The 57,671-nt window shown below is 61.1% G+C and carries 41 protein-coding genes, 1 pseudogene and 1 riboswitch; of the genes and pseudogenes, 12 read left to right on the forward strand and 30 right to left on the reverse strand.

Annotation, left to right across the window (positions count from 1 at the left end; genetic code table 11):
• Positions 1-632 precede the first annotated feature (632 nt).
• Positions 633-1,754 carry an HD-GYP domain-containing protein gene (locus PV407_RS13035; RefSeq protein WP_332090366.1) on the reverse strand — a complete coding sequence of 374 codons (1,122 nt, stop codon included), beginning with the start codon at positions 1,752-1,754 and terminating at the stop codon, positions 633-635.
• Between the two features lie 137 nt (positions 1,755-1,891).
• Positions 1,892-1,978: riboswitch (cyclic di-GMP riboswitch) on the reverse strand.
• A gap of 452 nt (positions 1,979-2,430) precedes the next feature.
• Between PV407_RS13035 and PV407_RS13040 the strand changes: the two genes are divergently transcribed.
• A complete protein-coding gene (locus tag PV407_RS13040; protein ID WP_332090367.1) occupies positions 2,431-2,976 on the forward strand; it encodes a DoxX family protein in 546 nt (181 codons plus the stop codon).
• Positions 2,977-3,054: 78 nt separating this feature from the next.
• Here the strand turns inward: PV407_RS13040 and PV407_RS13045 are convergent, their stop codons facing one another.
• From PV407_RS13045 to PV407_RS13065, 5 genes are all read right to left on the reverse strand, one after another.
• A complete protein-coding gene (locus tag PV407_RS13045) occupies positions 3,055-3,390 on the reverse strand; it encodes a DUF4870 domain-containing protein (RefSeq protein ID WP_332090368.1) in 336 nt (111 codons plus the stop codon).
• A gap of 252 nt (positions 3,391-3,642) precedes the next feature.
• Positions 3,643-4,548 (reverse strand): SbcC/MukB-like Walker B domain-containing protein, encoded by a 906-nt coding sequence (locus PV407_RS13050; RefSeq protein WP_332090369.1) that lies wholly within the window; start codon positions 4,546-4,548, stop codon positions 3,643-3,645.
• Positions 4,549-4,623: 75 nt separating this feature from the next.
• A complete protein-coding gene (locus PV407_RS13055; RefSeq protein ID WP_332090370.1) occupies positions 4,624-6,252 on the reverse strand; it encodes an FAD-dependent oxidoreductase in 1,629 nt (542 codons plus the stop codon).
• A 179-nt stretch (positions 6,253-6,431) separates the two neighbouring features.
• The gene (locus PV407_RS13060) at positions 6,432-7,967 is read right to left on the reverse strand and encodes a response regulator (protein WP_332090371.1); all 1,536 of its coding nucleotides are present in this window, start codon (positions 7,965-7,967) and stop codon (positions 6,432-6,434) included.
• The gene (locus PV407_RS13065) at positions 7,945-9,732 is read right to left on the reverse strand and encodes a cache domain-containing sensor histidine kinase (RefSeq protein WP_332090372.1); all 1,788 of its coding nucleotides are present in this window, start codon (positions 9,730-9,732) and stop codon (positions 7,945-7,947) included. The genes PV407_RS13060 and PV407_RS13065 overlap by 23 nt, the downstream gene beginning before the upstream one ends.
• A 254-nt stretch (positions 9,733-9,986) precedes the next feature.
• Between PV407_RS13065 and PV407_RS13070 the strand changes: the two genes are divergently transcribed.
• Positions 9,987-11,318, forward strand: a complete 1,332-nt coding sequence (locus PV407_RS13070) for an ABC transporter substrate-binding protein (RefSeq protein WP_332090373.1) — start codon at positions 9,987-9,989, stop codon at positions 11,316-11,318.
• Between the two features lie 88 nt (positions 11,319-11,406).
• On the opposite strand, the gene PV407_RS13075 is transcribed toward PV407_RS13070, so the two are convergent.
• Positions 11,407-12,450 carry a LacI family DNA-binding transcriptional regulator gene (locus PV407_RS13075; protein WP_332090374.1) on the reverse strand — a complete coding sequence of 348 codons (1,044 nt, stop codon included), beginning with the start codon at positions 12,448-12,450 and terminating at the stop codon, positions 11,407-11,409.
• Between the two features lie 293 nt (positions 12,451-12,743).
• Between PV407_RS13075 and PV407_RS13080 the strand changes: the two genes are divergently transcribed.
• Complete coding sequence (locus PV407_RS13080) at positions 12,744-14,057, forward strand: ABC transporter substrate-binding protein (protein ID WP_332090375.1); 1,314 nt, start codon at positions 12,744-12,746, stop codon at positions 14,055-14,057.
• A 212-nt stretch (positions 14,058-14,269) separates the two neighbouring features.
• Here the strand turns inward: PV407_RS13080 and PV407_RS13085 are convergent, their stop codons facing one another.
• Complete coding sequence (locus PV407_RS13085; protein WP_332090376.1) at positions 14,270-14,953, reverse strand: aquaporin; 684 nt, start codon at positions 14,951-14,953, stop codon at positions 14,270-14,272.
• 210 nt (positions 14,954-15,163) lie between these two features.
• On the opposite strand from PV407_RS13085, the gene PV407_RS13090 reads away from it, so the two are divergent.
• Positions 15,164-15,307: a hypothetical protein gene (locus tag PV407_RS13090; RefSeq protein ID WP_332090377.1), complete on the forward strand. Its 144-nt coding sequence runs from the start codon at positions 15,164-15,166 to the stop codon at positions 15,305-15,307.
• On the opposite strand, the gene PV407_RS13095 is transcribed toward PV407_RS13090, so the two are convergent.
• From PV407_RS13095 to PV407_RS13125, 7 genes and pseudogenes are all read right to left on the reverse strand, one after another.
• Positions 15,265-18,234: a hypothetical protein gene (locus PV407_RS13095; RefSeq protein ID WP_332090378.1), complete on the reverse strand. Its 2,970-nt coding sequence runs from the start codon at positions 18,232-18,234 to the stop codon at positions 15,265-15,267. The two genes, PV407_RS13090 and PV407_RS13095, sit on opposite strands and share 43 nt — an antisense overlap.
• A 387-nt stretch (positions 18,235-18,621) precedes the next feature.
• On the reverse strand, positions 18,622-22,692 hold the full coding sequence (locus PV407_RS13100; RefSeq protein ID WP_332090379.1) for a DUF2341 domain-containing protein: 4,071 nt from the start codon (positions 22,690-22,692) through the stop codon (positions 18,622-18,624).
• A gap of 744 nt (positions 22,693-23,436) precedes the next feature.
• Positions 23,437-24,426, reverse strand: a complete 990-nt coding sequence (locus PV407_RS13105; RefSeq protein WP_332090380.1) for a lipoate--protein ligase — start codon at positions 24,424-24,426, stop codon at positions 23,437-23,439.
• A 228-nt stretch (positions 24,427-24,654) separates the two neighbouring features.
• Positions 24,655-26,034: an alpha-L-fucosidase gene (locus PV407_RS13110; protein ID WP_332090381.1), complete on the reverse strand. Its 1,380-nt coding sequence runs from the start codon at positions 26,032-26,034 to the stop codon at positions 24,655-24,657.
• 59 nt (positions 26,035-26,093) lie between these two features.
• Complete coding sequence (locus PV407_RS13115) at positions 26,094-27,446, reverse strand: ABC transporter substrate-binding protein (RefSeq protein ID WP_332090382.1); 1,353 nt, start codon at positions 27,444-27,446, stop codon at positions 26,094-26,096.
• Between the two features lie 103 nt (positions 27,447-27,549).
• Complete coding sequence (locus PV407_RS13120; protein WP_332090383.1) at positions 27,550-28,419, reverse strand: AraC family transcriptional regulator; 870 nt, start codon at positions 28,417-28,419, stop codon at positions 27,550-27,552.
• A gap of 69 nt (positions 28,420-28,488) precedes the next feature.
• Positions 28,489-28,945 (reverse strand): annotated as a pseudogene (locus PV407_RS13125) (ABC transporter ATP-binding protein).
• A gap of 112 nt (positions 28,946-29,057) precedes the next feature.
• Between PV407_RS13125 and PV407_RS13130 the strand changes: the two are divergent.
• The 3 genes from PV407_RS13130 to metG all read left to right on the forward strand — a co-directional run bounded on the left by PV407_RS13130 (position 29,058) and on the right by metG (position 32,006).
• Positions 29,058-29,615, forward strand: coding sequence for a GNAT family N-acetyltransferase (locus PV407_RS13130; protein WP_332090384.1), 558 nt, complete (start codon positions 29,058-29,060; stop codon positions 29,613-29,615).
• 120 nt (positions 29,616-29,735) lie between these two features.
• Positions 29,736-29,912: a hypothetical protein gene (locus PV407_RS13135; protein WP_332090385.1), complete on the forward strand. Its 177-nt coding sequence runs from the start codon at positions 29,736-29,738 to the stop codon at positions 29,910-29,912.
• 435 nt (positions 29,913-30,347) lie between these two features.
• On the forward strand, positions 30,348-32,006 hold the full coding sequence (gene metG, locus PV407_RS13140; RefSeq protein WP_332090386.1) for a methionine--tRNA ligase: 1,659 nt from the start codon (positions 30,348-30,350) through the stop codon (positions 32,004-32,006).
• A gap of 195 nt (positions 32,007-32,201) precedes the next feature.
• On the opposite strand, the gene PV407_RS13145 is transcribed toward metG, so the two are convergent.
• Both PV407_RS13145 and PV407_RS13150 read right to left on the reverse strand, forming a co-directional pair.
• Positions 32,202-32,555 (reverse strand): Rieske (2Fe-2S) protein, encoded by a 354-nt coding sequence (locus PV407_RS13145; protein WP_332090387.1) that lies wholly within the window; start codon positions 32,553-32,555, stop codon positions 32,202-32,204.
• Positions 32,552-33,673 (reverse strand): amidohydrolase family protein, encoded by a 1,122-nt coding sequence (locus PV407_RS13150; RefSeq protein ID WP_332090388.1) that lies wholly within the window; start codon positions 33,671-33,673, stop codon positions 32,552-32,554. Before PV407_RS13150 ends, PV407_RS13145 begins: the two co-directional genes overlap by 4 nt.
• Before the next feature lie 390 nt (positions 33,674-34,063).
• On the opposite strand from PV407_RS13150, the gene PV407_RS13155 reads away from it, so the two are divergent.
• Positions 34,064-35,401, forward strand: a complete 1,338-nt coding sequence (locus PV407_RS13155; protein WP_332090389.1) for an ABC transporter substrate-binding protein — start codon at positions 34,064-34,066, stop codon at positions 35,399-35,401.
• Between the two features lie 91 nt (positions 35,402-35,492).
• The gene (locus PV407_RS13160) at positions 35,493-36,857 is read left to right on the forward strand and encodes a GH39 family glycosyl hydrolase (protein WP_332090390.1); all 1,365 of its coding nucleotides are present in this window, start codon (positions 35,493-35,495) and stop codon (positions 36,855-36,857) included.
• Between the two features lie 231 nt (positions 36,858-37,088).
• Here the strand turns inward: PV407_RS13160 and PV407_RS13165 are convergent, their stop codons facing one another.
• From PV407_RS13165 to PV407_RS13195, 7 genes are all read right to left on the reverse strand, one after another.
• On the reverse strand, positions 37,089-40,328 hold the full coding sequence (locus tag PV407_RS13165; protein WP_332090391.1) for a polysaccharide lyase family 8 super-sandwich domain-containing protein: 3,240 nt from the start codon (positions 40,326-40,328) through the stop codon (positions 37,089-37,091).
• A gap of 384 nt (positions 40,329-40,712) precedes the next feature.
• A complete protein-coding gene (locus tag PV407_RS13170; RefSeq protein ID WP_332090392.1) occupies positions 40,713-42,320 on the reverse strand; it encodes a glycosyl hydrolase family 18 protein in 1,608 nt (535 codons plus the stop codon).
• Positions 42,321-42,799: 479 nt separating this feature from the next.
• Positions 42,800-43,210, reverse strand: a complete 411-nt coding sequence (locus PV407_RS13175; RefSeq protein ID WP_332090393.1) for a DUF6960 family protein — start codon at positions 43,208-43,210, stop codon at positions 42,800-42,802.
• 62 nt (positions 43,211-43,272) lie between these two features.
• On the reverse strand, positions 43,273-44,166 hold the full coding sequence (locus tag PV407_RS13180) for a pre-toxin TG domain-containing protein (RefSeq protein ID WP_332090394.1): 894 nt from the start codon (positions 44,164-44,166) through the stop codon (positions 43,273-43,275).
• Positions 44,163-45,359, reverse strand: a complete 1,197-nt coding sequence (locus PV407_RS13185; RefSeq protein WP_332090395.1) for a hypothetical protein — start codon at positions 45,357-45,359, stop codon at positions 44,163-44,165. Before PV407_RS13185 ends, PV407_RS13180 begins: the two co-directional genes overlap by 4 nt.
• Positions 45,360-45,595: 236 nt before the next feature.
• Complete coding sequence (locus PV407_RS13190; protein ID WP_332090396.1) at positions 45,596-46,009, reverse strand: VOC family protein; 414 nt, start codon at positions 46,007-46,009, stop codon at positions 45,596-45,598.
• An 82-nt stretch (positions 46,010-46,091) separates the two neighbouring features.
• Positions 46,092-46,913, reverse strand: a complete 822-nt coding sequence (locus PV407_RS13195) for an AraC family transcriptional regulator (RefSeq protein WP_332090397.1) — start codon at positions 46,911-46,913, stop codon at positions 46,092-46,094.
• Between the two features lie 326 nt (positions 46,914-47,239).
• On the opposite strand from PV407_RS13195, the gene PV407_RS13200 reads away from it, so the two are divergent.
• Positions 47,240-48,067, forward strand: coding sequence for a protein-glutamine gamma-glutamyltransferase (locus tag PV407_RS13200; protein ID WP_332090398.1), 828 nt, complete (start codon positions 47,240-47,242; stop codon positions 48,065-48,067).
• Positions 48,068-48,100: 33 nt separating this feature from the next.
• On the opposite strand, the gene PV407_RS13205 is transcribed toward PV407_RS13200, so the two are convergent.
• The 3 genes from PV407_RS13205 to PV407_RS13215 form a co-directional block, all read right to left on the reverse strand.
• Complete coding sequence (locus PV407_RS13205; protein WP_332090399.1) at positions 48,101-48,616, reverse strand: DUF6886 family protein; 516 nt, start codon at positions 48,614-48,616, stop codon at positions 48,101-48,103.
• Positions 48,617-48,788: 172 nt separating this feature from the next.
• Positions 48,789-49,682 (reverse strand): endonuclease/exonuclease/phosphatase family protein, encoded by an 894-nt coding sequence (locus PV407_RS13210; protein ID WP_332090400.1) that lies wholly within the window; start codon positions 49,680-49,682, stop codon positions 48,789-48,791.
• A gap of 26 nt (positions 49,683-49,708) precedes the next feature.
• The gene (locus tag PV407_RS13215) at positions 49,709-51,097 is read right to left on the reverse strand and encodes an extracellular solute-binding protein (RefSeq protein ID WP_332090401.1); all 1,389 of its coding nucleotides are present in this window, start codon (positions 51,095-51,097) and stop codon (positions 49,709-49,711) included.
• Positions 51,098-51,237: 140 nt separating this feature from the next.
• On the opposite strand from PV407_RS13215, the gene PV407_RS13220 reads away from it, so the two are divergent.
• Positions 51,238-52,092, forward strand: coding sequence for an AraC family transcriptional regulator (locus PV407_RS13220; RefSeq protein WP_332090402.1), 855 nt, complete (start codon positions 51,238-51,240; stop codon positions 52,090-52,092).
• Between the two features lie 87 nt (positions 52,093-52,179).
• Here PV407_RS13220 and PV407_RS13225 read toward each other — a convergent pair whose 3' ends face one another.
• Positions 52,180-53,076, reverse strand: coding sequence for a sugar phosphate isomerase/epimerase family protein (locus PV407_RS13225; RefSeq protein ID WP_332090403.1), 897 nt, complete (start codon positions 53,074-53,076; stop codon positions 52,180-52,182).
• 162 nt (positions 53,077-53,238) lie between these two features.
• Here PV407_RS13225 and PV407_RS13230 point away from each other — a divergent pair, with 162 nt between their 5' ends.
• Positions 53,239-53,826, forward strand: a complete 588-nt coding sequence (locus tag PV407_RS13230) for a hypothetical protein (protein ID WP_332090404.1) — start codon at positions 53,239-53,241, stop codon at positions 53,824-53,826.
• Between the two features lie 928 nt (positions 53,827-54,754).
• Here PV407_RS13230 and PV407_RS13235 read toward each other — a convergent pair.
• Entirely contained in the window at positions 54,755-55,879 is a 1,125-nt protein-coding gene (locus PV407_RS13235) for an SGNH/GDSL hydrolase family protein (RefSeq protein ID WP_332090405.1), read from the reverse strand.
• 431 nt (positions 55,880-56,310) lie between these two features.
• On the reverse strand, positions 56,311-57,444 hold the full coding sequence (locus PV407_RS13240) for a serine hydrolase domain-containing protein (protein ID WP_332090406.1): 1,134 nt from the start codon (positions 57,442-57,444) through the stop codon (positions 56,311-56,313).
• Positions 57,445-57,671 lie beyond the last annotated feature (227 nt).

The raw sequence follows: 57,671 nt of genomic DNA on the forward strand, positions 1-57,671 counted from the left end.
TCCGGCTTCCTTCAGATTCTGCCTCACGACAGACACCCTTGCCCTTAGCTAACGGTAGGCGCTCGCCAGCCCCCGTTCAGGACTTACACCCTAAAGATGACGCCCATGCTGGGCGTACAACCAAAAGTCTGCCTCCACGACCGTGGGGGCAGACTTTCTGTAATCCATTTCCGGTTAACGAAACGCTTTTTATAAACCTTCCGGGCGGAGGTGGTAATCTCGGGCTTCCCGCGGGATCGGTTACCTGTACCGGGCTATCGCTGCCCGGCCAGACCTTTCCTTCGGCACCCCATAAGTAGATCTTAAGCTCGCCAAGGGGCTGATGACTTTCGTAAACCCATTAATCGGGAACGCACAGTGCGAAATCGCTTGAATAGCTGTTTATGGCGGCATTATCGAGAGAGTAAGCGATAAAACTGTCTGGATCAATGAAGATGGTTACTTTATATCTACTTGTCAGTTTAGTATACGTTAAACGTTCATGAGCATAAAGTAAATTTTACCGTCTTTATGATTTCACTTCGAATCAGCTCGGTACTCCCGGTATAGAAGACTGCCAAATAAGTATCGATCGCTCGATCGTACAGGCGTTTTTCTTCGGCGGCCGATCGAATCAAGCGCTTTCAACGGCCTCAGCCGAAAACTTCGGTGATGTGAAGCGATTCCGTTTTGCTCAAATCGACGAACGTTTGTCCGTCGATCGCGATCAGCGGACGAGTCGGATAGTTCGGATGGATGAGCACGATTTTCCCCCGGCGGCCGTCCGACAAGCCGACGTCGCCCCCGACCTGAGCGGCCATGAGCCGGTTCAGGAACGTCATGCCGATCGCCGAATCGAACCGGCCCGCGACAATATCGTCGTGCAGCTGCCGGATAACCCGGTAAAACGGAAGCGCCGGCCGCTGCGGCCTGTCGGACGACATCGCCAAATACGAGTCGCACAATGCGACGATTTTGCCGAACGTGTCGATGTCTTTTCCTTTCAGCCCGTAAGGATACCCGCTCCCGTCCTCCCGCTCGTGGTGCTGCAGGGCGACGAGCGCCGCCCGGCCTTCGAGGCCGGATTCCTTCAGCATGTCGTACCCGAGCACCGTATGCTGCTTCATAATGTCCAGCTCGTGGGGCAGCAGCTCGGACGTCTTGTGCAAAATCGCGCTCGGCAGCTTGATCGTGCCGATGTCGCAAAGGCTGGCGGCCGTCGCCAGCAGCGCGGTTTCGCGCTCGTCCATTCCGAGCCATCGCCCGAGAACGGCGGACATGCAGGCGACGCCGATGCTGTGTTTGAACCGGAAGTCCCCTTCCGCCTTCAAATCGGCGAACAGCTTGTAGACGTTCCGGTTTTGCGCGGCCTCCAAAACGGCCGGCAGCACGTTTTCCTCGATATCGGCGAGCGGGACAATCCCGTTCTCCAAAATGCTTTTTTCGATTTCCCGCAGCTTCGCGTCCGCCCGTTTCGCCAGCAATCCTGTATCGGCGCGAACCGGCTCCGGAGAAGCGAACCGGCCGGGGGGCTTTTCCTGCGCCTGCCGCCGCTCCGGCTCCTCTTGAACGCCCGACTCCGACTCCGAATCCTGTATCGGCTCCTGTACCGTTTCGACATGAATGTCGTACAAATCGACATTGAATTTTTCCAGCTTCTCGATATGCGCTTGCGTCAAAATCGTTTCCTCGGGTATAAGCAACATCCCGCTCGCATTCGTAATGTTGTGGAGCAATCGTTTTCCGACCAGATCGTTGTACTCGGCGCACTGCATGCGGCATACTCCTTCTCGGGGAGCGATCCCGTTAATGGTCTTGTCGAAAAAAACAAAAAGACCCCCCGCTTCCAGAAAAGAAAGAAGCGGGACGTCTTCACATCGCGATTCGGAGATTCGGAGCTTCGATCCCACGCTTCGGCAACCCGGCCGCCATCGGTCGTCCGACCATTAGGCCCGCGGCTTTGCGTCCTTGCCTTTCGACAAGTTTGCCTTTTTCGACTGTATGTTTTATCTTACTCGATTTGGGCGTTTAATACCACTGCCATTCGTCGAAACCCGTAAAAAAGGACTACGAATTGAAGCGTCTCGCGCGTTCGCCGAAAATTATCCGCCCTCGTTCACAACATTGTGATTTTTATCACATACATTCCTCGCGCGATGTGGTATAGTGAAGACGTGGAAGAGAACGCGATGCGAAAACGCCGCACGGGTCAAGGCTCGAAGGACCGTCCCGCCTCGGATGAACGTTCGGATTGGCCGGACGCACGGGGAAGGAGAATCGTCGGTCGCTTCGCCGGTCTTCGATCCGATCGGCTCCGAAAGGAAGGTGCCGCATGCCGGGCCGCACAGGCGAAACGTTATCCGGGCGCTCCCCGGTTATGGAGCAGCTGGCCGTCTTTTTTCAAGCTATATTGTGAAAAAAATAACTTACCATTTTTAGGAGATGATTGCTATGTTGAAGCTTTGGAGAGAACACAATTACGCCGCCGCCGTTTTGCTGCTCGTTCGCCTCTACCTCGGCTGGCAATGGCTGACGGCAGGCTGGCACAAGCTTACCGGCGGATTCGACGCCGGCGGATTTCTGCGCAACGCCATCACGAAGCCGATCGCCGACAAAGCGACGGGCGAGCTCGTATATCCGACGTTTACGGCATTCCTCGAAGCATTCGCGCTTCCGAACGTGAAGCTCATTAACGTGATCATTCCGCTCGGCGAATTTTTGGTCGGTCTCGGTCTCATCGTCGGAGCGCTGACGACGGCCGCCGCCTTCTTCGGCCTGCTGATGAACTTCATGTTCCTGTTCGCCGGCACCGTAAGCACGAACCCGTGGTTGGTGCTCGTCGGCACGATCGTCTTCATCGGCGGCGCGAACGCGGGCAAATTCGGCGTCGACTACTACTTGCTGCCGCTGCTGCGCAAATGGTTCGGACGCAACCGCAACGACAAGACGACGAAAACCGGCACGATCGGCGGCACGCATAACCCGCTTCACGCTTAACCTTCCAAGCCTTCACTCACCCGCGCGCACGGCAAACGCCCCCGCTCCCATCAGGGCGGGGGTGTTCTCCGTTTTGTTTCACTTCAAAATTTCGTACTTCCCGATGATCGGCAGCGGCTTGCGTTGGCCGCCCGCCGCATTGACGATGCCGAGCACGACGAATACGAAGACGAGCAGGTTGCCGAGCGGGGCGATGATCAGCCAGCCGAGAATCGGGATGATCGCGCCGACGATGTTGATGCCGACCGCGACCAAAAACAGCAGCAGCCCCTGATTCGCGTGATACATCGCATATTTCGAATCTCGAGCCGCGAGCAGCGGGATGAAGAAAATCAAGTAAGCCAGTATCGCCATCACCTTGTTTTTCTCGATATCCGCGCGCTCGTCCTCCGGGGAGTAAAAATTCGAGCTCATCGTTCGCACATTCCTCTCTTCGCTTATGATTTTGGCGAATTATGTAAAATTTGTCGATCCGCCTTGTAATTATTTGCGATCGATCCCCGTTTTCCTGCCGACTGTTAAAAAAACATATGCGGGCCCGCCTTTTTTTAGACGCGCCTCCCGGCGCGGATAGGCGCCCCGCCCGAAACGGGAAAAGCGCCCCCGGGCCCGCCGTTCGTCCGCGGCCCGAGAGACGCTTTCCGTTTTTTCCTCCGATCGTGCGCATCATTTCAAAACGATGCTCGTCCGGCTGTAGCCTTCCTTCGTCTTGCGCACCTCGAGCACGGCCGGGAACGCGTCCTTCAGCTCCTGCACGTGGGAGATGACGCCGATCATCCGTCCCGCGCGCTGCAAATCGACCAGCGTGGCGATCGCCTTGCCGAGCGACTCTTCGTCGAGCGAGCCGAACCCTTCGTCGATGAACATCATTTCGATCGATACGCCGCCTTGGTGCGACTGGATGACGTCGGTCATGCCCAGCGCGAGGCAAAGCGAGGCGCCGAACTTTTCGCCGCCGGACAGCGTCTTGACGTCGCGGTTTTGCCCCGTATACGCGTCGTAAACGTCGAGCCCGAGCCCGCTCTGCCTGCCGCGCGTCTCCAGCCGGTCGCTGCGCTGCAGCATGAATTGCCCGTTCGACAAGCCGGACAGCCTGACGTTGGCGGCCTGCAAAATTTGCTCCAAATATTCGATCAAAATATACCGCTCGAACGATAATTTGAGCGCATTGTCGCCCTTCAGCATCTGGTGCAAATCCATCACCTGAGCAAGCTGCTCCTCGAGCTGCCTCGCCTGCTCCTCGGCCGACCCGATCGCCGCGGCCAGCCGCTCCGCTTCCTGCTTGTACCGCGCGGCCGTCTGCACGTCGCCGATCGCCCGCTCCAGCTCCCGCTTCAGTCCGTCGATCCGCTCCTGCATCGCCGCCGTATCGGCGGGCTGCTTGTCCGCGAGCTCGCCGGCCAGCTCCGCCACCTGCCGCTCCAGCGCGGCGAACGTCCGGCCGAACTCGTCGATTTGCTCCTTCATCGCAAGGCGCTGTCCTTCGTCCAGCCTTGCCGCTATGTAATCGCCCGGTCCCGGGAAGCCGCTCTTCTCCAGCTCGATCCGGAACCGCTCCCCGGCTTCGCGCAAATTCGTTTCCGCTTCCTCCAGCGGACAGCGCCGCCAGCGCCGCGGCCGCCCTCCACCGCCCGCGAAGCGGCGATCTCAGCGCGCGGCGTAGGCGACCGCAAGCGCCGCCGTCCAGACGGCCGCCAGCCGCTCCGCGAAGAAGCCGTCCCCGCCGAAAGACGGCGCGCCAGCCGCGGCAGGCGAGCGCAGCTCCTCCGCGCCGAGCGGGAATAGGAGCTGCCCTTCGGCGAGCAGCGCGTCCTGCAGCCGGTCGACGGACACGCTACGGGGCGGCGTCCCGACGGCCAGGCTCAAATCGGCGGCAACGCCGGCGGCGAAGCCGAGCTGCATCCAGCAAGGCTCCATGCGAATCGTGCCGAAGCCCATATGCGTAGCCGACACGGCGACCGGAACGAGTAAACCGTCCACAAGCTGCGGCACCATGACGCCGTACGGAATTTGATACATTTCCGTAATCCAGCCCAAGCCGAGAAAGCCTTCGAGCGCCTTGTTTTGCCCGGCCGGCTCGCGTTTGCGGGTCGCGTGCGAATCGATCGGATAATGGCCGACGGCCACGCCGTCGAACTGGGTCGGCGCGCCGTCCAGCCCGGGAGCCAGTCTCGCGTCGTTTTCGGTAAACGTATATTCGCCCCGGATGCGGCGAGCTTCGCGCACATAAATTTGCGGCGGAAAATGCCCGTACTCCTCGAATTCGTCGGCGGCGTACCCCCATTGCGACGCTTCCTGCCGGAACGGCTCCGGCAGCGCCTCGTCGGTTTGCAAAAACCAGAGCAGCCCTTGGACGTACTCGCGGTGGCGGGCGACGATCGCTTCTCGCGTCTCGCGGTCGCCTTCGGGGTAGCCCCCGTTTTCTTCCGGGTAGTCCGTCGAGCACATGCAGTAATGATGGTTGTTGCAGTCCGTTTTGCCGTTCGGCACGGGCAGCATGTTCATCACGTCGCGAATCGAGGCGATCCGGCCTTCCTTCACGTCGTCGGCGAGGCTCGCGTACGGCTCGCGGCTGTACGATTCCGGCTTTCGGAACGGAACGCGATTGTCCGGATTTTGCGTCAGGCACAGCCGGAAATTGTATGCCTGGATGCGGTCGTCGCCTTCGCCGGTGCTGCCGGGGAACACTTCCTTCGTCGGATCGAAGTTCATATACAGCTTGCCGGCGTATTCCTCGTTCCATGCGTCGCGGGATTCGCGGCCGAGGTCGTACGGGACGCCGGCGGCGGCGGCCAAATCGCCTTCGTAGGTCGCATCGACAAAGAGGCCCGCCCGAATATTGTAAACGCTTTCTTTATGACGGTCGCGTATGCCGATCGCGCGGACCGCACCGTCTTCGACGACGGCCGCCGTCAGCTCGCAATGCCGCCTGACCTCCAGCCCGGTCTCGGCGTCCAGCATCCTTTGGAGCACGGCGGACGCTGCGGACGGTTCGAACCAAAGCCCGTAATTGCACGCTTTCACCTGCTCGGAGTCCGCCCCGTATGTCGAGGCGTAATGTTCCACGACTCGGGCCGCGAATTCGCGGAAAATCGATCCGGCGGATTCGAGCGACACGATGTCGGTTCGTCCGAGACCGCTCGTCATCAAGCCGCCGATATGCCCGGACGGCTCCAGCAGCACGGTGCGGCGTCCTCTTCTGGACGCGGCGATCGCCGCTCCGATCCCTCCCGGCGTCGCTCCGTACACCGCTACGTCGTATTCGTTCATCGCCATCGTTGTTCGCCCCTTTCGCCGGCGGTAAACATCGCGCGCCGTTTCGCGCTTCTGATGTAAACGATACCATTCGGGCGAGACGGGGGTAAGGAACATTTTTCGTTATATGATAGAACAAATTTTGTTTGATGCGTTCCGCGCAAGATCGCCATGGGCCGAGTTCGTACCGGCCGCAGCGTTCAGCTTGGATAGCCGGACGCGGACCGATAGTCGTTCGGCGTTCGTCCCGCCCAACGCTTGAAAATTTTGATGAAATAGTTCGTGTTCGGAAAGCCGACCCGCTCCCCGACTTCCGCGACGGGCAAGCTCGTCTCCTCGAGCAGCTTCTTCGCGTGGCCGATCCGCACCTGCTGGACGTAATGGATGAGCGTCACGCCCGTCTTTCTTTTGAACAGCCCGCTGAAATACGTTTCGTCCATCGAGACGAGCGCCGCCACCCCTTTCAGCGTCACGTCCTCGTGCGAATGCCGGTGAATGTAGGCGAGCGCCTTGTCGATTTCGGGATGGCCCGTGATCGGCTGGGCGCCGGTGCTCCACCGCTGCGCGTACTGCTCCGCGCGCGACAGCAGCCGCTCGCCCAGCTCGCCGTGCGACGCGCAGGCGGTCAGCTCCTCCTCCGCCAGTCCGGCGCAGCCGGCGATGCGCGCCAAAATCCGGTCGATCCGGATCGCCGTCTCTTTGACGATCGCCATCGGCATGCGGCGCCGTTCCATGTCGCGCCAGCCGCTGCGCAGCCGCTCCCGGAAATCGTCGAGATGGCGCTGCTCGAAGCTTTGGATCCATGCGCGCTCCGTTTTCCAGCCCAACGGCGCATATCGCTCCGCTCCCGACCGCGCCCCCGTTCCGTCCCCGGCGTCGGGTCCCGCTTCCGTCTCCCGTTCCGCGACGATCGCGCGCCCGTTCCAGCCTTCGTACCAGACGGTATCCAGCGCGCGCAGCACGCCGCTCCAAACGTCCCGCGCTTCCCCGCCCGCCGCCGCCGAGCCGGACAGCGCCGCCGGATACGGCGGCCTCGCAGCCGCCGATCGCTCCCGCGACGCGACCGACGCCGGATTCCAAACGAATACCGTCGTTACGCCGAAATGCGTATACGTATGGATCGCCGTCCGGCTGTCCGGCGTCGCGAGCCCGAGCTTCCGGAAATCGTCGGTCGTGAACCGGTCCGCTCCGTGCAAAAACGAGCCGATCCAGACGGACGCATAGCGCCGGTCCCCGTCTTCGGCCCATTCGCGCGGCTCCGCCGGCCCGCCGCGGTCTTCGCCGTAAATCGACTGCCACATGTCGCGGTACAGCTTCTGAAACGATTGCGACTCGGTCTGCGATCGCATCTGCATCGTTCGCAGCAGCTCGCGGTCGACCTTCGACAGCGTTTCCGCGAGCGACTTCTCGTTCATCGACAGCTTGAGCAAATAGCCCGAAGCGCCGAATTCCAGCGCCTGGCGCGCGTACTCGAACTCGTTCATGCACGTCAGCATGACGAAGGCGGATTCCATCCCCTCCTCGCGCGCATGCTTGAGCAGCTCGATGCCGTCCATGCCCGGCATAATGATGTCGGCGATGACGAGATCCGGGGCGTCCGCCTTCATCATCGCCAGCGCTTCCCGGCCGTCGCCGGCTTCGCCCGCGATCGTGAAGCCCATGTCCTCCCAGCGGATCAGCTGCTTCAGCGACCGTCTGACGAACGCTTCGTCCTCAACGAGCAGCACTTTCCACATCGGGATTCCCCCCTTCCGAATACGGCGCCGCGACGAGCAGCGGAAATCCGAGCCGAACCCGCGTTCCTTCGGGCTGCGGCAAAATGTCCAGCGCCGCCTCGTGCTTGAACAGCAGCTCCAGCCGCTCCTTCACGTTTCGCAGCCCGATGCTTTTCCGTTTGCGCGCGGCGTTTTGCGAAGCGGCGGGATTCCAGCCGGCTCCGTTGTCCTCGACCTCGAGATAGCAGCGGCCCGACTCGGCGTAAGCGCGAATCCAGATGATCCCTTCCCGGTCTTTGTTCGAGAGTCCGTGAAAAATCGCGTTTTCGACAAGCGGCTGCAGGCTGAGCTTCGGCACGAGCGCATAGTCGAGACCGGGCTCGCATTCCCAGCGGATTTCGAACGTCTGATCGTAGCGAAACGACTGAATCGACACGTACGCTTCCGTAAGCTCGCGCTCCTCGTGCAGATGAATCAGATCCGTCTCCTCGTTCAAACTCGTCTCCAGCAGCTTGCCGAGCGACACGCAGATGGCCGCCGTCTCCTCGTCGCCTTTGCCGAGCACGTTCCATTTCACCACATTGAGCGTATTGAGCAAAAAATGCGGGTTCATTTGCGACAGCAGCATTTGGAAGCGGACCGCCTCCTTCTGCCGCTCCTCCGCCTTGAGCCGGCGCATGAGCCCCTGCAGGTCGCTGACCATCTGGTTGAACGCCCGAGCCAGCGCAAGCAGCTCCCCTTTGTAAGACCCGGTCGACAAATGGGTCATCAGCTGCTTGTCGGCGACTTCCGCCATCTTTTTTTGCAGCAGCCGAAGCGGACGGGTCAGCGTCGACAAAATGAAAAACGTAATGACGACGAACAGCAGCGTGAACAGCAAAAACGTCGTGAACACCCGCTGCTTGACCGCCGCGATGTCGCCGAAAAACAGCTGCAGCGGAAACCGGCTCGCCAGCGTCCAGCCCATCGCCGGGATCGGCATCGTGTTGTACAAATAGGCGCCGTCGATCCGGTTGTAGCCGTCCGCATAGCCGCCGGCGTCGCGAATGAACGACAGCAGCGCCGTATCCGTCAAGTCGCCGGTGCCCCCGAGCACTTTGCCCTGGCCGCCCAGCATGTAGAAGTCCTGGGTAATCGGAAAGCTTCGGACCATCGACGACAGCCATGCCTGAAAATCGATGCCGATGCGGACGAGGCCGATTTGCCGCCCCTGGCCGTCGCGGAAAACGGAATACAGCGTAATGAGCCGCGCGCTTTTGCTGTCCTCGGTCCGCAGATCGGACTCCTCCTGTTCGGTCCAGACGTACGACTCCCCGCCGTCCTTCAAGGCGAGAAGCTCCGGCCGCTCCATCAGCTCGTCGTACGTAAGCGGCTGCTTCGGCGTATAGGAGGCGTACTGCCGCCCGCCGCGGTCGAGCAGCGAATAGTAGACGAACGGCGACGGCAGCGCGTTGCTTTTGATATCGTTCCACAAGTCGTCCATCCGTTTGCGCCGCTCCGCCTCGGACAGCCCCTCCGAGCCGCTCAGCATGCCGGCGACGACCGGATCCTTCTCGAGCCGGACCGCGACGCGAAACGCCATCCCCCGCATATCCTCGAACATGAGCTTCAGCTGCTCGAGCTGCTCCGTGTTTTGCCGGACGATCTGGTCGGTGAACGATTGCTCGATTTGCGCGACGCTGCGGAAATGAAGAAACGAATAAGGCAGCAGGATGAGCAGCAAAAAAACGAGAAACAGCCGATTTTTGAGCGAGGAGAACGCGAAGAAGCCGAGTCTGTCTTTCACGAAACCGCCTCCCGATTTTTGCAACCGTTTGCAAGTAATGTCGACAAATATGCCGCTTTCGTATCGTTTAGTATACCACGAAAATCGCCCCGGCTATCCTCCTTCGCCGCTGGAAGCTTTTGGTCGCGGCGGCGCGCGGGCCGGGCGGAAACAGGTAAAAATTTGACCCTTGGCAAATAAATTATGTCGCATCCGGCTTCGGCGTTTCGTGTACTGTTAGTTTCAAACGATGCATCGTCGACGAAGAGGAAAGGGTGGGTCAGTTGAATACGAAAAAATGGCTTCAAACCGGGGCGCTGCTGCTGACGGCGGCAAGCTTGTCCGCTTGCGGGTCTTCGGGTCCGAACGAGGCGAATTCCGGCAAGCCCGCGGCGGAAGCGCCGAAAGAGCCGGTGACGCTGACGTTTTACGATCCGTCGGCCAAGCAGGATCCGGCCGTCTTTATGGAGCAGTACGGCAATGCGATCCAGAAAAAATATCCGCACATTACGATCAAGTACATTTCTTCCCCGGATACGAACCCGGAAGGGCACATCGCGAATATGATCGCCGCCGGGGAGCCGATCGACGTCATGCTGAACGCCGACATCAACCATTACCGCCTCATTGCGCCGTTCAAATTCGAGTACGACTTGACCGGGCTGATCAAAAGCCGCGGCTACGATTTGTCCCGGCTCGAGCCCGGCGTCGTCAAAGCGGTGCAAGCGCTTTCAAACGGCACGGCGATTTACGCGCTCCCTTACAAAATGCAGACGATGGGCCTGATGTACAACAAAGATTTGTTCGACAAGTTCGGCAAGACGTATCCGAAGGACGGCATGACGTGGGACGAAGTGTACGATCTGGCCAAAACGATGACCCGCTCCGACGGCGGCACGCAATACCGCGGCTTCATTACGCAGTTTTACAACAGCGCTTGGATGAACCAGCTGTCGGTCGGGTTCGTCGATCCGAAGACGGACAAGTCGCTGTACAACACCGACGAGCGCTGGGCGCGGCATATCAAAAATTTGACCCGTTTCTACGAAATTCCCGGCAACGAGACGAAGGAGGGCAGCTTCGGGTCGATCAGCAACCTGTTCCTGAAAGACCGGATCGCCGCCATGTACGCGTACGTCATCCCGACGACGCCGCAGGAAGTGAACTGGGACGTCGTGACGTATCCGGAATACTCCGACCGCCGGGGCGTCGGCCCGCAGTCGCTGCTGACACTCGCCTACGTGACGAGCACGAGCAAGCACAAGGAAGCCGCCTTCGACGCGATCGCCTACTTGACGAGCGACGAGGTGCAGACGAGCATGTCCAAGCAGGCGCTCGCCTTCCCGGTAACGACGAATCAGGCCGTCAAGGACGCCTTCGGCCAGGATACGCCTTTCCTGCAAGGGAAAAACGTCCGCGCCCTGCTGAAAAGCAAGCCGGCCGACCCGTTCCCGTCGTCGCCTTACAGCCGCACGGCCGGCGTCGTCCTCGAACGGACGATGTACCAGCTGACGAAAGGCGCGATGGACGTCAATACCGCGCTTCGCACGATGTCCGAGGAAGCCGACAAAGAAATCGAGAAAGCGAAAGCGGCGGCCAGCAAGTAACGATGCCGCGCCATAAGCGCAAAGCGCGCCCGAACAGGCGCGCTTTGCTTTGCTGCGTTTCGCGAACCGGACCGGCTATGAAGCGCCTCTACGGTTTGTCCGCCAAATGTTTGACCGTATCGCCCCGGAAAAACGTTCCTTGCAGACGAATATGCTCGTAGGGCAGGCGGGCGTTGGCCAGCCGCCACAGCATCCGGTCCGCGGCGCGGTAGCCCGTCTCCGGCATGAGCAGCTCGGGGCGGGTTATACTCGGAAAGAGGCCGTCGCCGACGTTGTCCAGCATAATGACGGACAGATCGTCCGGTATGCGGTACCCCGCTTCGCTGCAAGCGTAAAACACCCAGGACACGTTCTGGTACGAGGAACAAAGCAGCGCCGTCGGCTTGCTTCGCTCCAAATGGCGCTCGAACGCCTCCCTCCATTCCGCGTTGTCGGACGAGAACGGGATGAGATGGCTTTCCTCGCGAACCTCCTCGCCTTCCTGCTTCATCGCCTCCCGAAAGGCGAGCCAGCGCTGCTTGTATCCCCGCGTCCGGGCCGTATCGCCGATATACGCGATGTTCCGGTGCCCGTTCTCCGTCAAATACCGCACCGACTGCATCGTGGCGTCGTATACGTCCCAGATGACGCTGTCCACCTTCGCTCCTACGGGCGGAAAATTGATCAGGATGCGGGGGAGCTTCAGCTCCAGCAATACCGCCTCCAGCGGCTCCGGTATTAGCGGGGTGATGAACAGCCCGTCGGCGTACAGCACCCCCTCCTGCTCCATCCAGCCCTCCAGCCGGTCGGCCGGCAGCGTCTCCGGCATAAAGGCGATGTCGACCTTGTGCCCGAGCTCGTTCATTCTTTCCTTAAGGCCCATAAACATTTGCTGGATCGAATAGCTGTACTTCGAGGAGGTTGCCATCAGGAAGCGCCGCTGCTTGGCGGATAGCCGCGGGATGCCTTCGTAAAGGAGGCTGCTTTCCTGGTCCTTCGTCAAATAGCCGAGCTCCTTGGCCAATTGAATCACCTCGCTGCGGGTTTGCTCCGACATTCCGGGCAGACCGCGCAGCGCTTTCGATACGGTATATGCGCTCAAACCGAGCTTTTCGGCGAGCTGAGGCAGCGTAACGTTCTTTTTTCTGGGCATCTCGACAGGACCTTTCCGTTTAAATAATCAACAAAAACGCAACTATAACGATGCTTATATTTTATTGTATCATAAAATCATCCTCGGCATAAACCGTTTCCGTGCAGCTCTCATCTACGAAAGCGCTGTCATGACTCATGCGCATACCCGCATACCCCGCACAGCCGGCATCTGCCGCATCTGCCCAGCGACCTTGCACCGAAAGGAAAAGGCTTACTCCGAAGGGGATCAGCGAACGCCGCGAAACGATTCGTGCGGCGGAGCGAACAAAAAACAGACGGAGGTTGATCGACATGAACAAAGCATACGGTACGGCTCTGGCCGGCTTGCTTCTGATGGGGACCGCGCTAGCCGGCTGCGGCGGCGGGTCTTCCCGGCCGGGCGAAGGCGAAGCGGCAAACGCCGGCAAGTCGGCCGAGCCGAAGCCGCCCGTAACGCTGACGTTGTTTAACGGGCAAGTGATGCCGGTCGATTTGGAGGCGACGGGGGTGCTGGAATCGCTCAAGGCGAAGCACCCGCATATTACATTGAACGTGATCAATCGGGGCAAGGGAAGCGATTACCCCGACCTGATCGCCAACGGGACGCTGCCCGACATCATTTTCGAATCGGCCAGCTTTACGACAAGCCGGGTGATGGCCAACGGCTTCCACTACGACATGCAGGAGCTTGCGAAGAAGCACCGCTTCGATCTCGCCGCGCTCGAGCCGAACGTGCTTGCCCAGACGCAGGCGCAAAACAGCGAAAGCAAGCTGTACGGGCTGCCGTTTACGATGAACAAATATGCGCTGTTCTACAATAAAGACGTGTTCGACCGGTTCGGCGTCGCTTATCCGAAGGACGGCATGAGCTGGGACGAAACGTACGAGCTGGCCAAAAAAACGACCCGTTCGGACGGGGGCACAACGTTCCAGGGCTTTACCGCGACGCCCAACAATATGATGCTCAACAACCAGCTTTCCATCGGGCCGTTGCACCCGAAGGAAGACAAGGCGACCATAAACACCGACGGCTGGAAGCTGCTGTACGCCAATTTAAGGCGGTTTTTCGAGCTGCCGAACGCCTCTCTCGTTTCGCCCGGGGATTTCTCCAAAGGAACGATCGCGATGATGGTCAACGCCCATCCGTCGATCGTAGGCGCCGCCAAAGCCAACCCGCAATTGAACTGGGACGTCGTGTCCGTCCCGAGTCTCAAGGAACGGCCGAATGTCGGCTTCAAGCCCGCGACCTTGGCGCTGTTCGTGACGCAAACCTCGAAGCACAAGGACGAGGCGTTCGAGGTCGTGTCGCACATGCTTTCCGAGGAAGTGCAGCTTATTTTGGCCAAAAACGGAGCGGGCACGCCGCTGAAAAACGAAACGGTGAAAAAAGCGACCGGACGGGACGTGCCGGAATGGGCGGGCAAAAACGTAAACGCCCTGTACTTTTATCCGGACGCCCCGCCGACGGAGCCGCGCGCCGCTCATTTGACCGATGTCGGCGTCGATTTCGGCACTTCGTTCGCCTCCATGATCAAAGACAACGTCGACGAGAACACCGCCCTGCGGATATTCGAGGAGCAGGTCAATCAGGCGATCGAAGCGGCCAAGGCGGCCAAAGCGAAGTAACGATCCGCCGGCGGACAGCGAAACGAAACGATACGGAACGGGACTGTCCCCTCAAACGCAAAAAACACGCCTCCAAAACCGCATTGCAGCGGGGACCGAGGCGTTTTTTTTCAATAACCGCCATGCCGACAAAAAAAAGCCCTCCCGCTCGAGGAGGACCGTACCCGTTTCGAAAATGCCCCTATATGCCAGAGGGGGCGGCGGGATACCCGCTACGCCTTTTGGCGGTTCAGCCAACCGTAGACGGCTGCGGCCAGCGCGCCGCCAGCGAGCGGTGCCGCGAGAAACACCCAAACCTGCGCCAACGCTTGCCCGCCGAGCAGCAGCGCCGGTCCGAGGCTTCTCGCGGGATTGACGGACGTTCCCGTCAGTCCGATGCCGAGAATATGTACGAATGCGAGAGTCAGACCGATGACCAACCCGGCTATGGGCCCGTTGCTTTCGGAGGACGTAACGCCGAGTATCGCGTAAATGAAGACGAAGGTCAAAACGATTTCGACGATAATCGCCATCGGCATCGAGATGCCGATCCCGTAGCCTTTGCCGAATCCGTTCTCGCCAAGGCTTGTGACGGCAAGCCCCGCGGAATCGATAATCGCGTAGAGAACGCCCGCCCCCGCGATCGCGCCCGCAATTTGGGCGACGACGTACCCGACGAAGTCGGCGCCGCTCAGCTTGCGGCTAAGCAGCATGGCAAGCGAAACGGCCGGATTGATATGGCAGCCGGAGACCGGACCGATGGCGTAGGCCATCGCCACGATGGCAAGCCCGAAGGCGAAAGCGATTCCCAGGTAGCCGAGCTGCCCTCCCGCGGTTGCCGCGCTGCCGCAGCCGAACAGCACGAGGACAAACGTCCCGATAAATTCGGCCGCAACCTTTTTCATGGAATTGTTCATAATTCCCTCCCGATTCATAATCGACTAGCCTCGCACGGCTCGGAGAAGGCGACGGAAGCGCCCGCCACCGATCCTGACCGAGACTATCGCTTTCCCCATTGTAAGGGAGCCATTTGAACAAAAACTGAACGGTTGAAGGTGCGGCTCCGCGAAAGGCCGGCGGTTACCGGATGCGGCAAGGGCATTCGGGGGCAAAATGGAGGGAGCCGCATGATGGACATCGTGCATGCGACCGTTCCGGCGCGGGGGCTGCGCGATTGCGTCAGCCCCGTCACGCCGGCAACCCGCCGAAATCCGGGTCGGGTATGCGCTTACTCGGCTCCGGACTTCAGCGTTTTCATCGTGATCGTGTAATGGAGCTCGCCGCTCGTCTTCAGTTTGAGCATGTGTATGCGATAGTCGTAAATCTTGAAGCCCATCGGCTCCATCGCGGCCTCGGCGTCCGCGTCGAAGACGATTTCCAGCACCGCATTGCCGCGGGTCACGGTGACGATCCCGGGATTTACCGTCACGATGTCTCCCGGAGCGATCGTTAACGGCACGTTTTCCTCGAATTCCTCCTCGTGGCGGACGTCGACCGATACGCCTTTCTCGACGAAGACGACGTTTTTGTCGCCGGCGGTTCCCAAGTCGTACCGGATTTTCATGTTGCCCTGGGGCAAATCCCCGTGCCCGACGGCCGGCTGGATCGGCTGCCCGTTGACTTTGTACGTCGGCGCCATGTTCCCGCTCTCGTAAACCCGGACGTTCGTCGTCTTCCGGGTTCCCCACGATAACCCGCGGCTTAAAGCGGCCGTCGTATGCTCGGTCTGGCTGGACAGCATGATTCCGCCTTCCGGATGCCAGAGCAGCCCGAGGCCGAACGATTGCTGGCTCGCCTTGCGCGGACCGGCATTGAACGCCGCGTAATAGTCCGGCCTGCGCACGTAGGTGAACTGCAGTCCGCTGCGATCGTCGTTCCGCTGATGGTTGAACCTGTCGCTGGCGATATACGGCAGCAGGCGGACCGCCGCCGCTTTTTCGCTTTCGGAGGGGTAGTATCGGTACAAAATCCGGTTGTAAAGGGCGTACGGATTGTACGAGTTTTCCCCGTTCAGCGAGAGCGCCGGCACGTTCGGCCAAACGCCGTTTTTCACAATGTCGGCCTTCGCCCGCGCGATTTCCGCCGCGACCTCCTCGCGCGTCTTGACGAACGCCCGGGCAAGCGGAAGCTTCTCGGCGAACGGGAAGTCCTTCCGTTCGATATGGCTGGATGCCGTGCGTCCCGAAGCCGCCGCGTTCGACGTAAAATGCGATCCGTCCGGCTCCAGCACCAGATTGTAGGACAGCCACTCGATAAACTTGCTCTCTTTCGCGATCCACTCCGCTTCCAGATCGGTATCTTTGAAGTAGTAATAGTCGGCCATCATGTTTTGCGCGTGGACGCCCAGGTTATACCCCATATCGAAGCCGGCGTTTTCGTAATAAAATCCGGCCGGACTCAGGAAGGCGTCTGCGGATTGGGTAAAGCGCTCCCTCATTTTCGCTTCGATCGCGGTATCCGGATGATACGCCAAATAAGCCGCCGTCGCCGACCACATCAACGTGTACTGGTTTGTGAACGAAGTGCCTTGATTCCAGAACGACGGGTCGTTCAGCGTATGCCGGATCGCTTTGCCGATCGCCTCGACGACCCGGTCGTACAGCTCGGCGTCGATGGACGGGAAATCCGGATTCGCCGCCTTCGCCTCGTTCAGCAGGCGCATCGTCTGACCGAGAAATTGGACGGCGAACGACGTTCCCGGCAAATTGTACTGCTGCCAGCCGTATTCGGAGAACGCCCCTTCCGGGCTCTGCAGCGTGAGCAAATGCTCCAGGACGGCTTCCAGCCTGTATTTCACTTCGGGCATTCCGTAATACAGGTTCCAGGACGCCTGGCGCGTATAAAAATAAGCGAGCCACAGATGGTTTTCCTGCACGCGCGCATTGTACGGCCCGTTATCCTTGGGGTTCCGGTGCACGACGATGTCGATGAATCCGCGATGGGGCTCATCCAGCCGAACGGCGTTCGCCACCTTGTGAAAATGCGCGAAGTAATACGGGATTCCGCGGTTGTCGTTCACCCATACTTGCGGCGCTATATAGTCTTCGTCGGCGAAATCGTCCGCGTCGATCAGGCTGAAATCCGGCGCGGGAACGGGACCGACGTCGTCCGTGGCCAATACGGCCGGGCCGAGCGCCCGGCTGCGGAGGCTCCCCGCGCTGGCGACAACGCTGAATTCGTATTCCGTCTGCGGCTTCAAGCCCGCGAACGTGTATGTCGTCCCCGTGACGGCAGCCGCTTCGGCGCCGTTTTTATACACGTGGTAAACCACGTTCGCGTATCGGTTCGCCTCGACGACGGAAGGCCAGGCGATCGCGATGTGGTGCAGGCTCGAGGACGTTTTTTCGATGGCAGCGCTTTCGCTCCAGTTCAGCGCAACAATAACCGCGTTTTCGAACGACGCGCGGGCCTCAGACAAATCGCGGTAAGCGGCCTGCAAGGCGGTCCGGTCGGAAGCCGGATCGTCGGCGACGGCGCGCGCGGACCGGATCGCTTCCCCGAACGAAGCGACGGCGGACGGCGGGTATTGCCCCGGATTTTCGCCCGATGCCGCGCCGTCAAGCAAAGCCTGGGATGCGGCGATGAGCTCCTGCAGCGACTGCCTGCTGTTGTCCAAGGCGTAGAGCGTCGTTTTTCCGATCTGGATCGCCCATGAGCTCGGATGAAGCGATGTATCCCCGAAAATGATTTTCACATACTTGGTGCCGGCCGGCACCGACGACGCCTTCCAGTTCACCTTCCCCCATCCGCCCACGAGCGGAGCGTCGCTCACGAGCTTCGTAAATCCCGTAAACGGCGTATAGACGACGTTGTCCGGCGAAACTTCAAAGGACATGTCTCCCGGCGTTACGCCGGAACCGTTTTTGTTGTACCACGTTTCCACGTCGAACCCGCCGATCCGGTATACGTTCGGGTCGGGCGCCTCGTAGACGAGGTAGGCTTCCGCCCCCGTCGTTTTGTAAAACCGCGAAGCGTCGCCTCCGTACCGTTCCGGGCTGCTATTGCTAACGGCGATATTGCTCGTTTTGGAAAAAACGCGGGAAAAATCGGCGCTTTCGTCGACGAAAGCGATCGCCTCCTCCTCGGCCTTCGGCGATTGCGCGGCAAACATCGGGATGACGAGCGCCGCCGCCGCCGCTACCAAACATTTTGCAAGCGTGAAATGGAATCGATTGCCGGGCTGCTTGGTCGAAACCAATTCGAATCCTCCTTTACCAACCGGATATACTGCCCGCGGCACGTCCAAACCGGATTATGCCTTGTTCGCAAAAACAATCGCGACAGAAACCGTGATCCGTTGCCCGCAACGAACCCCCATGTTCTGCTTTGTTCGCCTCCCTTCCGTTTGGTCCGGAAGCACCCAACCGATTCGCGCGTCCGTTCTGTAAAAGGAAAGGGCTTCCTTTTCTTCTTCGATCGTAGTTGACGAACGTTTTATCATCAAGTTTAAAATTGGTTTAATATTTGCGCTCGTCTTGTTGCGTTTTTGTTGATGTTACGCAACAAAAAAATGCCGCCCTTTCGGTACGGCATTCCTCTCGTATTAAAGTGAAGCTTCCGTATCCTTATCGGATCCCCGGACGCTTTACAGCCGCTCGGCCAGCCGGATCAAGTAGTCCGGCCTGTCGATTTTACCCTCGGCCGCGAGCGCCCTCACCTGCTCCGTAAAAGCGCGGATCGAGGCGAGCTTGACGAGCGGCTTCCCCTCTCTCTCGGCCTGCTCCGCGTGTCTCAGCTTGACCGTCAGCGCATTGGCGATGCCGTGGGCGCCCGGTCCGGTCAAGGCGCGCTCGGTCGCCCGGATGAGGCCGTCGAAATCGACGGCGCTCTGCTCCTCGCCGACCGGCCCGGCTTCGGGAAGCCGGACCGATTCGTCCTGCATCATGAAGTCGTCGATGTAGACGTCCGTACCGGCTCCCGCCCCGGTTGCGAGCAGCAGATGCGTGACGACCGGCCCCGGATGCGCGGCCGGAATTTGTCCCTTGTGCGCGCCGTTCACGTACACGTCGGCCGTAGCGGCCGCCAAATCGAAATCGAGCTTGATTTCGTTCCAGACGCCAAGCGGCAAAGCCGCGGGAATCGGCAGCGGGCGGGCTCCGCCGTCCGCTAACGGCGCCGTTTTGACGGACAGGATGTCCTTCGTTTCGTTGACGAACGTATACCCGTTGTCCGCGTACGATTGACGGACTTTGACGTAGCGCGCATCGACGGACAGCCCGCCGAGCGTAATCGTCCGGTTCGCTTTCTGGAACGTCCAGCCGTTTACGGCGACCCAGTCGCCGTTGTTCGTATCGCTGACGTACACGGACAAGTCGCCGGCCGTCAGCCGGGTCGTGTCGTCGACGTCCCGCAAAGATATTTCGCGGATCGTCTCCTTGCGTCCGAGGTCAACGCCGACGCTCCGGGTTTGGTAGTCGAACGCGAGCGGCCCCGAATAGCCGAACTGGCCCAAATTGCCGGCGAGCGGGTTCGCGTCGCCCGTCAAATACCCGATCTTCTGCGTCCGTTCCGCTGTCTGCACCGTAATCGTCTCATTCGTCTCGTTGACGAACGTGAAGCTCGTATCGGCGTACGCCTGATGCACTTTGACGAATCTCGCCCGAACCGACATGCCGCCGAGCGTCATGTTGCCGTTCGACTTTGCAAACGTCCAGCCCGTCACCTGCGTCCAATCGCCGTTGTTCGTATCGCTGACGTAAACGGATAAGTCGCCGGCCGACAACCGGTTCGCGCCGTCGTTGTCCCAAAGCTTGATTTCCTGGATCGTCTCGACGCTGCCGAGATCGACGCCGACGCTGCGGTTTTTATAATCGAAGGCGAACCCGCCGGCGTACCCCAGATTGCCCAAATTGCCGGCGGCCGGATTCGTATCGTCCGTCAAAAAGCCGACGAGCCGCGACGGCTCGCCCGTCTTGACCTCCATCATATCCTGCAGCCCGTTGACGAACGTAAAGGCGGTATCGCCGAAATTTTGGTGCACCTTGACGAATCTCGCCTGGGCCGACAAGCCGCCGATCGTAATGACGCCGTTCGTTTTGTTGAACGTCCAGCCCGTCACCGGCCGCCAATCGCCGGCGTTCGTCTCGCTGACGTAAACGGACAAGTTCGATTGGCCGAGCCGGCTCGACGCGTTGTTGTCGTACAGCTTGATTTCCCGGATCGACTCGACGCGGCCGAAGTCCATACCGATGCTGCGGTTTTGGTAATCGAGGGCGAACGAGCCGGTGAACCCGAAGCTTCCCAAATTGCCGGCGGACGGATTCGTATCGTCGTTCAAATAACCGATCCTTCGGTTATACGGCACCTGCGAGCTCGAATACGAAAGCGTGCCGTCCGGCGCCGCCTGAAGCAGGAAGGCGGTCCCGGCCGCATTCGGGTGCTGCGAAAAGCCTTCCTGCAGCGAGAGGCCGAGCCCGTTCGCGAAGCTGGTCCCGTAAACGGACAATCGGACGCTCCCTTTGCGGACGGCGGGAAACAGCCTGGACGCGGCGGTCGGCATAATATTGGCCGCATGGTCGAATATGCGCAAAGAGCGTTGGCCCCGCTTCGCCCGATCGGAGCTCGTCGACACGACGCCCGAGCCCGTCGTTTTCCACCAGTAATCGTTCGCCAAACGGCTGCCGTTGTCCGGGGCGGCGGCGTTTTTCTCATACTCGAAATCGTCGAGCGCTCCGTGGCTGCGGCGCAAATACCGGTAAAAGTCTTCCACCAGCAGCGAGCCGATCATCGTTCCTCCCGACCAGGAGAACAAGTAGCCGTCGTCCCCGGCGGGAACTTTGTCCGATTCGACCGCCTGTATGCGCTCGGCGCTTGAATACCAGCCCGGCACGGAAAGCCGCGTCCGGCCGAAAACGTCCCGGTATCCGTGCCACGTCGACGTTTCGTCGTCGCTGTAGGCGACGGTCAAGTTGTTGCGCTGGTAGCTGTTCGCGCCCATCGCGTTGTGGCCCGACCAGTTGAGCAGAATCGATCCGTCCGCACCGCGGCTGAGCGCCGGGAACGTGTTGGAGCTTAAAATGTCGCTGTCCTCCATCGGCGACCAGGTCGCGCCATGATCGGTCGAGATCGACAAGCCCAAATGCGTCTTGTCCCCCCGCTGCTGGCGGGCGTATATGCGAAGCGTGCCGTCGGCCAGCTCGACGATCGCCGTCTCCGATACGCCGCCTTCCCCGCCGCTTGCCGGAATCGTCATATCGGAGGCGCTTTTCGTCCATGTCAGCCCGTCGTCGTCCGAGTAGGCGACGCTTGCCGCGAACGTGCCGTCGTTGCCGATGACGAAGCCGAACGAGGCGACGAGACGGCCCGTGCTCAGCCGGATCGGATTGGCGTACGTCACCGCGTAATTGACCGGATGGCCGAGCGAGGATACCATCCCCGACATGAGGACCGGGGTGCCGAACGTCGGCTTGCGGCCGTGAAAGCCCGTCGATTTGACCGCATACAGATCGGAGCGGCAAACGCTCGAATCGAGGCAGCTGTGGACGCCGTCCCAAACGCCGAAGTAGTAGTAGGAATAAAAGACGACATAGACGGCCCCCGTATCCGGGTCGACGTACGCGCCGCCCGGACTGTCGAGCGACACGCCCGCCCGGCCGCCCGGCGAAATGAGCGGCTCCGCCGCCGTCCACGTTTTGCCGCCGTCGAACGAATATTTGGCGTAAATACCCCGCGTCTTGTCCGTCTGCGCCATCAGCATAAGCGTGCCGTCCTTCAGCCGCACGGGCTTGATATTGCCGCCGAAGCCGCCTCCGCCTTGCGCCGTCAACGTTTTATTGCCGTATTCGACCTGCAGCGCCTCCTGGCCGGCGCCGACGAAGACGGCCTGCGGATTGCCGTAGTACATATGTATCGTTCGGACGGCGTTTGGCTGCATCTCGGGTATGCGGACGAAAAACCCGCCGTCGTCCATGAAAAACGGCAGCTCCTTGCTGCCCTCGTCCGCGAACCGGACGTCGCGGAAATCGGCCTGCAAATGGCCGGCCGCGATGAGCGATTGCACGCCGAGCGCGTTTTTGCCCACGTAAACGGCCCGGTCGTAAATCGTTTCGCCGTTCGGGTTCGATACGGCGACCGATTTGCGGTACGGCCAGTCGCCTCCTCCGCCCGCCGTCCATCGTCCCGGAGGCATGCTGTAGACGGCGATCATGTCCTGCGCGTTGGCCGCGGCGAATTCGGCGGCGTTGTCGTCAAAATGATTGTGCACCTTCACGTATCGCGCCGTCCGCTCGAAATTGTACAGCACGACCGTACCGTCCAGCTTCAAAAAATCCCAATCCCGCACTTTCTCGTACGAGACGTTGTCGGCGCTCACGTACAGCGACAGGTCGCCCTTCTCCACGCGGTTCGCGGCCGAAGAGCCGGCTCGCAGCTCGATCGCATTGAACGTCTTCGCGCTTCCGAGATCGGCGCCGATGCTGTTCAACCCGCTGTCGAGGGCGAACGGGCCGGTCGCCCCGAACGAAGCGAGCGCGCCTTTCGCCGGATCGCGATCGCCGTAAACGTATCCGGCGACCGTCGCCAATGCGCCGGAGCCGGACACGCCGCCCGGAATCGGCGCCGACGCGCCGACGGGCGATGCCGCCGAAACCGCGATCGACGACGTGAGCGTCATGACGACGGTTAAAAGAAAGGTCCAAGCTTTTCGCAATGAGTGCATCACATGTCCTCCTCGAAAAATAAAATGATCGAAACAGTCACCGTTGAAGCAATCCTCCGTATTCCTCGACGGGCGGCTCCCCGTATCGGGAAACGTACCGTTCGACCCAAAATGCGCCGAACGTTGCAGCCGACCGGAACCGCTGCGAACGGCAGTGCCTTATGTATATTATGGTATGACCACTTTGCGACAGCTCCTTTCTGCGAACATTATTCCAGCAGCCGTCCGTCGGCTCTTACCGGCTGACGGCGGGAACGCGGAACGATCGATCGCTTTGCGATGCGGATACGGATACGGATGCAGGTGCGAGTGCGAGTGCGAGTGCGGGTGCGGGTGCGGGTGCGGGCGGAACGTTTCGTCAAAATGTATCCGCTTACATATTGGTTGCAAAACAACGGCCTCCCGCTTTCCGGTTAGCCGATACAACGCTGTCTGTCGATGACGAGCTTGTATGATTGTAGCATACGGCGGCGCGTTTCGGCAAGACAACATGCCCCCGGCCCCCTGCCTCCAGCGATCCGAAGCGGGCGAGGCAGCGACCAACCGGAAGCGTTATTCGGCACAACGCGCGTTCGGCTCGGTTCGTTGCGCGGGACTTCTTGGCATTTTATCGCGAATAACGGCTGTACGTTTCGCCGGCATCGGCGCAGTCCCGCAAAAACCGAATCCGCTTCCGCCTCGTTTCCGCGGCCATGCCGAACCCCCCCGCCCTGCGAGACGGGGGTCGCGATTTTGCCTGCCGTGTCAAAACATCAGCTCGAGCCACTGCTCCTTCGTAATCCGGCCGAAGTAATGCGACAAATCGACGCCCTCCAGCAGCCCGCTCACTTCCGCTTCGTCATACTTCGCTCCGACCAGCCTGCGCGCGAATTCGCCCGCGTCGCCGACGCCGAAAAAGTCGCCGTATACGGCCGCCTCCGCGATTTTGCCGCCTTCGACGTTGAGCCGGACGTCGAACGTGCCGACGCCTTCGATCCGCTTCGTCTTGCGGACGTTGAACGAAGGCGATTTGCCGTAATTCCAATCCCAGCTCCGGTACCGCTCGTCCGCCAGCTTGCGCACCGCTTCCCAATCCGCCTCGGTCAGCCTGTATTCGGGAACGTCCGCACCCCCGAAGATCGAATCGAGCAGCGCGGCGCGAAACTGCCCGATCGTAATCGGCTCGCCCAAAAATTCGGAAATGTTCGCGACGCGGCTGCGGATCGACTTGACGCCCTTCGAGCGAATTTTTTCCTCGCTCACGTTCAGCGCCGATACGACGTTTTCCAGCTCCGAGTCGAACATGAGCGTGCCGTGGCTGAACATGCGGCCCTTCGTCGAATATTGCGCGTTGCCGGAAATTTTCCGCTTGCCGACCTGAATGTCGTTGCGTCCGGTCAGCTCCGCCTCGACGCCGAGCTTTTGCAGCGCCCGGACGACCGGCTCGGTAAATTTGCGGTAATTGTGGAACGACTTGCCGTCGTCGTTCGTGATGAAGCTGAAATTGAGGTTGCCGAGATCGTGGTATACCGCGCCTCCGCCGGACAGGCGTCGCACGACATGGATGCCGTTTTCCTTCACGTAGGCGGCGTTGATCTCTTCGACCGTATTTTGGTTTTTGCCGATAATGATCGAAGGCTCGTTGATGTAGAACAGCAAATAGTCCTCGTCCGCCGGAAAATGTTTCAGCGCATATTCCTCCAACGCCAAATTGAGCGTCGGATCGGTAATGCCGCGGTTGTCGATGAACAGCATGGCGTCGTCTCCTTGTTCCGCTAACGGATCGGACCGTCCGGGGACGGCCGTCAACACCACTATACCTTAACGGAGCGAGATGTTCCACTCGGAGGGACGGAGCCGGATCGCGGGAAAAAGCTCGGGCAGCCGCACAGCGCCGGGCGGGCGGGATATGCAGCCCTCTGCGGCCTTGCGGCCATGCGCCATACGCCATGCGGCGTGCGGCGTGCGGCGCGCGCTTGCCGATCAATGCCCGGCGCCGCGCTCGCGACCGCCGCCCGCGTATACGGACGTGCCCCGCGTCCGCGCCCAATCGGCGATCCGGGCCGGATCGCCCGCCCAAAGCCGCTGCCTGCCCCAGGCGTTCGTCTCCGGCTTGCCGTCGCACTCGACCTTGATGACCGGGAACAGCCGGGTCGGCCGTTCCGCCGGCAAGCCGCGAATGATCAGGTCGTCGCCCCGCTTCTCGAACGGAAGCCGCTGGCCCGTCGTCAGCAGCGTGACGCCGAGCACCGGGGACGTCAGGTCGGCAAGCCGCAGCTCCGGCTCGCCGTCCCAAAACCGGATGATCAAATAGAGACAGTTCCCTTTCGTCGTCTGCCTGCCGCGGGTGACGAAATCGGTCAAGGCGCCGCCGTCCGTGCCGAAGACGGCTTCGCCGTGCACGTCCAGCCAGCGGCCGACCTCGAGCGCCCGCTCGACGAATTCCGGGGGAAGCTCGCCGTCGGGCTGCGGTCCGACGTTCAGCAGCAAATTGCCGCCCCCTCCGCCGCCCGTCTCCGCGCATTCGCACAGCATGTCGAGCCAGACGTCGGCCGGCCGCCACCGCTCGCCCCTCGCGTAACCCCACAGCCTCCACGTCGTCACCTGGCACGATTCCCACAGCCGGTTCGGATCGGCGACGATGCGATGCTCGGGCGTGCCGAAGTCTCCCATATCGGCCCGCTCCCCGGCCCCCTGCCCGCCGTCGGCATGGTCCGCCTGTCCGGGACCGGCCGCGCCGAGCCGGTTATTGATCAAAAGATGCGGCTGCAGCTCGCGCATCCGGCGCAGCAGCTCGGAGCTGCCGAGCTCGGCATGGCTGCGCGGCCACGCCCCGTCGAAAAAAAAGTGGTCGATCCGCCCGTAATTCGTCAGCAGCTCCTCGACCTGTCCGTGCATGTACCGGCGCATCGCCTCCCAGCCGTCCGGGTCTTTGTCCGGCCCGTCGAAAAACGCCGGGATGCGCCAGTCCGCCCACGAATAATACAGGCCGACGCGCAGCCCTTCCGCGCGGAACGCGTCCGCGAATTCCCGCACGAAATCGCGCCCGGGCGCCTGCCGGGCGCTCGAATAGTCGGTATATCGCGTATCCCACAAGCAGTATCCGTCGTGATGGCGCGTCGTGAAGCAGGCGTATTTCATGCCGGCCTTTCGTATGACGTGCGCCCACCGCTGCGGATCGAACCGCTGCGGATTCCACCGGCAGGCCCGCTCCTCGTACGCTTTCGGATCCATATGCTCCCTGAACAAAACCTGCTCGCCCCGGCCGTATTCGGCATAAGGTCCCCAATGTATGAACGCGCCGTAACGGCCTTCCGTAAACCATTCCCAGCAGGCCGGTACGGACTTTCTGCTCGAACTCATCCACGCCTCCGCCTTTCGCCTTCTCCGAAGACCGGGCCGGCTTCCCGCCGGCTCCGCTTTTATTTTTGCTTCTCTTCGGCGATCGCCTTGTTCGCCGCCTCCTGCGCCTCCCGGAGCGCCGTATTTACGTCCTTCCGCCCTTTGCCGACCGCCTGGATCGCTTCGCCGAAAAACGGCTTTTGCGCAACCGATTCGAGCAGCGGGTCGACGATCGGCAGCGGCGTAATTTTGTTGTAGAAGACCGACGACACGCGGATGCTCTCCATGCCGGCCAGCTCTTTGCCGAACTGCTCCTTCGCGCTCGGCAAGTTGATCGCAGGGGCGAAGCCGATGCGGCTGTTGGCCGTCTCCACTTCGTCGGATACGAGAAAGCTCACAATTTCGAACGCCTCTTCCTTGTGCTTGCTCGTCCCCGCAATCGCGAGCGACGCGCCCACGCTGGCGCTCCCTTGCCCTTTCGCGTCCGGCCAAGTCGGCAGCGAGACGATGTCGAAGTTGAGACCTTCCTTGCGCGCCTCGAGAAACGGCTGGAAATAGGCGGCCCACGGCAGCATCGCCACGTTTTTGTCCTTCATGAAGCCGCTCCGGTCCTGCCCGATCGTTTTTTCGGCCGGATAGTTGCCGGGAATTTGGTACGCCTGCTGCAAAAATTCGAGTATCGTCTTCCATTTCGGATTCGTCGTAAAAGCGGCCTGTCCCGTCTTCGCGTCGTAAGCCGAGATGCCGTATTCCTCTTGAAAATGGTTGTACAAGCCCGGGTCGAACCCTCTGTACTGGATGCCGTCCATCCGGGTAAGCGTTTTACCGAGCTCGAGCGCTTCCGGCCACGTCATGCCGTCCTTCGGGTAGGCGACGCCGAACTTGTCGAAAATGTCCTTGTTGTAAAACATCGCCGCCGGTCCGGACTGCCACGGCAGCGCGTACATTTCGCCGCCCGCGCCCTGGTTTTTCACGTTTTCGAGCAGCGCCGCGTCGAAACGCGTCAAATCGAGCTTGCGCTTTCGGATCTGCTCGTTCATGTCGTAGGCGAGGCCGAGCTTTTTGACCGTCTGTACGGCGGCCGCGTTCGGCAGCCAGATCAAGTCCGGCGCCGTTCCCGCCGTAACGAGCTCGGTCAGGCTGTCCTGCAGCGATTTTTTGCCCGGATCCATCAATTCGATCGTCACGTTCGGGTATTTCTGCTTGATCCGGTTCCCGACCTCCTGGTCGAATATCGCTTTGCCGGGATTCGCCCAAAACCGCAGCGTCACCGGCTTGCTCATATCGACGCCCGCCGTTTCCGCTTGTTTGGCGCCCCCGTCCTTGGCCGTCCCCCCGGCCGCGTTTCCGCCGGCACCTCCGCCGCACCCGGCCGTCGCCGCAAGGGCGATCAAAGTCGCCATAGCACCAGTTTTTCGGTATAGCGCTTTCATTCGGATTCCCCCTTTATATCGCTTTCCCTATAAAGGTAGCGCATCCGCGGCGCCGTTCCTACGGGCCAAACCGACCTGCCATAGCACCATGTCGACTTCTTTGCTACACGTAGCCTCTGCCGGCCAGCCGATAGCGAATCGGGGTCGTCCCCGTCATTTCCTTGAACAGCCGGACCAAATAGTTGACGTCGCGTATGCCGACCCGTTCTCCGATGTCGGCCAGCGGCAGATCGGTGCGGTGCAGCAGCGTTTTCGCTTCTTCGATGCGCAGGTGCCGGACGTATTTCGCCGGCGTCATGCCGGTATAGGCTTTGAAGCAGCGCGATATGTAGTCGTAGTCGAAATGCAGCTCCCGTTCCAACTGTTTCGCTTGAAACGGCTCCCGCATCGTCCGCTTCAAATAGTCGATCGCTTTCTCGGAAACGGCCCGCGTCTGCGGAGGTAACCGGCGGCTTGCCGAATGCTGCAGCAGGGAAAAAATGCGGATCGCCGCGGCATGAATGTCGAGCGAATGCTCGAGCGTAAGCATGTGCTGCAGCTCGACGAGACGCGCCAGCAGCGGCTCGAACAGCTTGAAGTCGGCCGGGGCGTGCTTCGGCAAAATCATCGCGTGCTTCGGGGGCGCCACGTCCAGGCTTGTCCCCGGCTGCAGCACCGTCTTCCACGGAATGTCCCGGCTGTCGACGACGCGCGCCGGGGCGCCGTGGACGAAATGGAACCAATACATTTCGGTCGGCTCCCCGGACGCTTTATGGCCGACATGCAGCAAGCCCGGCTCCAGCACGAGCACTTCGCCGGCCTTCACTTCGTACGGCGTCCCTTCCTCCGTCATGTACAGCGTCCCCGACTTGACGAAGACGACGTCGTACACGTCGAACCGCCGCTCGAAATGCTTCGTCCCAGGCGGCCATACCGTATGACCGGCCATGACAAGCTGCGGCAGCGCGGGGATCGGCAGCTCCAAACATTTCACTAGCGTTCACCTCGGCCCGATAGTCGCCCTAATTATAGTCCATAGGCTGCCGTATTTGGAATAGAGGAGCTAGGTCGAACAGGCGAACGGCTCGCGAATTTGCCCGTCCCGGATCGGCACGATGCGCTGCGCCTGCCGTGCGACCGCCATATCGTGGGTGATGAGAACGATCGTCCGGCCGCGCTCGTTGAGCCGTTTCAGCAGTTGGAGCAGCTCCGCTCCGGCAGCCGTATCCAGCGAGCCGGTAGGCTCGTCGGCGAGCAAAATCGGCGGATCGCCCGCCAGCGCCCGGGCGATGGCGACGCGCTGCTGCTGCCCGCCCGACAGCTGCGCCGGGCGATGGTTGCGGCGGCTCGTCCAGGCAGCCGATCACGTTCATGAGCGTCGATTTGCCGGAGCCGGACGGCCCGATGATCGCCACGAATTCGCCCTGCCGAATTTCGAGCGAAACGCCGTCGAGCGCATGAACCGTTTCGCCGCCGAGCGCGTACGCCTTGCCGACGTTTTCCATCCGAATCAAGCTCATCCGCGATCCCCCCTCGTTCGTACAGCTTATTCGCTTCCGGCTCGTTTCGTTCACCGGGGCGAAGCTGTTTTGTACGGCGCGATCTGGTAAGATGGAGCCGGAGGTCATGCAGATGGAGTACGAAACGACCGACGTCTGGAACGAAACCTTATGGCGGCAGGCGGAACCGATCTACGACGAAGCGTTCGCGGAGCGCGGCCGGAAAACGGCCGACATCGTTCGCCGCATGTTCGAGCGGCGCATGTGCCGGCTGCACGTGGCGAAGGAGGGCGAGGCGGCGATCGCCATGGCTCTTACCGGCACGGACGAACGTATCGGCGCGATGCTCGTCGACTATTTGGCGGTGCGGCGGGAGTATCGGGGCAAACGGTACGGCAGCCGGTTTTTGAACCTGTTGATCGGCGGGGCGCGGCATCTGCCGGGCTGCAAAGGCGTCATCGTCGAGGTCGAAGCCGAGCCGACGCCGGAAAACGTCCGCCGCATCCGCTTCTGGGAAAGCGCCGGGTTTCGCCCGACCGACTATACGCACCGGTACATCTGGGTGCCCGAGCCGTACCGGGCGATGGCGCTGAGCTTCGATCCGCGCGATCCTTTGCCGGACGACGGAAAGGCGCTGTTTCGCGCGATTACCCGCTTTCACGAGAAAGCGTACCGCAGGCCGAAGCCGTAAAAGGAAGGACGGCCGCTTCCACGACCGGCCGGACGACGCGGTCCGGCGCCGCTGGAATAAATCAACAAGCCGGCGGAAACGCTAACGGGAAACTGATGCACCGAAGGGAGCTTTTCCGACATGGCCGACAAACGCATTGCCGATCAAACGTCTTTCGAAACGGCGGGCATTCCGACGCCGCCCGATCAGGAAAATATAGGCGCCACCGATTCGATCAGCGACGCCGTCGAGGCGATCATGGACAATATCGAGAAGGAGCTTTACGATGACGACGGAGACGAGGACGAAACCGATTGAAGGCGTTCATTCGCGCGATCGGTCTGAATATTCCGAATTCGCCGTTGATTTCCCGAGCCTTTTTTGGTAAGATTCCACTAATCGCATGACGTAGAACGGCGAAGAAGAGAAGGAGTACCGAGGCCCCGCTTTCCCAGAGAGCTCCGTTTGCTGAAAAAGGAGCAAAGCCGCCCCGTGAAGATGGTCTCCGAGCCGCGCATCGAACCCTCGTTCGGCAGTAGACTGCGCCGGGATTTCCGCTCCCGTTACCCGCGGCGCGGCGAATGCAGGTCGTCGCACGGGAACGTCCCGCTTTCGCGGCGATCTGTTCCCGCAGAGGCGAACGCCGCGAGGCGTTTGCGAAACCGGGTGGTACCACGTGAGCGTCAGCTTCCGTCCCTTTTGTCGGGGACGGGAGCTTTTTTTGTTTGCCTACTAAAAAGGAGGATGGTTTCGATGACATCGATTTTCATCGGCGGCGCTTGGCCGTACGCGAACGGCTCGCTGCATTTGGGACGGCTCGCCAGTCTGCTTCCCGGAGACGTGCTGGCCCGCTATTTCCGCGCCAAGGGGGACGACGTGCTGTACGTGTCGGGCAGCGACTGCCACGGCACGCCGGTCGCGGTGCAGGCGTCGCAGGAAGGCGTGCACCCGGGCCGGATCGCGGACCGGTATCACCGGGAATTCGCCGATTGCTTCCGGCGGCTCGGCTTTTCGTACGATTTGTATACCCGGACCGACCAGCCGTTTCATCATCAAGTCGTGCAGGAGCTGTTTTCGAAGCTGCTCGAAAACGGCATGCTGTACAAACAGACGGTGCTGCAAACGTACTGCGAAACGGATCGCCGGTTTTTGCCCGACCGGTACGTGGAGGGCACCTGTCCGGTTTGCGGCAGCCGGGCGCGCGGGGACCAGTGCGACTACTGCTCGACGCTGCTCGATCCCGCCGATCTGACGGACCGGACGTGCAAGCTGTGCGGCAGCGCCCCCGTGGAGCGCCCGACCGAGCATTTCGTTTTCGCTTTGTCCCGGTTTCAGGAGGAACTGGCCGACTATGCGCGGAAGTCCGCCGGCTGGAGGGAAAACGCCGTTCATTTGACGCGCCGCTACTTGGAGGAAGGGCTGCGCGACCGGGCCGCGACCCGGGATTTGACTTGGGGCGTCGACGTGCCGGTCGAAGGCTTCGAAGGGAAAAAAATATACGTTTGGATCGAAGCGGTCGCGGGCTACTTGTCCGCCAGCAAGCAATGGGCCGAGGAAACCGGCGGACGCTGGGAGCCGTTCTGGTCGCCCGAGGCGGACGACGCTGCCGCCTACTACGTGCACGGCAAAGACAACGTGCCGTTCCATTCGCTCGTATGGCCCGCCCTGCTGCTCGGCGTCGGCGGTCTCCGGCTGCCGGACCGGATCGTGTCGTGCGAATATATGACGCTGGAAGGGCAAAAATTTTCGACGAGCCGCAACTGGGCCGTCTGGGTGCCCGATTTGCTCGACCGGTACGATCCGGATTCGATCCGTTATTTTTTGATCGCGAACGGCCCCGAGAAGCGCGATACCGATTTTTCGTGGAGGGAGTTCATTCACAGCCATAACGGCGAGCTGCTCGGCGCTTACGGCAACTTCGTCAACCGGACGCTCGCGTTTATCGTAAAATCGTTCGAAGGCAAAGTGCCGCGCGGAAGCTTGGACCAGGACGGCGAAAACTGGGATAGCGCGCTGCGGGAGCTGTACGGCCTGGCCGGGCGGCTGATCGAGGACGGGCGCCTGAAGGAGGCGCTGGAGCTCGTTTTCGCGCACGTTCGCCGGGCGAACAAATTTTTCGACGAGCGCAAGCCGTGGGCGACGTTCAAGGACGTCCGCGCCGATTGCGAGCAGACGCTGTTCGTGTGCGTGCAAATCATCGCCAACCTGGCGAATGTGCTCGAACCGTTCGTGCCGTTTTCGTGCGCGAAGATCGCCGGCTTTCTCCGGCTGGGCAAGCCGGCGTGGCGGTTCGCCGCCGTTCCGCCGGGGCGGGAGGTGCAGCGGCTCGAGCTGCTGTTCGAGCGGATCGATCCGAAGCGGATCGAGGAGGAGGAGCGGCGGCTCGAGGAAAGCGTGCGCGGAGCCGATTGAGCGGCGGCGGGCGGCGCGGTGCGGGAGCGGCGGCGCGAAGCGGGAGCGGGCGGCCCGCCGATAGCGGAATCTCATTAATACCGTTCCGCTATCGCCCAGGCTGCCGGCATTGCAGCCGTTTCGCCTCGACCAGGCGGATTTAGGTCCGCTCTGCAGGTTTTCCTGCGTTCCGCTCCCTCTTCTTCAGGCTTACGTTTATTGCAGCAGCAAAAACAGATCGCTTCCGTCGACTTCGACCGGAAAGCCGCGCAGCTTCGCGCCGCTGTCCGCCAAATGCCGGCCGTCCCGCAGATCGAATTCCCAGCCGTGCCAAGGGCAGCGGACGATTTCCCGATCTTTGCCGTATTCGTACTCGTACACGCGCGAAGGCAGCCGCGTACCGCATACCGGACCTTCGCACACCGGAGCGGCCGCGTGCGGACATACGTTGCGCCACGCGTAAAACTGTCCGCCGACGTGGAAAATGCCGACCTCCATCCCTTTCACGACGACGATCGCCCGTCCGTTCGCCTTCACGTCCTCGACTTTGGCCGCAAAATATCGCTTCATCGCGCGCCGTCCCCCGTTTCCCCGGACGCCTCCTGCGGCTCTTCCGCCTCGGGCGCTTCGTACAGCCCGTACAGCTTGCTCGCGTTGCCCGCCATAATGTTTTGCCGCATCGTCTTCGGCAGCGCGTTCAGCGCGACGTTCGGGTTGTCGAAGTCCCAGTGCGGGTAATCGGTCGAAAACATGACGATGTTTTCGGCGTCGCACATTTCGAACAGCTGCACGAGCTGCTCCGGGCGTTCCGGCTCCTCGATCGGCTGCGTCGTCAGCCGGATATGCTTCCTGATATACTCCGAAGGCAGCCGCTTCAGCCACGGAACCGTGTCGCGAAGCGCCTTGTAGTTTTTGTCCATCCGCCACATCAGGTGCGGCAGCCAGCCGATGCCGCCTTCGATCGCCACGAAGACGAGATTCGGAAATTTCTCGAACACCCCTTCGCAGACGAGGCTGTTGACGTGCGCCATATAATTGGCCGGCAAAATGTTGTGCCATTCCAAATACCGGGTCGGATAGCCCGAAGGCGTCGGCGCTCCCGCGGTGCCCCGTCCTTCCGTGCCGGGATGTACCGCGATCGGCAGCCCGTTTCGCTCGCACGCCTCGTAGATCGGACGATAAAACCGCTGGCCGTACGGCATGCGGGCGCCGCTCGCCATAATGACCTGCACCATGTCGGGGCGGCTTCCCATCCGGTCGATTTCTTTCGCCGCATAATGCGGGTCGGAGGCGTTGATCAGGATCGAGCCTTTGAAGCGGGGACTGACGCGGAGCCAATGCTCGACCAGCCAGTCGTTATAGGCGGAAACGACGGCGTTGGCGTAATCGGGGTCGACATGGAGCGATATGCCGAGCACGCCCGAGCCCGTCAAGATCGCGTAGTCGATCCCGTATTTATCCATATGGTGCTTCAGCAAATAATGCGGATCGCTTCCCGGCGCCCCGCCTTCCGGCGTTTTGGCGTCTTTGCGCATGACGCCGATCGGCGAATAATAAGGGCTGTCGACGCCGATCCCTTGCCCGAGCCATTGGCCGTGCCATGCCTTCGGCAAATACGGGAGCAAATCTTTAGGATGCTTGATCGCGTTATGCACGTCGGTATCGATCCATTTCGGCGGTGTTCCCATCGGTATCTCTCCCTTCGATCGCGTCCGAAATGTTAGGACGCAATTCGATTATAGGTGCGGGAGGAGCAAGAAGGAATGGAGGTTTGTCATCGCAAATCTGGATTATTGTCAGGTACGAAAAGCGGCTTACGGCCGCCAAACGACGCCCGACTTCGCGCCCGCCCGCTTCAGCGCTTCGAACGAACCGGCCGGATACGGGAGGTGCCCGATACGCCCATATTGAGCAGCGGAGCGTTTTGCGTCCGTAAATTAAAGTAACTATGGCGCAGCCGGGCGTTTTCGGCTGCGCCTTTACAAAAACATTAATTGTAATATTGTAGACAATAATACATATCCTAATTATACTAAGCTTATGTATGGCGAACTTATTTCACGATGGGGGAATCCGAAATGTCTGGCAAACGGAAAGCCGCGGCAAGCCTGCTCCTCGTGACGGCGCTGACCGCTGCGTGCGGCGGGCAAAGCTCCGATCAAGGAGCCGGGCCCGGGGGCGGAGACGCCGGTTCCGCGCAAACGCCGGGAGCGACGAAGGAGCCGGTGGAACTGACGTTTTATTACATGTACGCGGACTCGAATTACGACGCCTTTATGGAAGAGCACGGCAAGCTGATCCAGAAAAAGTACCCGAACTTTTCCTTCAAGTTCATTCAAAATACGAAAGGAACGACGCCGGAAGATATTATCGCCTCCAAGACGGACGTGGACGTGTTCATCGCGATCAATCCGAGCATGATGACGATCAAGGATTTGAAGCTCGACAGCGACATTTCCGACCTCGTCGCCAAATACAAGTACGACCTGAACCGGATCGACCCGGCCGCCTTGAACGTCCTGCGGGGCATCGGCGAAGGCAAGCTGCCGGGACTGCCGTTCAAGGTCAATACGCTCGGCTTTTTTTACAATAAAGAGTTGTTCGACAAGTTCGGCGTGCCTTACCCGAAGGACGGCTGGACCTGGGACGACGTGCTCGATACGGCCAAAAAGCTGACCCGCACCGACGGAGGCGTGCAGTACCGCGGCTTCGGCATTCGCGCGCTCGGTCAAACGATGCAGCTGAACCAGCTGTCGCACAGCATGATTACGAAAGAGTACAAAGCGACGATCGACAACGATCAGTGGAAAGCGTATTTCAGCAAGCTGATGCCGCTCTTCCAAATGCCCGGCTACGAGCCTACGGCGGCGAATTTGGCCGACGCCAAACAAAGCGACATGTTTTCCAAAGAGAAGACGCTCGCCATGCTCGTGCAGATGAATTCCGACTTTCCGAAAGCGTACCAAAATCTCGACATCAACTGGGACGCCGCCACCTTCCCGACGTTTAAAGAAAAGCCCGGCGTAGGACCTCAGCCGGACATCGTCTACTACGCGCTTTCGGCGACAAGCAAGCACAGGGACGAAGCGTTCCTCGCGATGACCGAAATTTTGACGGACGAGGTGCAAATGGCGCGAAGCAAGCTCGGCAATCCGACCGTGCTGAAAAACCAGGCGATCCGCGACGCCTTCGGGACGGAAAACCCCGACCTGAAGGGCAAAAACGTGAAAGCGCTCGTGCCGCAGCAGTATGCGGAGCCGGCCGTTTACAACAAGTACAACAGCAAGGTCGTCGGTCAGCTGGCGGGCTCGATCCGCGAAGTGATTCTCGGCGCGAAAGACTTGAATACGTCGCTGCGGGAACGCGAAGAAAAGGCGAATAAAGACATCGAGGCGGCGATCGGCTCCGCCAAGTAACGGTACGCGCCGGCAACGGCTCAAAACGCGGGGGGCCGACTCATTCATGCGGGCGGCCCGATTTCCCGCAGACGACGGAGGACATTGTACGATGGCAGACATCCTCATTCACGCGGATCGCCGAATCGGGCGGGTCCGGCCTTTGCACGGGGTCAACAACGGCCCCGTCTGCTACGGCTCGCTGCTCGACGTGACGCATTATTACAAAAGGGCCGGCATTCCGCTCGTCCGGCTGCACGATCCGAACTGGCCGAACGCGCGCGAGGTCGACATTTATACGATTTTTCCGGATTTCGACAAAGATCCGGAAGACCCGGCGAGCTACGACTTTTCCCGGACCGACGAATATATCCGCACCGTGCTGGAAACCGGGGCGAAAATCGTATACCGGCTCGGCGTCAGCATCGAGCATACGAAGCAAAAATATTACGTGGACCCTCCGCAAGATTTCGCCAAATGGGCGCAAATTTGCATCGGCATCATCCGCCATTACAACCATGGCTGGGCGAACGGGTTCCATGCCAATATCGAATACTGGGAAATATGGAACGAACCGGATAAACCGGTCGGCAAAACGAATTTGATGTGGGGCGGCACGTGGGAGCAGTTTTACGAGCTGTACGGCGTGGCGGCGAAGGCGATCAAGCGGTTCGACCCGAGCCTGAAGGTCGGCGGCTACGGCGCGACGTCGGTGAAGGTCAAGACGTTCATGAACGGATTTCTTTCGTACTGCAGGGATCACGACGTTCCGCTGGACTTTTTCTCGTGGCATGTGTACGGGGCGGACTTGCGGCGGTTCGTCGACGAGTCGCGGTACGCACGGCAAGAGCTGGACCGGTACGGCTTTACGCAAACGGAAAGCCATCTGAACGAATGGAACTATTTCGACGGCGATTTCAAAACGATTTGGCTGCCGGAAAACGAGTTCGTCCGCCGCGGCGTGTTCGAGCGGATGAAAAGCCATATCGGCGCCTCGTTCGTCGCAGCCGCCCTCATCCGCTTGCAGGACCTGCCGATCGACGCCGCCAATTATTACGACGGCCAGCCGACCGCGCTGTTTTGCGGATTGTTCGATTATTACGGCGTACCGCAAAAAGCGTACTACGCCGTCGAATCGTTCCAGCGGCTGTGCGAATATTCCGCCCGCGTCGAGGCGCTGGTCGATCCGTCGCTGAGCGGCGGCGTATACGGCTTGGCCGCGGCGGACGACGGCGGCGAAGCGGCCGCCTTGATCAGCAACGTAACCGGTCCGGCCCGCCATTACGCGATCCGGATCGACGGGCTGGGCAGCGGTGAAGGCGGCGGCGCGCGCGAATATGTCTGCGAGCAGTACCGGCTGGACGACCAGCATACGATGCAGCTCGTCGGCAGCGAACGCGTTCGCTCGGCGGAGCACGAAATCCGCCTGTTTTTGCCCGCCCATTCGGTGTTGTTGATCCGGCTTATCGGCGTCTAGCCGATCATAACGGAACGGCGTTCCGCTATCGCCACAAATCGGCGCTTCGGGAAAGCGAATAACGGAGCGCCGTTCCGCTAATATGCGACAAATGGGGCCGAAACGTCGGCTCCCCCTATATTTACGGAATCCGATTCCGTTAGTTGTCAGTCACGCGCAGAAGCCGCATCCGACTTATCGGGCGGCCGCTGCGCTTCCTTGTTTTCACTGAACCTTGTATCGCCGCATCGTCTAAGGCTGTTCCGCCGGAACGACCTGCACCTCGGCCAAGCTCAGGGCATTCGTTCCTTCCAGCTGAATTCGGACGTAACGGCCGGAATGACCGACAGGCACGACGGTCGGTCTGCCGGCCGTCTCCGTCCGGCGGGTAAACCAAACGCCCGGCTGCTTCAGCGTTTCGGCCAGCGAACCGGATGCGAACGGTTCCCCGGATACGATCACGTAATAGTTGCTCAGCCGGCTCGAGCAGCAGTCGGTCCGGTTCCATACGACGATTTCTTCGATCGCCATGGAGGCCCCGAGATCCGCCTGCCACCACGGCTGCACCGCCCGTTCCGCCGTATGGGTTACCGAGCCGGCGCCATACGTCCCGTTCGTGTTGCCGTCGACCGCCCGTTCGGGGACACCTCCGTAGGCGGTGCTCGCCTGCGCCGCCGGCTTGCCGAGCGCGGCGTTGCGGCGCGACACCTCGACGCTTTTCGCGGCACGCTGCGTTACGGTCGCGGACGTCCATGCCGCGCTAACCTGATGCTGGCCGTAAGCGGCATCCTTCGGAACGGCCAATTGCGAGACGAACGTGCGACTCTCTCCCGGCGCGAGCGACGGGACGTCGAAGCTTGCCGGCTGCGCCGTCCACCCGTCCGGAACGTTCAGCGTCAGGCTGCCGCCGGGAATGCGCTCCTCCTGCGCATAGACGACCGTCGTCACCGTCGTTTCATCGCCGCGGTGCAGGGCGTGATCCAGACTCATCTCCAATTTGCCGACGGGGGGCAGATGTTCGGGCGCGTTCGGATTGTATTTCAGCTTGATCGTAAACGTTTTCCCGATCGAGCCGGCCGTGTCGACCTCGAGCCGAATATAAGGCGCCTTTCGGCTCAGCGTCACGTTGTCGTCCTTGCTTAGGAGCGAAACGCCGGTTTTGCCCAGCTCGATCGCGATTCGGCTTTGCGACTGCGTCGGATCGGACACGGCGATCGTCAGGATGTCTCCCGCCTCCTTCACGATGACGGAAGCCGGCTGGTAGCTGCGGATGAAACCGGCCGTCCCCGCATTCCAAAAATTCGCCGCCGTAATGCCGAGCTTCCGCTCCCGCACCGCGTGAACGTCCGGCGTATGGACGAGGATGTCCGCGTCGGGCCGTTCGCTGTAGCCGGACGTTGCCGCCGCGTCCTTGTTCGGCAGCAGCACGTACGCATACGATGCGCTCGAAGGATTCGCGCCGTGATCGAGCGCCAGGCTCAAATAATGTCGCGTAACCGGGTTGGCGCCGCCGGCTTCGTTAATATCGCTCCAGGCGCCGGTTCTCGCTTCGCGCAGCCCCGAAACGGACGCCGCGTCCGGAAAGTAGTAGCCCGTATCCGCCCCCGGAACGTTGCCCTCGAGGTGCGCCCATTTTACGCCCGACATCGTTTCGGACCAGCCGAGCCCGTTCGGCTTCGCTTCCCCGTTCACGGTCAACCGGTTGTCGCCGCTGCCGCGCAGCATGCGGTTTTCCACGATCGTTTCGACTTTGCGGTTGTCTCCCCCGGCAATGCCCGACCCGAGAGCGACGATTTCGTCGTCGAACATAAACCACGATTTTTTGCCCGTAAGCGAGCTGTTCTCCAAATCGAATTCCATGCCGGCCGCTCCGTACAGCCCGTCGATCGACGATCCGCCGACCCACGATTTCGGGCTCAAGTAAAAGTTCCAGTTCGGGTACTGCCTGCCCATGGAGCCGTCCGTCGTCGTGCCGGGAAGGCGCAGCATGTCGACCGTCGGCCAATAGTCGTTGCTGTACTGCCTCAGATCGTCGTTGTACAGGTAGGTCATGCCGTAGCCGGTGTGCCAGCCTTTCGGATTTTCCCTTCCGCTGGCGGTGCCCATTTCGAAGCTCGCGATCCGTTTGGACGACATGCTGATTCCGAAGCCGAAGCCCGGCCGCAAATGAACGACTCTGTCCATTCCCGCGAACACCCGGTTCTCGATCCGCTCGCTTTGCGGCGCGATCGAATCGTCGTTCATCAGCTTTTTAACGAGGATCATGTCGAACAGGCTCAAGCCCGCGGCATAGTTCGCAAAGGTCGTATCGGACCGGATCCACGCTTTGGCCATCCGCTTGATTTCCGACGCCCGGTCCGGCGGAGCCCCTTCCGCCAGGCGGAGCAAGCTCGTCACGACGCTCCGGCCCGTTCCGTGATCGCTCGAGCCTTCGCGCGAAATCGCCCTTCCGCGAACCATATCCATCATGGCGCCTTTATAGACGAGCGGCCGGAACGAATCCGTCACCCATTTGTATACGTTGCCTGCGTTCGGATCGGTTATCGCCCACGGAGTGTCGTTCAACAAGTAAAACATGTCCGGAATGCGGCCGATCAACACGGCGCCGTAGCTTCCGGTGTAGGCCACTACGTCGTGCTGGACGAACGAACCGTCTTCGTAAAATCCGTCTCCGTCCTTCACATAGAGAAATACGGGGGCGAGCGATTGTCCCGCCTGCGCGATCTTCTCCCCGTTTTTGGCGACGACGCCCCGTATGGCGACCACGAGCGCTTTGTCCAGCAGGTTCGCCCCGGTTTCCTTCAAAGACGGGAGATTCGTTCTCCGGGACGGATCGGGCACGAACCGGTCGATCCCGCGCACGTAAGCGGCGATCTGCTCTTGCGTCAGCCGGTCGTACATGAGAACGATCGTATCGTTCAAATTTTGCGGCGAACCGATTTCCCAATCCCACCAGTTTTTATATTCCGCTTGTTTCTCGTGGTAGCGCTTGGCGTACATCCAATCCAAGCCGCCGATTATGTCGCTGCGCAACGCTTCGTTCCGGTGAAGTCTCGAGCCTTCCATCGCATAGGCCAGCGCCATCGCTTTCAGACGGACGTACGATGCGGACACGTGCGACGACTCGGTCGTGCTGGCCAAATCGCTCCACAGATAGGCTCGTCCCGGCGATTTGTTCATCGTGTCCCAATATCCGGTGCCTTCGGGATTGCTGGCCTTATCCGCGACGGATGCGGCCGTGTTCGCCATGTCCGGGTCGCCGGGATCGTACCGGTCGTTGCCTGTCAATTTGTTGAACCATCTCGTTCGGACGGAATCGAAAGCATCCGTCCCCGTCTCCGTCGTCGTCGCAGAGGCGTCTCCTTCTCCGGCCGCGACCGCGGATTGCGGGCCGGTTGCAGGATTTGCCGATGCCGGACCGGCGTTTATGCCGAATACCGACAACAGCAGCATGGAGGCAAGTATAAGGGGAAAACGACCGTATTTCCGCATGCGGCACCTCACCGTTTCATTTTTTTTCGTGTACGAGCATCCTCCTGTCCTTCTCGAAGCCGTGACTGTCGACTTCCGTTCGTCCATTGATAACGCTTTCAATTGCGATTCGTTACGATGCCCTCCTTTCGAACAGCGTCTGCGCAAGCTGAACCCATTGTAAGGGAGACGGCGGCCGATGGAAATGCATAAAGGTTACAAAAAGGTATCCAAAATCGACTTGAACGGTACGCCGCCGATCCATGGAACGATTTTCCCGTCAAGACGAAATGGACATGTCTTCGGATAACTCAAGACATGCTTTCCTCACGCGCAAAAGGCCGCCGATCGTTGCCGTTCGGCGGCCTCCGCTTCCGTTTCGCCAGCGCCGGCATGATGACTTGCTTATATGCCGGCGATCGCATCCCAGTCGGACGCGGTGAAATTGCCCATGTGCCAGAGGGAAACGCCTTTGAGGCCGTACACTTTGGCGAGCCATATTTTTTTGGCGATGCTTTGCGTATCTTCATAATAAATTTCGTTCGATGCGCCGCCGTCCCGGTAACGGATCAGCTTGAGGAAATACGGCATGCTCCAAGCTGCGGACGCGTTCGGATCGGCGAGCCGTTTTTCGACCAGGTCGATGCCCGGTCCGGCCGTCGTCGTTCGGCCGTCTTCCGTGATCCATTGGTTCGCCTGCTTCGAAATGCCGAGCACCAGCTTGCCGGCGGGCACGCCCTGCCTGAGCGCCCGTTCCACCCCGTCCCGGACGAGCGGCAGCGGCGCCGATGGAAGGCGCGAATCGTCGTGCGTAAAATCGTAAGCCATCAAAATAACGGTGTCGGCCGTTTCGCCGAGCCCTTTGAAATCGTAGCCTTTGTAGTAATAATCCGTCGGTACGGAGACGGAGACGGTTTTGCTCCCGACGGCCGTCTTCACGTCCCGGACGAATTGCAAAAAATTCGGCGCGTCCGCCGCATCCTTCAGCCCTTCGAAATCGAGGGAGACGCCGGAAAATCCGAACGCCGGATCGCCGAGCTTGGCGACGAGCTGCTCGATAAACGCCCGCTGCGCCGGCGCGTCTCGCAAAAATTGCGACAGCTTGCCGCCGTCGTTATAAAAAACCATCAGTTCCTTATCGACCCCGGCCCGGTCGGCCGACTTGACTACGTCCTCGAACCCTTCGGGAACTTTGAAAGTTGTCGAATCCATACCCAGCCCGGCCGTTCCCGCCGTATCGTATTCGAGGTGGGACCAGCCCATCGCGACGTTGTCGATAAGCGGCATGCGGCCGATGGCGGGGCTCGATTTGATCGCGTAAAAGCCGGTGACCTCCAGCTTGTTCCCGGCCGCTTCGATATCGATCAGACGGTTGATCACGGCGGCGGCTTCGCTGCGGATCAATCCGCTTTTCGGGCGAAACCCTTCGTGATCCCCTTCCATAACGGCGCGGTTTACGGCGTAATAAACATAAGGAGCGAGTGCGGCGTCGATTTGCGAGCCGTCGGGAAACGCCCGCCCGTCCCGCTCTTTCGCCCAGTCGCCGGCTATCCACGACGAGCCGTCCGTCCCCGCCTTGTCCAATAAATAGTTGCCGACGACGGCGGCCACTTCTTCGCGCGTAATCGGCTGCTCCGGCTTCAATTCGCCGGCGTCGCTGACCATAAAATCGATCCAGCGGCGCTCCAGGGCCGCCGCTATGAACGGGGTCGACCAGCGGCCGACCGAATCCTCCGGCACGGTTCCCGAAGCGGAGGAAACGTCCAGCTTGGCCGTGGCGACCAGCAGCTTGATGAAAGCTTCCCGGGACAACGCGAATTCGGAATGATAACGGCCGTCCGGATACCCGTCGACAACGCCGAGCGCCGATAACGTGTAGACGTATTCTTTTTCCCAGGCTTGGTCGGCGATATCTTCGTACGCCGCCATCGGGACGTCGTAGGCATGAACGTTTCCCGTCGGTGCGAGCAAAATCGCCGCGACGAGCCCAAATCGTGCTATTTTCCTGTACATGCTGCTCTCCTTCTCTTTAACGTCAACTCTATTAGACGCTTGACAGAGAGGAGAAGTTGCTGGAAATTCGTACCTGGGGCGGATGCGCTCCCCGCCTTGCGCCGTCTTCGGCACAATAAGCAACGACCGCCGGGAAACCCGGCGGTCGTTGCTGCGCTAACCTATCCTTGGCACGCCGGATTGGCAGCGGAGGGCGAGATGAAATGGAAAATCTCCCGTTATTTTCGGCCGTTTCCCGATTTTGAGCAGACGAACGGGAAAACATCCCGCTAATTTCGCCTTGAACGCGCTTTTCGCCGATACGGTGTCGTTTTAACGGGAGCATTTCCCGGTAATTCGAAACGACGCCTGAAGGAGAGCGAATTAGCCGCAGGTTTTCCAGTTTACTCCGGCTGCCGACAGGACCATTCGGGGCGCCGGTCGCGGATACAAAGGCGGCGCTTCGCGCAACGCTTCAGCGGATCGGATTTCGGCCGCCCTTACGCAGGCGCGAGGTCGGATTCGGCGTAGCGGGTCGACTTGCGCTTCCCGTTCGCCTCGATGTAATAGAACGGCGCTTCGTTTTTGAAATGCCATTCGATGCCGGCGATTCGGCCGCGCAGCTCGGGCTTGCTCTTGACCGTCACTTCGCTGCCGAAGCCGAACGCCGGCGCGGCGGAAACGGGCTTGTACAGGCCCGGCTTGACGCGAAACGCGTCGGAGCCGTACCGCAGCGTCAAATATTCGCCGTCCTCAATGCATTGAAACAGCTTCCCGTACGGGATGAGCGCCTGAAAGCGGGGCAGGTCGGCGGGATCGATCCACGCTTCCCCGTCTTCCGCAAACCACGGATACAGGCCCCATGTCCCTTTATAACGTTCGTTCGCGCCGGTGTCGGTGCTTGCGCTCATGCTATGCGCCTCCTCGATCTATCGTTCGTTCGCTCCAGTTTTCTCGCACGCCCTGCATGCCTTCATTCCGAAAACGGCCGGAAGCCCTGGAAATCGCCCCGGAACGCTTTGTCCGGCAGCTTGCGGAACGCTTCCTCCGCCGCCCGCAGCGTTTCCGCGTCCGGCTTGAAATGGCCGCTCGCGTTATCGACCTTGTAGATTTGCCCTCCGCGGATGTCGACGATGCCGGCGGCGCGCACTTGCGGGTCCGCCCCTCCGATCAACGTCGGATGCGGCATTCTGCGCCCGGCGCGCGTGCCGATCGTGATGTCGCCGTTTTTGTCGACCACGTACATATACTGGCCGGACATCCGTTTGCTGCCGATTTTCCCGGTATCGGTAAGAAGATCGTTCAAGGAACGGGCCGTCGGATTTTTGATATAAACGCCGTTGCGGAGCACCCCCGCCGCCTCGTCCCCGGCATGCATCGTCGCGTCGACCCGGTAAAATTCCGTATCGCCGACGCGGGTCGGCGAGCCCGACCGGGCCGCATCGGAAGCGGAGTCGACGGCATCGCCGCCGCGGCGCGCGCCGCTCGCCAGATCGGCGGCGTCGTCGGCGTGGCGGGCCAGCTTGGAGAAGGCGACCGTCCCGGCGATCGCGCCGCCCGCGACCGGAACGATTCCGGCGACCCGCTCCCACCATTCCAGCTCCCGGCCGGTTATCGCGTCTTTTCCCGTTATCGCTTCGTAAATGCCTTTGGCGGTGCCGACGACCGGTATGAGGTCCAGGCCGAAGCTGAGCAGCACCGCGATCGAGCCGATGCCGAGCACCGCCTTGGCCGCGCGCGTCGTCGTCTGGAAGCAGTCCCACAAATCGCCGCAATGGTGCGCATAGGCCGGCTCCGGGTTCGCCGCCAACGCGAGCAGCCCCAGGGCGATCGACAGCGCGCCGCCGTACAGCAGCCATCTGCTCACGAGCCGTCGCCTCCTTTGCCGGAAGGAGCGGCCGAAGCGGCGCGCGGGTTCAAGGCGTACAGGACGAGCAGCGCGAACGCCGTCTGCAGCAGCAAGGGGCGGAAGTCGATCGTCCGGTTTTTCTCGAACAGCTCCAATATGGCGCCCGATGTCAAATAAATAATAAGCATGCCGGACGCCAGACGCAACAGCAGCGGAATTTTGCCGGCGATATCCGGCCATTTGCCGAGCGGAACGCGGATCGTTCCGTCCCGGGCCGCCTGCAGCAGCAGCAGGAAGACGCCCATGAAGACGCCGTCGAGCCAGCGGCTGTAAATGCCCGACAGCATGAGCGTCGTGCCGATCGCCCGCATAGCCGACCGCGCCCAAGGATAGCGGCGGATCGAAACGGGCGAAACCGGCGGCGCGGCGGCAAGCCGCTCCTGCACGGCGTCGAGACGGCTCCCGAGCTCGGGGCGGGAGGCTGTCATGCCCTGCATGTTCATCCGAATGACGGAGGCCAGCACCGCGAACGCCACCAAAATGATGCCGTCCTTCTGCAGCGTGGCGACCGATTCGACCGAAGGCGCCGTGTACGCCCAGGCGAACACGGGACGGACGAGCACCGGGACCGATTGCGTCCAGAGCAGCGTCAACCCGGCCGAAAGCAGCGCATGCACGACGACGGCATAGCGGAACCGCGCCGTCCGGCCGAAGCGCTGCGGCGGCGTCAGCTGCATGAGCAGCGCCTTGGCCGCGAGCGGCACCCGCATCGCCATGACGCCGAGCAGGACGTAGCTGATCAGCAGCGGAATGCGGATATGCAGCGCGTTGGGAAGCAGCCCGTCGCCGATCCGGTAGCCGTTTTCCGTCCAATCGTTATGCGCGACGAAAAAATCGCCGACCGCAAAGCCGAGCACGAACATCGCTCCCAAATGTCCGCTCATCGTCCCGAACGCAACGGCCAGCGCCATGACGACGATCGACTCGGAAAATACGTGCTCGTAGCCCCACTGTCCTTGCCCGAACAGAAGTCCGAGCAGCAGCGCCACAGGCGGGGCGAACTTGGCCAGAGCGGGCCAGGCGGTCAAATAATAACCGTCCGCGAGCGTCATCGTCGTCTGCGGCGACCATCTTCGCATCGCCAGCGGCAGCTTCACCCACCAAAAATCGACCTGCGCATCGCGTTTTTCGCCTTCTTTCGATTGAGTCATGCCGAACACGCCCCATTCGAACAATTTAGAATCGCGCGATTCTAAACGTAACATTCGGGCGCGAACCGGCGTTTCCTTTCCCGATTCCGAATTTCCCGGCCAAAATGAGGCCGCGGCCCCACGGCCGCGCCGATCGTCCCGACTTCGTTTGTCGTCTCGTGTCTGCCGCCGGGAAAAAGCGAAAAATCGGGCGATGCGCCCGATTTTTCGCTTCCGCCGCAGCCGGAAAGCCCGCGTCAGTCGTTATAATACCCTTTCCCTTCTCCCGCCGTGAACGTGGCGATATACCAATGGTTGCCGTGCGGGTCTTCGACGCCCGCGCTCCGCTCCCCGTACGGCATGTCCGCCGGCTCGTACAGCGACGTCGCCCCGGCTTCGAGCGCCCGCCGGTAGCAGCCGTCCGTGTCGGCGACGAACAGATGGATCGTGGACGGCCGGGCCGCGAAACGATCGCCGGCCTCCGACAGCTCGACGACCGTATCGCCGATCAGCACCTCGGCATGCCGGACGGAACCGTCGTCGCGGTTCGAGCGGTTCAACAGCTCCGCCCCGAATGCGGCTTTCATGAAATCGATCAGCTTGTCCGCCCCCTTCACCTGGAAATAAGGGGTGGCCGTATGGAAACGGCGCGGCGTGTACGAATTCGGCATGCTCCATTCCTCCTTGGCGATCGCAGTAGCTTCGTTCCCTTTCATTGTAGCCGGAACCGTTCGTCGTCGTATTGTACGTTTTTTACGCCTGCCGCGGCTCCGCCGCATGATTCGGGTGCCGGCCCGAAGCGGCGGTATAGTCGGTCGGACTGAACCCGGAAAAGTCGCGAAATTCCTTGATGAAATGAGCCTGGTCATAGCAGCCGCAGTCGACCGCGAGCTCCGCCCAACCGGCGGCATCCCCGCCGTTCATAAGCTGCAGCGCCTTTTGGAAGCGGAACAGGCGTCGCATTTTTTGCGGCGTCATCCCGACCTCGTCTCGAAACAGCTCGATCAACCGTTTGTGCGTAAGCCCGGTCTGCCCGATCACAGCCGCAACCGACGCGCCGCCGGGCGCGCACTCGAATTGCCGCAAGGCGAACGCCACCGCCGGATGCGTCTCCGGCGGCCTCGTCGCGGCCGCCAGAAGCGTCCGTTCGAGCAGCCGGAACATGGCCGCCGGCGTGCCGCATTCCAGCAGACGGTCGCGAAGCGTGCCGGCGGCGCTCCCCCATATCGCCTCGAGCGGAACGTGACCGTTCAGCAGCTCGCCGGCCGGCATGCCGATAAACGGGCGGAGCCCGCCCGGCTTGAAATGGATGCCGACGACCGCGCACGCTCGCGTCGTATCGATCGCGAACCGCCGCGTATGCGGTCCGCAGACGACCGAGCCGCGAAAGCGCAGCTCGCGGCTTTCGAGGTCGAACAATCGGATATCGCCCTCGCGCAAATCGACGACGATTTCGGCCGAACCGTCCGGCAGCGAAAGCTCCCTGGAGTGCGGCGGCAAATACCCCTCCATATGCCAGAAGCAATCGACGAACGGCGCCAGCGGCATGGCCGGCTTGAATCGGGTAACCTTCATCGTTTCGTTCGCGACCGATGCGTTGCGTCCGCGATGGGGACGTGTCGCGCTCTCCTTTCCCTCGTAAATCGGTAACTTTATTGTACCGAACTTCGACGCGCCGGCATAGGGGACGCGCTGCGCAAACAAAAACGGCCGGTCGCGAAATACGCCGGCTTCGGCCCGTTTTCGCGCCCGCCCGAACAAGTCCGCGTCTCCCGCGATCGCTCTTTTCCGGCGGCGGCCGCAAGCCCGGCGCGGCGAGTCGGGTGCATAGCGGCGATCGCCGCCGCATATACTGCAACGATTTGAAACCGGCCTACGGCCCGGCGCAAGGAGGAGCAGCCATGATCATCATGCTTGACGGGAGCACCCCGGCTCGGCCCGGCAACTTGTCCGCCGCGGAGCGGGACGTGTACGATCAGAAAAGCCGCAGCCCGACGACGTTCCGCTATGCGTCGGAGGAAGAGCTGCTGTTCGAGCTGCGGCTGCGGGCGGCGATCGTGGAAGCGGCCGCCGGCCTGGATCGCAGCGGCGCGGGCTTCGCCACGTTCGGCAAATCGCGCGCGAACCGGACCTTTTGGAGCCGAATGGACAACGGCGGATTTTTGCTGAAAAGCGGCGCTCTCCCTTCCGCGGCGATCCGCGACATCTACGCGAACGGGGGCGCGTACGCGTTCGAATGCGCCACGGCCATCGTCATCGTCCTGTACAAGGCGGTGCTGGAGACGATCGGCGACCGAAACTTCAACCGCCTGTTCGGCAATCTGCAGCTGTATTCGTGGGAACACGATTCCGACATGCCGCTCGTGACGCAGGACAATGCGCGGGAGTCGTTCGCCGGGGACGTGCTCTATTACAAAAACCCGGACTACAATCCGAAAACTCCGGAGTGGCAAGGGGAAAATGTCGTGAAAATGCCGGGCGGCAAGCTGTTCGGCCACGGCATCGGCATCGTCGGCGAAGCGGAAATCATCCGCCATCTGAACAATCACCGGAAGCCGGGCAGCCAAGTGTCCGCCTACTTGTTCCATCGGACGACGTATCCGAATTTCAACGCCATCCTGTACGAAATGCGGTCGGGGACCGGAAGCGCCCCGCTCGACCGGCCTTGGCCGGGCGGCTGGATCGCGGGGCGAATCGGCTCGCGAACGAGGCTGTACATGCTCGCCTGAGCCGGCTCCGGGGCGCCGAGACGCCGAGACGGCCTACGGCTTGGCGGCGGCGTTGCGGAACCGGATGATCGAGAAATCGACCGAAGACGCGACGACCCTCTCGCGGATCGGATGAAGGGACGGCGTGAACCGCAGCTCCAGTCCCGCGCCGAGCAGCTTCCCGAGCAAATCGCCGACCGGCTCCACCCGGAGCGGCGCTACCGTTTCCGTCGAAACGTAATAGCCCGCCGAGCCGTCCATCTGAACGAAGGAATCGCCCGCGAATGTGTAGACGTACAGCTCGCACCCGCGGATCCGGTCCAGCCAGCCGCTCTCGACGACGGCGATTTTCGGCGCGGCCGTGTCCGCGAAAAACGACCGGGCGTCCTCCTCCGTCGTCCAGCCGGCCTTCCAGTAAATGACTCTCGGGCAATCCCGGGGAAAAAAATAATGCGGGCTGCGCTCCCGGTCGAGCGCAAAGACGACCGGCGGCAAATGCGGAAACGCCGGCGCCGGTCTCGGCCGGAATTGGGCAATATCGGGCTCCTCGCTGAAATGGTACAGCTCCATCTGGAAACACCGCCTGTCGCGCGTATTCGAAACGTTACCAACATACCCCGGCCCGGCGCGCAGCGTAAGAGAAAAAATCGTTTAAAGAAAAGCTTCCGGTCGAAGCCTCCCGATGATGTACACTCGTGTTTTAGCGGCAGCGAAAAAAGCCGCCTTTGCGGCGGCTGCACGGCTACTGCTTTTTCGGCGTCCCCTGGAACGCGATCTCGGCCGTCACCGGATAATGGTCGCTCGGAAACTGTCCGCCCTCGCTGAACGTAACGACCTCGCTTCGCGCCACGCGCACGTCCCCGCGATATAAAATCCAATCGATCGTTTGTCCGCTCCCTCCGCCTTTATAGCCGTGGAACGTGCCGACGTTTTCGTTTACTTTCGCGGCGGCGTCCCGGACCGCGTCCTTCAGCTTCCCTTCGGCGGTCAAAATGCGGTACGGACCGCTGCCGACGGCTGCGTTGAAATCGCCGGTCAGCAGTACGGGCGCGTCCTCCCCGAACTCGCCGATCGAACGGGCGATCAGTCCCGCGCCCAATTGGCGGGCCGCCTCGGACTGATGATCGAGATGCGTGTTCACGGCGTAAAACCTATGTCCCGTCGTCCGATCCTCGAACAGCACCCAAGTCGCCATCCGCGGATAGCTGTTGCCCCAGCTTTTCGAGCCGGGCACGTCCGGCGTATCCGACAGCCAGAAATGGCGCTGCCGCAGCGGCTTCAGTCTCGCCTCGTTGTAAAAGATCGCCATGTACTCTCCTTGCCCGCCGCGGTCGCGGCCTTCCCCGATCCACTTGTACCCGGGCAGCGCCGACTCGAGATCGGTCAATTGGCTTCGGATCCCTTCCTGCGTGCCGAGCAGATCGGGCTTCTCGCTTTGAATAAGCGCTTTCGCAACCGACAGCCGCTTCGCCCACGGGTGATCGTCCTTCGCGGCCGCCGTCCGCAAATTGAAGCTCATCACCTTCAACGCAGCCGCGTTCGCATTCGCCGGCCGTTCCTTCGAGCATCCGCCCGCGGCGGTCGCCGCGCAAATGCCGAGCATCATCGTACATACGATCGCTGCTTTCGCTTTCATCACGTTCCCGTCCTCCGTCGTCCGCGTCATAAGGATGATTTGGCCGCCTCGGCCGCAATGAGTTTGTCCGCTTCCTCCTGCGCTTCCCGGAGCGCGGTGTTTATATCTTTCTTGTTCGTCCCTACGTTCGTGCCCGCTTTATTGACGAGGCCGGACACCGGCACGTCGTAATCGGAAGGGTTGACGGCGGCCGATTTCGTTTTGAGCGCCGCGGTCAAGTTTTTCCCCTGCATCACCTTCAAATTTTCGCCGAAGCGGGCTTTCATCCCGGCGTTGTCGAGCGCGGTCATGCGTGCGTTTTTCGTCATTTCGAGCTGGTTCGCTTCCGATGTCACGTAGCGGATCATATCGAACACGAGCTCTTTATGCTTGCTCGTCGGAGACACCATCATCAGGTGGAAATCGACCCTGCGCCCGATTCCCGGGGCGGACGCAAAGCTCGGGTACGTCGTCATGTCCCAGTTCATCGGCTGCCCTTTCTCGGCCAGCTCGGTCAGGTTGCCCAGGGCGGAATCCGCCCAGTTCGTATACATCGCCGACGTCTGCTCCGTGAAAAACGTTTTCGTGTCCGTCGGCAGCTTGTCGCCGTCCAGCATGCCCGGCACGTCGTAAAACCGCTTGACGACGTCCAGCACGCTCCGCCACGCCTCCGTGTCGAGCGTCGCCTTCTTCGTCTTGTTGTCCGCGTACGACAGAGCGAGCTGGTCGCCGAACTGCTTCGCCACGGGCGGCACGATGCCGCGGTACTGGACGCCGCCTTCCGAGCGGACCAGCTTTTTCTGCAGCTCGATGATGTCGTCCCACGTGGTCAGCTCTTTCGGATACGAAACGGCGAATTTGTCGAAAATGTCTTTGTTGTAAAACAGCGGGGCGAAATTGAGCGAGAACGGGATCGCGTATACGCCGCCGTCATCGTTGTATTTGGCCAAGGCGTCCAAAATGACCGGATCGAACCGCTTCATGTCGAACCCGCTTTTCGCGATCAGGTCGTTCAAATTTTGCTGCAGCTTCAGCTGTTTGAAGATCGGCAGCGAATAATTGCTCGTATAAATCAGATCCGGGTTTTCCCCCGCGGCGATGATGTTTTCGGCGGACAACGGTCCGGTCAGTCCGCTATAGAGCGGCTTCAGCGTTACGTTCGGAAACTTCTTCTTGAGCGGCTGGACGAAAAACTGGTCGAATTCCTTGTCGCTCAGTCCCGCGTAAAACCGGTAAAACGTCAGCGTAATCGGCTCGGTCATGACCGGCTTGTCCGCGTCGTCGGCCGGCCCGCCCGCTTGGCCCGTATGTCCCGTCCCGCCGGTTTGGGCGGGCCCGCTCCCTTCCTCCGTCTTGCCCGCGCACCCCGCCAAAGCTCCGGCGAGCAGCAGCAGCAGCGCCAGAGCGGCCTTCTTTTTGTCGCACGCATTCGTCAATTTGTTCCCCTCCCGAATATCGACTGGAATGAATGATATCCATAATTGTACCTGTCGTTGCTTAACGGGAGAATAAACGATATATTCGAATGTATACACTATATTGCCGTTCTTGCTTGTTTGGGGAAAGGGGAGCGGGCATGAGCCAAGAAGTGCTTTTATGCGGCTATTCGTATCATACGAACCGGTTTCGCCAATCGCATTTGGCGCCCGGGCTGCACTGCTATTTGATCCGGCTGCAGACGGAAGGCGCCTGCACCGTGCTGGCGGAAGGCCGGGAGCTGCGGCTCGAAACCGGGGATCTGCTCATGCTGAGACCGGGAACCGCATACGAGGTGCGTGTCGAGGAGGCGGCCGACGCTTCGGCGGGAAGGGGCGCGAAAATCGTCAGCGGCGACTACTATTTATTTTGCCAGGGCGACTGGATGGACGAGTGGTGGTCCCGCTCCCCGAAGCCGCTTCCGGCGCATATCGAATTGAACGAAGCGCTGCTGTCGTTATGGAAACAGCTGATCGTGGAGAAATGCCGCATCCAATCGGACAGCGGCGAGCTCATGTCGTATTTGCTTCGGGCGCTCTGCCTGCAGCTCGACCGGGCCGTCTTCGATCATCATCCTTCGTACAGCCGCTCCTATACGGCGGCGCGCATGAAACGGTTCGTCGAGGCGCACGCCATCGAGACGTTCAAGGTCGACGATTTGGCCAGGCACGTCGGGCTCAGCCCTTCCCGGGCCGCCCATTTTTTCAAAGAGTATTACGGCAAAACGATCATGCAGTACGCGCTGGAAATCCGGCTGTCGGGGGCCGTCGACCGGATGAAATATACGCCGATGACGCTCGCGCAAATTTCCGACAGCTGCGGCTTCAAAAGCTACACGTTTTTCCACCGGGCGTTCAAGCAAAAGTACGGCGTTTCGCCGACCGCTTTCCGCATCGGACAGTCGGGCGAAAATCGGCCCGGCGGCTCTTCCCGTCCGGAAAACGCGGCGCGCTAGCTCCGCTGCGCATACACTATACTGCTGCGTGCGGCAGAGGGCGGCTCCCCGCCCCCCCTTGCAATCCGATAGACAAAGCGCGGGCGTTCACCGGTTTGCCGGTATTCCGCATGCGTCCGCGGCCCGCGCGTAAATCGCCGCCAGCTCGTCCCGCCGCACCAGCTCGGGGTTGTGCTCGAACGTAATGTGAAACCCGTTGTTTCGCTCCGCCAAATAGCGCAAATAGCGGTAGGCGTCCCCGCAGTCGTCGTCCTCGTCATGCGCCTCCCGCACCGGCAGGTGATGCTTGAACGTATCGCCCTCGTAGCGGACGTTGCTGTAATGGACCAGGTAAACGCTCGGCGCCAGCTTGTCCAGCCACTCGTACGGGTCGAAGCCGCCGAACGCCCGCTTCGTTACGTCGAGCCGCGCCGTATCGACGACCAGCCGGATGTCCGGATGGCGCGCGAACATATCGACGACGATATCCTCGTAATCGCCGAAAAAGTCGTGCTCCAGCAGGATGCGCTGCTTGCGGCGGCGCTGCAGCTCCGCCAGCTCGTAAAACAGCCGCTCGGAAATGTCGCGGAACGCGGCGCGCGGCAGCCGGTCGTATCCGTAACGGACGGACGCGTCGGGCAGCTTCGCGAACGGCTTGCGGATCGGCGGCTGAAAGATCGGATAGAACGGATAATGGTACAATACGTAGTCGGCGCCGTAACGGGAAGCGAGCTCGGCTTCGCTCTCGACCTGTTTCATCGCTTCGCGACGCTCGGACGCGTCCGGCGAATTGAGCCGCGGCAGCTTGTAGCCGTCGCGCCCGTTCAAAATCGGCCCGTGGACGCCGAACCGCAAGCCGCGCTCCTCGCAAAACGTTTGCAGCTCCGCAAGCCGGGCCTCGTTTTCGTACAGGCATATTTCCAACCCGTTCAAGGCGTCGGTCCGGTACCGCTCCCAGCTTTCCCGGTTCAGCTCGTGCCACATGCCCATCTGCAATCGTCTCATATCGGGGCCCCCATCGACTCGGATCAAAAAACGGCTGCTTCAACAATAGGACGCCGCAGCCCGTATTTCGGTTGCTTCCCCGGTTGAACGCACCGTTTCGGAACTATACTATAGGGAGAGAAGCCTTGGAGCATGCCGGGGAACAATCAGGAGGGACGCGCATTGGACCGCATCGCGACGCAAGTGCCGTACGGCTACGAACCGCCCGGCGAAACGACCAAAGGAACGCTGTTCGTATACGACAGCTTCAATATTCCGGAGGATGAAGAGGACGCCGCCATGGCGGCGGACGGCGGGCTCGGCGCACGCGGGCTCGGGCTGCTCGCCGATTGGGCGGAGCGACGGTTCGTCGCCCGCATCGCGCTGTACGTTCCGCACGAAGAAACGCTCAAGCGGATGGGCGTCCGCTACCCGGCACCGATGTACAAGCGGGAGGAGGCGCTTCGCGAAGCCGTCCGGCGGCTGAACGTCTCGGTCCCGCTCGATGTCGACGTCTGGGAGCGCAAGCGCAAAAAATATACGCCGATGGACACGGCGCTGCGGTATATGGGCGAACGCTATGCGGCCCCCTATTTCGTCGGGCTGTCCGGGGCGTACGCGAACCGGTTCGCCTCGTATCACGGCTTCGAGGATTGGATTCGCAAAGTGCGGCTCGTTGTCGTCCAGCCGGACGATTCCCGCTTCGCGCCGCATCCGCTGCTGCGCAAGCACGAGAGCCGCTGGAGCCTCGTCACGGCGCAGGAGCGCTGACGGCGAAGCGGAGCGGCTGCCGACGGCGCCGGGAAGGAGGAAAAACCGGGCAAGCGGCGCGTACCCGCATCCCGTGCTCCTCCGCTTCCGCCGCTTCCGCCGTCGTTAAGATGCTTTTGGGCATCGGCTTCCGAAACGTAACGGACGCCACAGCGCTTTTTTTCGCGAAAATCGGCCGTTTTGAAAACATAACCGGACACCATTGCACTTATTTGCTCCGAACCGCCGTCCAAGAGGGGGTTTTTCGCCCAATAGCTGCGCCTGAGTCCGTTACAAAAAAAATAGGCCCAAAATAGGCTCAATAGTGGCCGCCATGTCCGTTAGACTTTTGGAGCTTGGGGCCAATTCCGCCGACGCCCCATGCTCGCCCCCCGCTCCAACTCCCGACGACGCCGGCGCAGTTCATACAAGCCGATATCGCCGTTCCCACCGCAGGCAGCAGGAAACCCGCTCGGTTTTGGCGCTTAAGCGAAGGTTGGGACGGACGGTCATTCTGAGCAAACGATCCTTTTGGGTTGTGCCGAAACGGCAGCGGGCGGGAAGCAAGATGGAAATACTCCCGCTATTTTCCGTCATTTCCCGTTACCGGGCAAAACAACGGGAAAACGTCCCGCTAAGTTTGTCCAAACCGCGCTTTTCGCCGATACTACGCCATTTTAACTGGAGCTTCTCCCGGTATTTCGACACGATGCCTATAGGAAAGCGAGTGAACAGGAGGTTTTCCCGTTCGTTCGATTCCAGCGGCCCGGCAGGATTCGGATCCGTCGGACGTGGAAACGAAGGCGCTGCTTGCCGCATCCTTTCGCGTACATATTCAGTCATCCGAACCGCGAGATCATCAAAAAGGAACCCGAAAAGCTATAAACTCTTTACTACAACGAAAAACGGCGATAGCGGAACGAATCGTTCCGTCGTCGCCGTCTTTCCGTCAGTTCAGCTCGTCCTTCAGCAGCTCCTTGAATACCGGAGTCAACGTGTCCGCCATCCGCAAAAAGCCGAGGTCGGTCGGATGGACGCCGTCGACGGTGCATTCGTTGTAGCTGTCCGTGCCGAGCAGCGCCGTGCCGTCGAAGAAATGGACGTTCGCGTCGCCCTGCCGGCGATACATGTCGACCGTCTCCATCTCCACCCGCTTCATATCGAGCCGCTTTTGCAGCAGCGCGGGCTCGAACCGCTCGCGGGCGTACTGGATTTTCGACACGACCAGGATCGGCACGTCCGGATGCGCCTCGCGGTAAATGCGGATAAATTCGGGCAGCGTCTGGCGCATCAGCTCCACGTCGACCGCATTCGCCTCGTAATCGAGCACGAGCAGCGCGGGATTCGCGATTTCGGTCAGCACGCGGGCGACTTCCGGCTCGCCGCGGCCGTTGCCGGAGAAGCCCAAATTGACGAATTCGAGCGGGATGCGGCGGCTCAAAATGTTCGTATACGCCATCCCCGGCCGCGTCGCGCAGCCGCCCTGCGTGATGGACGTGCCGTAGACGACGACTTTTTTGCCGGTACGGTACGGAAGCGGCGCCTTCAGCTCGCTGCCCGGCTCGATCCCGATCTGCACCTCCTGCACCCCTTGGTACAGCGGGAAATTGAGCGTTACGTGGCGAAGCTCGCGATGCGGATATTCGTAAAAAACGTGTTCGTACGACAGCTGCGAATGGTCGTACCGTACCGTACCGAAATATTGCTGATCGCCCGGCTCGCCGATATACAGGTCGAATCCGCACTGCCCGGTCGCCGGCATATGGTACATGCCCGCCTTCCCGGCCAGCTTCACGCGGATGGCCAGCTTCGGCGAATCCGTTTGGAACATGATTTGCCCGCCCGCGGTCGAATTGGCCAATTGGTTGACCGCCGGAGGGATGGCGTGCTTCGGCCGGAGCGGCAGCCTCCGGTACGCTCCGTCCTGGCCGAACCACGGAAAGCCAGCCAGGCGGAACGGCGCTTCCTTCGGAGAAAGCCACAGCAGTCCGGTTTCATCGCTTTGTTCCAGCCGCATGTTCGGATCGAGCTTCTGGGCGTCCACCGAAGTCGACGACGACGTTTGTTCCGACATTGCAACAACCTCCTCGAATCGATGCGATATCGGCTCGGGGCCGATATGGAGTAGTCTATGTAAGGGCCGGGCGGTTGCTTTGGCTCGGCTGAGCCTTGCCCGGCGTTTCTTCATTGTACCATAGGCGCCGATAGCAAACGATTACTTTTTTTCGGCGGATCGGACGATTTTTTGCCCGCATAGTTCCGCGGCATGCCGCAACCCGTACGTCGTTCCCGCAGACTAGCGGGACGAAAAACCCCGAAAGAGCCGAAAACGTCTCTTTCGGGGTTTTCTTGCTTGCGCCGGATGGCCGGCCGGGTCGTACGGCGCCTCGCGTTCGGCTCACGGCGCCGCGTTTTCCAGCAGGGCGTTATGTCGCCGACACATCCCGCCCGATTGTCGGCCCGGTTTTATTCGGAAATCCACTTTCGCCCGCACGGCGCCGCCATTTAAAGGCAAGCCGCCGCAACCGCGTTGTGCAGACGGTTCCGAAGACCGGCGACCGACTTCTCCCGCCCGTAAAACACCCGGTTCGTAAGCACGACCGCAAAGCAGTCGAGCGCCGGGTCCATCCATATGCTCGTTCCCGTAAAACCGGTATGACCGTAGCACGAAAGCGACATCAGGTCGCCCGAGGCGTCGAATGAGTCGCCCTTCAGCACCCAGCCGAGGCCGCGATTCGCCGGCAAGCCGGTCGTATAGCTGCGCGTCGCCGCGGCGACGGACGCTTCGCTCAGCAGGCGGCCGCCATTTTCCGTTCGGCCGCGGGCGAGCCACATCATGGCGTACTTCGCCAAATCTTCCGCCGTCGCGAACAGCCCGGCATGACCGCTCACGCCCCCGAGCGCCAAGGCGTTCTCGTCGTGCACCTCGCCCCATTTGTGCCGGCCGAGCGCTTCGTTGTACTCGGTCGCGGCCAGGCGCGGACGGAGCTCCTCCGGCGGCAGGAAACGGGTATCCCGCATGCCGAGCGGGTCGAATACGGATTTGCGGGCCGCCGCGTCGAGCGTTTCGCCCGTCAGCAGCGAGATGATTTCGCCCAGCGTGATAAAGCCGAGATCGCTGTATACCGCTCTCGTCCCCGGCTCGTAATGGAGCGGCTGCGCGAATACGTGCGCCTTGATCTCCTCCGGCGTCCAGCCTTGCGAGTACATGTTGATGTGCGAAATGAGGCCGGACGTATGCGTCAGCAGCTGGCCGACCGTGACCGCCCCTTTGCCTCCTTCGGCAAACGCGGGTATGTACTCCGCCACCGGATCGGCGAGCCGCAGCCGTCCCCGCTCCACAAGCTGGAGCGCGAGCGGAAGCGTTGCGACGACTTTGGTCAAGGAAGCGCAGTCGTAAATCGTATCCGGCCGGGCCGGGATGCCCGCGCCGCCTTCGTCGCCGTCCGCCGCGGCCGCGGGGTGAGCGGCTCCCGCCGCGTGAACGCCCGCGATGCGGCCGCGCCTCCCGACCAGCGCCACTCCGCCCGGCGTATCGCCGCGCGCAACCGCGTCGTCGAGCAGCCGGAAAGCGTCCAGCAGCCGGTCCCCATCCATGTCGGCCTCCGCCGCGTTGTAGCGGCACTTTTGCATCGTCATGTCAACAGGCTCCTCTCTTTTATCGCATTGGGGCACTTCGGCCCGATTTGTATCGGACCGCCGCTTGACCTTGCAATTTATCGCCTTCGGCGATCGAGTACGTTAGGCGCAATAGGGATGCTAGGTTTGGAATCGGTAGTCGTCACCCTGATGCCGATCGCGGCAATCGGAACGAAATCCGCAGCATTAGCGGTACAAATTCTTACAAATTCCCGTTAAAGTAAGCG

Origin of the sequence: Paenibacillus sp. GYB003 (genome assembly GCF_036577625.1) — a bacterium.
In the GTDB taxonomy this organism is placed as follows: Bacteria; Bacillota; Bacilli; order Paenibacillales; family NBRC-103111; genus Paenibacillus_AB.

Excerpts from the sequence above, each read along its gene's own strand:
- PV407_RS13220 (WP_332090402.1), top strand. The coding sequence starts at position 51,238 with ATGAGCCAAGAAGTGCTTTTATGCGGCTATTCGTATCATACGAACCGG.
- PV407_RS13080 (WP_332090375.1), top strand. The coding sequence starts at position 12,744 with ATGAACAAAGCATACGGTACGGCTCTGGCCGGCTTGCTTCTGATGGGG.
- PV407_RS13060 (WP_332090371.1), bottom strand. The coding sequence starts at position 7,967 with ATGTGGAAAGTGCTGCTCGTTGAGGACGAAGCGTTCGTCAGACGGTCG.
- PV407_RS13035 (WP_332090366.1), bottom strand. The coding sequence starts at position 1,754 with ATGCAGTGCGCCGAGTACAACGATCTGGTCGGAAAACGATTGCTCCAC.
- PV407_RS13090 (WP_332090377.1), top strand. The coding sequence starts at position 15,164 with ATGATGGACATCGTGCATGCGACCGTTCCGGCGCGGGGGCTGCGCGAT.
- PV407_RS13200 (WP_332090398.1), top strand. The coding sequence starts at position 47,240 with ATGATCATCATGCTTGACGGGAGCACCCCGGCTCGGCCCGGCAACTTG.
- PV407_RS13235 (WP_332090405.1), bottom strand. The coding sequence starts at position 55,879 with ATGTCGGAACAAACGTCGTCGTCGACTTCGGTGGACGCCCAGAAGCTC.
- PV407_RS13225 (WP_332090403.1), bottom strand. The coding sequence starts at position 53,076 with ATGAGACGATTGCAGATGGGCATGTGGCACGAGCTGAACCGGGAAAGC.
- PV407_RS13155 (WP_332090389.1), top strand. The coding sequence starts at position 34,064 with ATGTCTGGCAAACGGAAAGCCGCGGCAAGCCTGCTCCTCGTGACGGCG.
- PV407_RS13165 (WP_332090391.1), bottom strand. The coding sequence starts at position 40,328 with ATGCGGAAATACGGTCGTTTTCCCCTTATACTTGCCTCCATGCTGCTG.
- PV407_RS13130 (WP_332090384.1), top strand. The coding sequence starts at position 29,058 with ATGGAGTACGAAACGACCGACGTCTGGAACGAAACCTTATGGCGGCAG.
- PV407_RS13055 (WP_332090370.1), bottom strand. The coding sequence starts at position 6,252 with ATGGCGATGAACGAATACGACGTAGCGGTGTACGGAGCGACGCCGGGA.
- PV407_RS13170 (WP_332090392.1), bottom strand. The coding sequence starts at position 42,320 with ATGTACAGGAAAATAGCACGATTTGGGCTCGTCGCGGCGATTTTGCTC.
- PV407_RS13135 (WP_332090385.1), top strand. The coding sequence starts at position 29,736 with ATGGCCGACAAACGCATTGCCGATCAAACGTCTTTCGAAACGGCGGGC.
- PV407_RS13145 (WP_332090387.1), bottom strand. The coding sequence starts at position 32,555 with ATGAAGCGATATTTTGCGGCCAAAGTCGAGGACGTGAAGGCGAACGGA.
- metG (WP_332090386.1), top strand. The coding sequence starts at position 30,348 with ATGACATCGATTTTCATCGGCGGCGCTTGGCCGTACGCGAACGGCTCG.
- PV407_RS13185 (WP_332090395.1), bottom strand. The coding sequence starts at position 45,359 with ATGACTCAATCGAAAGAAGGCGAAAAACGCGATGCGCAGGTCGATTTT.
- PV407_RS13085 (WP_332090376.1), bottom strand. The coding sequence starts at position 14,953 with ATGAACAATTCCATGAAAAAGGTTGCGGCCGAATTTATCGGGACGTTT.
- PV407_RS13160 (WP_332090390.1), top strand. The coding sequence starts at position 35,493 with ATGGCAGACATCCTCATTCACGCGGATCGCCGAATCGGGCGGGTCCGG.
- PV407_RS13150 (WP_332090388.1), bottom strand. The coding sequence starts at position 33,673 with ATGGGAACACCGCCGAAATGGATCGATACCGACGTGCATAACGCGATC.
- PV407_RS13240 (WP_332090406.1), bottom strand. The coding sequence starts at position 57,444 with ATGACGATGCAAAAGTGCCGCTACAACGCGGCGGAGGCCGACATGGAT.
- PV407_RS13195 (WP_332090397.1), bottom strand. The coding sequence starts at position 46,913 with ATGAAGGTTACCCGATTCAAGCCGGCCATGCCGCTGGCGCCGTTCGTC.
- PV407_RS13075 (WP_332090374.1), bottom strand. The coding sequence starts at position 12,450 with ATGCCCAGAAAAAAGAACGTTACGCTGCCTCAGCTCGCCGAAAAGCTC.
- PV407_RS13040 (WP_332090367.1), top strand. The coding sequence starts at position 2,431 with ATGTTGAAGCTTTGGAGAGAACACAATTACGCCGCCGCCGTTTTGCTG.
- PV407_RS13190 (WP_332090396.1), bottom strand. The coding sequence starts at position 46,009 with ATGCCGAATTCGTACACGCCGCGCCGTTTCCATACGGCCACCCCTTAT.
- PV407_RS13175 (WP_332090393.1), bottom strand. The coding sequence starts at position 43,210 with ATGAGCGCAAGCACCGACACCGGCGCGAACGAACGTTATAAAGGGACA.
- PV407_RS13110 (WP_332090381.1), bottom strand. The coding sequence starts at position 26,034 with ATGAGTTCGAGCAGAAAGTCCGTACCGGCCTGCTGGGAATGGTTTACG.
- PV407_RS13105 (WP_332090380.1), bottom strand. The coding sequence starts at position 24,426 with ATGCTGTTCATCGACAACCGCGGCATTACCGATCCGACGCTCAATTTG.
- PV407_RS13100 (WP_332090379.1), bottom strand. The coding sequence starts at position 22,692 with ATGCACTCATTGCGAAAAGCTTGGACCTTTCTTTTAACCGTCGTCATG.
- PV407_RS13205 (WP_332090399.1), bottom strand. The coding sequence starts at position 48,616 with ATGGAGCTGTACCATTTCAGCGAGGAGCCCGATATTGCCCAATTCCGG.
- PV407_RS13045 (WP_332090368.1), bottom strand. The coding sequence starts at position 3,390 with ATGAGCTCGAATTTTTACTCCCCGGAGGACGAGCGCGCGGATATCGAG.
- PV407_RS13115 (WP_332090382.1), bottom strand. The coding sequence starts at position 27,446 with ATGAAAGCGCTATACCGAAAAACTGGTGCTATGGCGACTTTGATCGCC.
- PV407_RS13210 (WP_332090400.1), bottom strand. The coding sequence starts at position 49,682 with ATGAAAGCGAAAGCAGCGATCGTATGTACGATGATGCTCGGCATTTGC.